Raw genomic sequence first — 45,202 nt, forward strand, 5'->3', positions numbered from 1 at the left:
ACCGACAGCACCGGAACCGATGACACCGGCGTCGACGGCACCCAGGACGAGCGGGCCGCCTGAAAATCGGCTGCGCCGGGCCGGCCGGACACCGACACTGTTCGCGTCGTACATGACTCGAACTCCCCTGAGGAAGCTCCGCCTTGCAGGCTGCCGTCACCGTCACTCCCGCCCGTGTCCCCGAACTCCTCCTCGGTCTCGCCACCGTCCGGCCCGTGTTCCTCTGGGGCGCCCCCGGCATCGGAAAGTCGTCCCTGGTGCGGGAGTTCGCCGACTCACTGGGCCTCGAGTGTGTGAGCCTGCTCGGTACGCAGCTCGCCCCCGAGGACCTGATCGGCGTGCCGCAGATCCGCGACGGGCGGTCGGTGTTCTGCCCGCCGGAGACGATCGCCCGGGACGAGCCGTACTGCCTGTTCCTGGACGAGCTCAACGCGGCCACCCCGGATGTGCAGAAGGCGTTCTACTCGCTGATCCTCGACCGCCGCATCGGAAACTATGAGCTGCCCGCGGGGTCCATCGTCATCGGTGCCGGGAACCGGGCGACGGACAACGCGCTCGCCCGGCCGCTGGCCTCCGCCCTGGTCAACCGGCTCGCCCACGTCCATCTGGAGGTCTCCGCCACGGACTGGCTGGCCTGGGCCGCCGCCCACGGCATCCACCCGTGGATCCTGGACCACCTCACCGACCGGCCGGACCACCTGTGGTCCAAGCCGCCGAAAACCGAGGAACCGTTTTCCACGCCCCGCTCCTGGCACATGCTCTCCGACGCCCTGCACTCCTTCGGCCCCGACCTGGACGAGCCGACCCTGACCGTCCTCGCGCACGGCACGCTCACGCCCGCGCACGCGACCGCGTTCTGCGGTTACGTGAAGGTCGTGCGCAGCCGGTTCGGCATCGAGGCGATCCTCAAGGGCGACGCCCGCTGGCCGCACCGCGTGCAGGACCGCGACCTGCTGTACTACCTCGCCGAGTCGTTCCGCGGCCGGCTCGTCAAGGAACTGCCCGCCGGCAAGGAGCACATGTCGGCGAACGGCCGGCAGATCGCCTACCGCGCCAAGTCGCTGCTGGTGCAGCTCGCCGAGATCTCCGTGGAGGTCGCCCAGACCGTCATCGCCGCGGACTCCGACGGCAACCCGGTGCTGCCCTCGTGGTTCCTGGTCGAGGCCGCCCGCGACATGCCCCGCCTGGTGGAGGCCCGGCGGTGAGCCGCACCGGGCAGAGGAACGGCCCGAAGAAGACCGGCCCGAAGAAGACCGGACCGGAGAAGAAGCGCGACCTCGCCGGCGAGGCGTTCGCCGAGGGCATGCGGCTGCTGCGCGCCAACCCCGCCCTCGCCGCCGTCGACTTCGGCACCTGCCGCAGCGAGACCTGCACCCGTGCCCCGCGCGACGGGCTGCTCGTCGTCGACTCCGACGCCACCGTGCACGCCCGCCCCGACCGGCTCGCCGAGCCGGGCGCCTGGGCCTGGGCGCTCGCCCACGCCGCCCTCCACCTCGGCTTCGGGCACCTCCCGGCCGCCAAGGGCCCGCGCGAGCAGCCCGACCGCTACGACCTCGCCGCCCGCTGTGTCGTGGTGAACCGTTTTCTACTCGGTTTCCCCATCGGCACCACCCCCGAGGACCTCCCGGCGAGCTACCCCGACGGGGACGAGGAGCGGCTCGCCGCGCGCTGGCGGGCCCACGGCCTGCCGCCCGCCTACGAGCGCTGCGGCACCGCCGGCGACGCACCCGACCAGGTGCTCACCGAATGGCACGCCTGGCAGCGCCCCGTCCCGGACCGGCAGCTGGCCTTCGCCACCGCGCTGACCCGGACCGTGTCCGCCGCGATGGACATGGCCGGCGGCCGCCGGGACTCACTCGACGGTGAGCGGGTCCCACAGCGCCCCTGGGAGCGCGCCCTGAGCTGGTTCGTCTCCTCCTACCCGCTGCTCGGCGGCATCGCCGCCGGCATCGAACTGGTCGCCGACGCCGAACTCGCCCGCGCCCACGGCATCCAGATCGCCGCCGTGAACCCCGAGGCCGGCGAGATCTACATCAACCCGCTGCGCACCTTCGACGCCGAGGAGTGGCGGTTCGTCCTCGCCCACGAGATGCTGCACGCCGCCCTCCGCCACGGCGACCGCTGCGGCCCCCGCGACCCCTTCCTCTTCAATGTCGCCTGCGACTACGTCATCAACGGCTGGCTGGTCGAGATGCGGGTCGGCACCATGCCGGAGGGCCTGCTGCACGACCCGCGGCTGGCCGGCCTGTCCGCCGAGGAGGTCTACGACCGCATCGCCGGCGACCTGCGCCGCATCCGCCGCCTGGCCACCCTGCGCGGCAAGGGCACCGGCGACATCCTCGGCGCCCCGCTGGGGCAGCCCGGCGAGTACGTGGATCTGGACGAGTTCTACCGGCGCGGCCTCAGCCGCGGTCTCGATCTGCACCAGGCCCAGGAGCGCGGCTTCCTGCCCGGCGGCCTGGTCGAGGAGATCCGCGCGCTCAGCCATCCACCGCTGCCCTGGGACGCACAACTCGCCCGCTGGTTCGACGAGTTCGTGCCCCGCCCGGAGCCCGTACGGTCCTTCGCCCGCCCCGCCCGCCGACAGGCGTCCACCCCCGGCATCCCGCGCGCGGGCCGCTGGTTCCCGCCCGAGGAGGTCGCGCGCTGCACCTTCGGGGTGGTCCTCGACACCTCCGGCTCGATGAGCCGCACCCTGCTCGGCAAGGCGCTCGGCGCGATCGCCTCCTACGCCGAGGCCCGGGACGTACCGGCCGCCCGCGTGGTGTTCTGCGACGCGGCCCCGCACGACGCCGGCTATCTCCCGGCCACCGAGATCGCGGGCCGGGTACGGGTGCACGGGCGCGGCGGCACGGTCCTGCAGCCCGGCATCGACCTGCTGCACCGGGCCGAGGACTTCCCGCCCGCCGCACCGGTGCTGGTCATCACCGACGGCTGGTGCGACGTGCTGCGGGTGCGCCGTGAGCACGCCTATCTGATCCCGCAGGGAAGTCACCTCCCGTTCACGCCGCGTGGGCCGGTCTTCAGAGTGAGATGAGCCCGGATGTGATCGGATAGGAGCACGGAAAACCCCCGTAACGGGATCTCACGTCACGGGACCCGACGCGAAAGGAATCATCGTGGCCACCACGCGCACCGCGCACACCGTCTGGGAAGGCAACCTGCTCGAGGGCAACGGCGTCGTCACCTTCGACTCCTCCGGCATCGGCGAGCAGCCGGTCACGTGGGCCTCGCGCTCCCAGGACGCGAACGGGAAGACCAGCCCCGAGGAGCTGATCGCCGGCGCTCACTCCAGCTGCTTCTCCATGGCCCTCTCGCACGCCCTGGCCGGTGCCGGCACCCCGCCCACCCGGCTGCAGACCAAGGCCGACGTGACCTTCCAGCCCGGTGAGGGCATCACCGGCATCCACCTCACCGTGCGCGGCGAGGTGCCCGGCCTGGACGCGGAGGGCTTCGCCTCGGCCGCCGAGGAGGCCAAGAAGAACTGCCCGGTCAGCCAGGCCCTGGCCGGTACGACGATCACCCTGACGGCCGAGCTGGCCTGACGCCCGTACGGTCCCGGATGCCGCGTCCCGCTCCAGGGGCGCGGCATCGCCGTGTGCGGGTACCCGGCCATTGACAGCGTCGCGGGCACGTCCTGTGCTGGGAGTGCGGCAGGCGCCCGGGCGGAAGGGGACGGACCATGGCACGTGCGGTCGGGATCGATCTCGGGACGACGAACTCGGTGGTGGCCGTCCTGGAGGGCGGCGAGCCCACCGTCGTCACCAACGCGGAGGGTGCGCGCACCACGCCGTCCGTGGTGGCGTTCGCGAAGAACGGGGAGGTGCTGGTCGGCGAGGTCGCCAAGCGGCAGGCCGTGACCAACGTGGAGCGCACCGCCCGCTCGGTGAAACGGCACATGGGAGACGCTTCCTGGCGTTTTCCGGAGCAGGGCTCCATCGACGGCAGCCGTCTGCGGGCGCAGGAGCTGTCCGCGCGGGTGCTGCAGAAACTGAAGCGGGACGCGGAGGCCTACCTCGGCGAGGACGTCACGGACGCGGTGATCACCGTACCGGCGTACTTCGACGACGCCCAGCGGCAGGCCACCAAGGAGGCCGGCGAGATCGCGGGCCTGAAGGTGCTCAGGATCATCAACGAGCCGACGGCCGCCGCCCTCGCCTACGGCCTGGACAGGGGCGACGAACAGACGGTCCTGGTCTTCGACCTCGGCGGCGGCACCTTCGACGTGTCCCTGCTGGAGATCGGCGACGGCGTCATCGAGGTGAAGGCCACCAACGGCGACACCCACCTCGGCGGCGACGACTGGGACCAGCGGATCGTCGAGTACCTGGTGAAGCGGTTCAAGGGGAGTTACGGCATCGATCTCGGCGCCGACAAGATGGCGGTCCAGCGGCTGCGCGAGGCCGCCGAGAAGGCCAAGATCGAGCTGTCGTCGTCCTCGGAGACCTCGATCAACCTGCCCTACATCACCGCCTCCGCCGAGGGCCCGCTGCACCTGGAGGAGAAGCTGACCCGGGCCCAGCTCCAGGAGCTGACCGCCGATCTGCTGGACCGCTGCAAGAAGCCGTTCCACCAGGCCGTGCAGGACGCCGGGATCCAGCTGTCCGCGATCGACCACGTCATCCTGGTCGGCGGCTCCACCCGCATGCCCGCCGTCACCGACCTGGTGCGCGACCTCACCGGCAAGGATCCGCACAAGGGCGTCAACCCCGACGAGGTGGTCGCCGTCGGCGCCGCCCTGCAGGCCGGCGTGCTGCGCGGCGACGTCAAGGACGTCCTGCTGCTCGACGTCACCCCGCTGTCCCTGGGCATCGAGACCAAGGGCGGCATCATGACCAAGCTGATCGAACGCAACACCACGATCCCGACGCGCCGTTCGGAGATCTTCACCACCGCCACCGACAACCAGCCCTCGGTCGGCATCCAGGTCTACCAGGGCGAACGCGAGATCGCCGCGTACAACAAGAAGCTCGGCGTCTTCGACCTCACCGGCCTGCCGCCCGCCCCGCGCGGCGTGCCGCAGATCGAGGTGGCCTTCGACATCGACGCCAACGGGATCATGCACGTCTCCGCGAAGGACCTGGCGACGGGACGCGAGCAGAAGATGACCGTCACCGGTGGTTCGGCGCTTCCCAAGGACGACATCGACCGCATGATGCGGGAGGCCGAACAGTACGCCGAGGAGGACCGCAAGCGCCGCGAGGCCGCCGAGACCCGCAACCAGGCCGAGCAACTCGTCTACCAGACCGAGAAGTTCATCCGCGACAACCACGACCGCGTCCCCGCCGACACGCGCGGCGAGGTCGAGACGGCCGCGGCGGAACTGAAGACCCTGCTGGAACAGAACGCCGACACCACCGCCCTGCGCACCGGCGTGGAGAAACTCGCCACCGTCAGCCAGAAGATGGGGCAGGCCATGTACGCGTCCGCCTCCGCCGGCGGGACCACGCAGGAGAACGAGACCCCGGCCGACACGGAGGGCGTGGTCGACGCGGAGATCGTGGACGACGAACACGACGGCAAGGGCGGAGCCGCCTGACGCCTGCCTGCCCGGCCGGGGGCGTACGGCGGCACACACACCAGTGGAGGCGGGGCGGTCAGCGCTTGACCGCCACCCCCGCGTACACCGGCACGACGCCCTCCGCCTGGGCCGCCACGTCCACCGGGTCCGGGCGCCAGCCGTACACCGGGATGACGCCGGGACCGAGCAGTTCCAGGCCGTCGAAGAAGCGGTGGAACTCGGGCAGCGTGCGGGGGTGGAACGGCGTGCCGCTCCTGCGGAACAGCTCGGCCGCCCTGGCCACGCCCTCGGGGCTGAGGTCCTGGGTGACCTGGGAAAGGATCAGGAAACTGCCGGGGGCGAGCGCGTCGACGTACCGCTCGACCAGCCCGAACACGTCGTCCTCCTGCTCACCCAGGTAGTGGGTGAGCGCGACCAGGGACAGGGCGACCGGGCGGCCGAAGTCGAGGGACTCGCCCGCGAGCTCCAGGATGGTCTCGGGATCGCGGACATCGGCGTGGACGTAGTCGGTGCTGCCCTCGGCGGCACTGCGCAGCAGGGCCTCGGCGTGCCGGAGCACGATCGGGTCGTTGTCCGCGTACACCACCCTGGACTCCGGGGCCACGCCCTGGGCGACCTGGTGCAGGTTGGGCTCGGTCGGGATACCGGTCCCGATGTCGAGGAACTGCCGTACCCCGGACTCGGCCGCCGTACGGACGGCCCGGTGCATGAACCGCCGGTTGGCCCGCGCCCCGCGCACCACCGTGCCGTCCACGGCGAGGATCCTCCGCGCCAGTTCCTCGTCCACCGGGTAGTTGTCCTTGCCGCCCAGCCACCAGTCGTACACCCGGGCGGGGTGCGGACGGCTGGTGTCGATCGGCGTGGGCGTGGCATCGCGTGCGGTCATACGGCTGTTTCCCCCAGAGGAATCGGTCGGACGTGGCGTCACAAGGTCGTGCGGAACTCCCGCAGCAGGGCCTGAGTGCGCTGTGCCGACGCGGCGCGGGCCGTCATGTGGTCCAGCACCTCCAGATGCGCGGACACCTCGCGGCGGGAGTCCAGGTACAGGGCGCCGGTCAGGTACTCGGTGAACACCATGTCCGGCAGCTCCGGTTCGGCGAAGCGGAACAGCGTGAACGGCGCGTACGTCCCCGGATGCGGGCCCGCCGCGAACTCGGCGAGCTGGAGGGTGACCCGGTCCCGCTCGGCGTACTCCAGCAGCTTCTCCAGCTGCTCGCGCATCACCTCGCCGCGCATGCTCACCGGGCGTCGCAGCACCGTCTCGTCCATGATCACCCAGAGGTGGGGCGGGTCGTCCCGCTCCAGCAGCCGCTGCCGCTCCATGCGCAGCGACACATGCCGCTCCACGGACTGCGGCGAGGTCTGCCCGATCGTCCCGGCCTCCAGCACCGCCCGGGCGTAGTCCTCCGTCTGCAGCAGACCGGGTATGAAGTGCGGCTCGTAGGAGCGGATGATCCGGGCGGCGCCCTCCAGGCTGACGTACAGGCTGAACCAGTCCGGGAGCACGTCGTGGAACCGCTGCCACCAGCCCGGCTGGTTCGCCTCCTCGGCCAGCCGCACGAACGCGGCAGCCTCCTCCTCGGGCACCCCGTAGGTGTCCAGCAGCACCTGCACGTACGGGATCTTCAGCGCGACCTCGGCCATCTCCATCCGCCGTACGGTCGCCGACGCCACCCTGAGGACCTTGGCGGCCTCCTCCCGACCGAGGCCCGACGCCTCGCGCAGTTCCTGCAACCGTTTACCGAGCACCACCTGGCCCACGGTGGGCGCAGCCCGCCGCTCACTCACGCCACGCCCTCCCCTACGCGCCGAAGTACGCGGGCAGTCTGCCATGTGATCCCCTCTCGCACACCGGTCCGAGGCGACGAGTACCGCAGGGGAGGGGTCAACCGGCCAGCCCGTGCAGGTACTTGGCCGTCGCCGGGTCCGCGGGCAGGAACGTCTCGATGGCGAGTTCGGCGACCGTGACGTCCATCGGCGTGTTGAACGTGGAGATCGACGACACGAACGACAGGACCCGGCCGTCGTGCTCGATGAGCATCGGCAGCGCGAAGTACGGGACGGGCTCGGCGGGTTCGTCACCCGGCGCGTCCTCGGGCACCGGGTACGCGGCCACCTCCTCGTACAGGGCGCGCAGTCGGTCCGAGCGCTGCAGGGCGATCTGCCGCTCCATCTGCGCCAGCAGATGCCCGCGCCACTCGCGCAGATTGCGGATGCGCGGTGCGAGACCCTCCGGATGCAGGGTCAGCCGCATCGCGTTCGGCGACGACATCAGCGTCTCCGGCACCCCGTCCAGCAGCATCATGATGCCCCGGTTCGCGGTGACCACCGTGTACCCGGCGTCGACCACCAGCGCCGGATAGGGCTCGTAGCCCTGGATGAGACGCTCCATGCCGTCGCGCAACGCGTCCAGCGCCGGGTCGCCGAGCGGGGTCTCCGGGTAGTGCGGGGCGTAACCGGCCGCCAGCAGCAGCGCGTTGCGCTCGCGCACCGGCACGTCGAGATGCTCGGCGAGCCGCAGCACCATCTCCTCGCTCGGCCGGGACCGGCCGGTCTCGATGAAGCTGATGTGCCGGGCCGAGGAGTCGGCGCGCAGCGCCAGCTCCAGCTGGGAGACCCGGCGCCGCTCCCGCCAGGCGCGCAGCAGCGGGCCGACACCCTTGTCGGACGGGGTGGCGGAGAAAGTGGCCTTACCGGTCGTGACAATGGTCATGGATACGACCGTAGTCGAGGAGTGCATGTATGAACGGGCCGTGGGACAGGGACGGTGCGGCGCAGTACCGCGCCAGGGTGCGCGGCTGCCTGCTGGGCGGGGCGATCGGCGACGCGCTGGGCTATCCCGTCGAGTTCGACGCCATCGACCGGATCCGCGCCGCCCACGGTCCCTACGGGGTGACCGACCTGGTTCCCGGGCCGCACGGCGAGGTGGGCCTGATCAGTGACGACACGCAGATGACGCTCTTCACGGCCGAGGCCCTTGTGGAGGCCTACTGCTTCGAAAGGAAGGGGGAACGCCACGACCGCAGAAGAATGGGGGACATCTCCGACCGTTGGCCCGAGATGATGCTCCAGGCGTATGAACGCTGGCTGCACACCCAGTCCCAGCCCGGACCGGAAACCGGGCCGTTGCCGGCCGGCCCTGCGCACGGCCTGGTCACCGAGCCGTGGCTGTACGCCCGCCGCGCCCCCGGCAACGCCTGCCTGTCCGGCGTCGCCCAGCGGTACACCCCCGGCCGGTGGCTGCCTCTCGAGGGCCGGCCGGGCGAGGCCAATCCCGGCTCCAAGGGCTGCGGCGCGGTGATGCGCTCGGCCCCCTTCGGCCTCATCGCCCAGTACGACCACGAGGCCTTCCAGATGGCGGCCCGCGCCGCCCAGATCACCCACGGCCACCCCACCGGCTACTACGCGGCCGGCACGCTGGCCGCGATCGTCGCCAATCTCGTCGCCGGGGACTCCATGAAGGGCGCGGTCCTGCGTGCGATGCGGTTGCTGGCCGGCTACCCGGGCCACGAGGAGACGACCGAGGCCCTGGAGCGCGCCGTCACCGAGGCCGGGGACCACCAGGTGGCGCCGCCGGAGCGTGTCGAGAGGCTCGGCGCGGGCTGGGTGGCCGAGGAGGCGCTGGCCATCGCCGTCTTCTGCGCGCTGTATCCGGGCCGCGTCGAGACCAAGCTGCTGATGGCGGTCAACCACTCCGGCGACAGCGACTCCACCGGCGCCATCTGCGGAAACCTCCTCGGCGCGCAGTACGGCGACCATGCCCTGCCGCACGAGTGGGTCCAGCGGGTGGAGGGCCGGGCCAGGATCGCCGTGCTCGCCGACGACCTCGGCGCGGTGCGGGTCCGCGGATGGCTCTTCGGGCCGGCGTGATCGAACCGAGCCGGGCTGGTACGGCTGTGGCAGGCTGGGAGTCCGTGCCGCATCATCGGGAAGGACCGAGGCCATGGCCGTCGAACCGCTGTCGCAGAAGGAGATCGAGGACCGGCTCGCCGAGCTGCCCGGCTGGTCGGTCGACGACGCCGGCCGGCTCACCCGCTCCTACCGCCTCGGCTCGCATGTCGCGGCGGCGGCGCTCGTCATGCACATCGCCGCCGTCCAGGACGAACTGGACCACCACTCAGACCTCACCCTCGGCTACAACACCGTCTCCCTCAGCGTCCAGACACACAGCGCGGGCGGCGCGCTCACCGCGAACGACTTCGCGCTCGCCCGCAGGGTGGAGGACATCGCCCCAGGTCACCACGCACACTGAGGGGCGTGCTCGACTACGAGAAGGAAGCCGACGCCTATGACGCGTCCCGGGGCGGCGAGGCCCGCGCCGCGGCGGCCACGCGGGCGGTGCTCGGCCTGATCCCCGAGGGGCCGGGCCGCCTGCTCGACGTGGCCTGCGGCACCGGCATCGTCACCCGCCGGCTGGCCGCCGGCCGTCCCGCGCTGCGGGTGACCGGCGCCGACCTCACCGCCGCCATGGTGCGCAGGGCGGGCGCGCGGCTGCCGGGCGCGATCGTACGGGCCGACAGCCGCCGGCTGCCGTTTCGCACCGGCACCTTCCACGCCCTCACCAGCATCTGGCTGCTGCACCTGCTGCAGGACGCCGAGGACGTCCGCCGGATCGTCGCCGAGTGCGCCCGGGTGCTGCGGCCCGGCGGGGTCTACGTCACCACCGTCGACAAGGCCGCGGCGCACGACGTCGGCAGCGACATCGACGCCGTCCTCGCCCCCCGTCCGCGCCGCCCCGCACAGGACGCCGCCGCCACCGTCACCGCGTACGCCGTCCACCACGGGCTCCGGCCGGCCGGCGCCACCGCGTTCCCCGGCGTCGGCCAGGGCCGCAGCCCCCGCGCCACCATCGCCGACCTGCGCCGCGGCTGGTTCACCCTGCTGCCACCGGGCGAGCCGCGCACCGAGGAGTTCGCCGCGAGCCTGTCCCGTCTCCCGGACCAGGACCGCCCCCGCCCGGACCCGGTGTTCGCGGTGCGCGCGTTCCGGAAGACGGAGGCGGGCTGACGGCGAAATCTTCGCCGTGGGAGGTGCGGTTACGGTCGGCCCACTCCACAAGCTCCGCGTACGAGCCCATGGCCAGGGCGATGTCCGCCTGGGCCCAGAACCGGTGATAGGTGAAGCTGGGCGCGGCGCCGCCCTTGAGGTAGGCCTCGATCTTCAACCAGGCCGGGTCGTTCTTGTAGAAGGACCGGATCGAGGTGAACGTGGCCGAGGAGTTGACCGGGTCGCCGTTCGGCATCGTGCCGCTCCAGCCGCTCGGCACGTACACGCTGTCCCGGGAGTTGTTCCACATGCCGTCCAGCAGCGCCTTCGCGGTGGACTTCGCAGTCGCGTCGCCGGATTTGGCGCCGTAGTCGGCGACGGTGACGTGAAGTCCGCTGTTGCTGCCCGGACTTGAGGGGTTCCAGGTGTCGGGCGACCCACTTGTCGAGGACCGCCTTGGCCGTGGCGTTTGAACTGCGCACCGGTGGGGACGGCCGCGGCCGCGGCGATCGTGCCGTTGTGCAAGGCGTTCTTCACGGTGACGGTCCTGCCGGACTGGGACCAGGTGCCGTTCCAGCCGTTCGACGGCGTCTGGTTGCCCGTGTAGGCGTGAGCGAGCGTCGTTGGTCCTGTAGTCGACGCTGCACTGCACGGACGCCGCGTGCGCGGTCGTGGCGCCGGTGGCGAGCATCGACAGGGGCAGGGCGAACGCGGCCGCCACGGCGGTTCAAAGCCGCCGCCCGGCTCTGCTCTTACGTCCGGGATCCATGTGCTGGTTCCTCCTTGCGGGCTTGTCGCTCGGGAGAGCGTCCTCGGGAGAAGTCAAGGCTTGAACCAGTGGGAGCGCTCCCATAGTGGAGACGACCCCGTGAGCGGTCAAGGTGCGCGAAGAGTCGAAATGATTCGACGCGGACGGTTGAGGAAAAGTCAGCAACTCCCCTGTGCAGCAACGCCACTTGGCGCTACCTTCCTTCGCACCAGTGGGAGCGGTTCCAGTCAGTCGACGCGCCCGTCACGGCGCGCCCATCTGCAAGGAGTCGCTCATGCGACACCCCCCGCGTTCAGTACTTTTAGCCACCGCCGGTGCGGCCGCGCTCGTGGGGAGCACGGTCGTCCCCGTGGTGTCGGCCCGGGGAGCCACGCCCGCGTGCACGGTGGAGTACTCCGTCACCAACCAGTGGGCCGGCGGCTTCCAGGGGACGGTGAGATTCACCAACAACCAGGCCTCGCTGAGCAGTTGGCGGATCGGCTTCGACTTCGCCGACGGCCAGAAGGTCACCCAGGGCTGGAACGCCGAGTGGTCCCAGTCCGGCACCACCGTGACCGCCGGGAACGAGAGCTACAACGGTTCCCTCGGCACCGGCGCGAGCGTCACCGCCGGCTTCCTCGCCTCCTGGTCGGGGTCCAACACCGCCCCCACGGTGTTCAAGCTCAACGGCACCACCTGCAACGCGGACCCCGAGCCGACCCCGCCGCCGACCACACCGCCCCCGTCCTCCGGTGGCACCGCCCCCGCCCTGCACGTCTCCGGGAACAGGCTCGTGGACGCCGACGGCAAGGGCCACCGCCTCCTCGGCGTCAACCGCTCCGGCGGCGAGTTCATGTGCGTCCAGGGCCACGGCATCTGGGACGGCCCGGTCGACGACGCGGCCATCCAGGCGATCGCCGACTGGAAGGCCGACGCCGTGCGCATCCCGCTCAACGAGGAGTGCTGGCTGGGCCTCTCCAACGTCAAACCCGAGTACGGAGGCGCCCGTTACATAGCCGCCGTCAAGGACCTGGTGGCCCGCGTCGAGGCCCACGGCCTGACCCCGATCCTCGACCTGCACTGGTCCTACGGCCGGTACACCGGCAACTCGGCCGGCTGCTCCGACGTCCACGCCACCTGCCAGAAGCCGATGCCCGACATGCAGTACAGCCCGTCGTTCTGGGCGTCGGTGGCCGGCACCTTCAAGGACGACCCGGCCCCGGTGTTCGACCTGTTCAACGAGCCCTATCCGGACCGGGCCACCGCGGGCACGACGGACGCCTGGAAGTGCTGGCGGGACGGCGGGACCTGCCCCGGGATCCCGTACGAGGTCGCAGGCATGCAGGATCTTGTGGACAGCATCCGGGGTGCCGGGGCCAAGAACGTCATCATGGCCGGCGGTCTGGCCTACTCCAACGACCTCGGCCAGTGGCTGACGTACAGGCCCACCGACCCGGCCGGCAATGTGACCGCCGCCTACCACGGCTACAACTTCAACACCTGCTCGAACGAGAGCTGCTGGAACTCCACCCTCGCCCCGGTCGCCGCCCAGGTGCCGCTGATCGCCGGCGAGATCGGTGAGAACACCTGCTCGCACGCGTTCGTCGATCAGGTCATGAAGTGGTTCGACGACCGGAACCTGTCCTATCTGGGCTGGACCTGGAACACCTGGGACTGCTCCTCGGGCCCGTCCCTGATCTCCGCCTACGACGGCACACCCACCACGTACGGCATCGGGCTGCGCGACCACCTGCGCGCCCTGAACCCGTAGACACCACGGACGACAGAAGGAACCCCACTCATGAGTCCTACCAGAACCTCGCTGTTCGCCGCCCTGGCGCTGCTCACCGGGACGTCCGGGACGGCACTGCTGGCGGCACCGGCCGGCGCCGCCACCGAGGCCGTCCCCTGCACCGTGGCCTACACCGTGCAGAACCAGTGGGACACCGGCTTCACCGCCGCCGTCACGGTCACCAACAACGGTGCGGCGAAGTCCAGTTGGTCCCTGAAGTGGACCTACGCCGGCAACCAGAAGGTCACCAGCGGCTGGAACGCGCAGATCAGCCAGAGCGGTGCCGATGTCACCGCCGCCAACGCGAGCTACAACGGCTCGCTGGCGAACGGCGGTTCGGTCGGCTTCGGCTTCAACGCCTCCTACAGCGGCACCAACGCCGTGCCCGGCACGTTCACCCTCGACGGCGTCACCTGCAACGTCGACGACGGTGGCGGCTCCGGCGGCGGAACGGGCGGCGGAGGAACCGGCGGTGGCGGAACGGGTGGTGGCGGAACGGGTGGCGGCGGCACCGGCAGCCGGGTCGACAATCCCTACGCCGGGGCCAAGGTCTATGTGAACCCCGAGTGGTCGGCCAAGGCCGCCGCCGAGCCGGGCGGCAGCCGCGTCTCGAACCAGCCCACCGCCGTGTGGCTCGACCGGATCGCCGCGATCAACGGCGTCAGTGGCGGCATGGGCCTGCGTGACCACCTCGACGCAGCCCTGAAGCAGAAGGGCTCCGGCGACCTGGTCGTCCAGCTGGTCATCTACGACCTTCCCGGACGCGACTGCGCCGCCCTCGCCTCCAACGGCGAACTCGGTCCCGACGACATCGACAGGTACAAGTCGCAGTACATCGACCCGATCGCCTCCATCCTCTCCGACCCGGCCTACGCGTCCCTGAGGATCGCCACCGTCATCGAGCCCGACTCGCTGCCCAACCTGGTCACGAACGCCGGCGGCACCAACACCAGCACCGACGCCTGCGTGACCATGAAGAACAACGGCAACTACGAGAAGGGGATCTCCTACGCCCTGGAGAAGCTCGGCGCCATCCCCAACGTCTACAACTACGTGGACGCCGGCCACCACGGCTGGCTCGGCTGGGACACCAACCTGGGCCCGACGGTGCAGGAGTTCCACAAGGTCGCGACGACGAACGGCGCGAGCGTGAACGACGTGGCCGGCTTCATCGTCAACACCGCCAACTACAGCGCCACCAAGGAGCCGTACTTCAAGGTCACCGACACGGTGAACGGCACGACCGTGCGCCAGTCGAAGTGGGTGGACTGGAACCAGTACGCGGACGAGCAGTCGTACGCCCTCGGTCTGCGGGACAAGCTCGTCGCGGCCGGGTTCGACTCCGGCATCGGCATGCTGGTCGACACCTCCCGCAACGGCTGGGGCGGCACCGCCCGGCCCACCGGCTCGGGCCCGCTGACCTCCGTGGACGACTACGTCAACGGCGGCCGCACCGACCGGCGCATCCACGTCGGGAACTGGTGCAACCAGAGCGGCGCCGGCCTCGGCGAACGGCCGACCGCGGCCCCGGCCGCCGGCATCGACGCCTATGTGTGGGCCAAGCCGCCGGGGGAGTCCGACGGGTCCAGCACCGCCATCGCCAATGACGAGGGCAAGGGCTTCGACCGGATGTGCGACCCGACGTACGGCGGCAACGCCCGCAACGGCAACAACCCCACCGGTGCGCTGCCGAACGCGCCGCTGGCCGGGCATTGGTTCTCCGCCCAGTTCCAGCAGCTGATGCAGAACGCGTATCCGCCGCTGCCCTGACCCGGTGACCTCCGCCGGGGCCCGGGCCCCACCGGCAAAGGCCCCGGCGGATCGCGCGCCCCACCGGCGGGTACACGCCGTCCACCCGCTGAAGCGATGAGGTCGGCCTTCGGTACTGACCCGCAGCTCCCGGGGCCTGACGGGCAAACGCCCAGGGGCCGGAGGTGTGGCCTCCGCCATAGCCTCGGTTGGTCTGCACCTGGTGGGCTGTCCGGATGCGCCAGACCACTCCTCTCGCCGCGGCAGCCGTCGCAGTGTTCGCCCTCGTCACCGCGTGCGGCGGCCGGCAGCCGGCCTCCCGGCAGCACGAAGAGCCGGCCGGCTCCGTTGATGCCCCGGCCTTTCCCGTCGACCGCTACCAACTGACCAAGGCGGACGACGAAACCATCGACAGGGCACGCTGGGCCCTGGCGCGTTCCTGCATGAGCGACCTGGGATTCCCCGCGCTTCGCACGCTGAGCCTCGACCCGCCCCCGGCGTGGCCGATGCCTCCGCAGCAGGCCGGCGTGCTGGTCGCCGTGATCTTCACGACCGACACCGACCGGTACGGCGTCAGCGACCCCAAGCAGGCGGCCGTCCACGGCTACCAGGGCGCGTACGCGGAGTGGAAAGCCGGCCGGAAGACCGTCGACCGGAAGTGGACCCTGCCGCAGTACGTCGCCCTGACCGGCGAGTTCGAGTACCTGCGCAACAACGACACCATCAACGGGCACACCGTCCCCAAGCACGGCTGTCTCGGCCAGGCAGACCGTATCCTGTACGGCTTCCGGCCCCAGGACCGCCGGAACCCGGTGCTGGACGTGGAGGGAGAAGGCATCACCGAGGGCGAGAAGACGAACGAGTGGAAGGCGGCGGACCGCGCCTGGTCGGCGTGCATGAAAGCGGGCGGCTACCACTACGCCAAGCCCTCCGATGCCCGCAACGACCCCAAGCGGAGGGAGAGGGAGTTCGAACAGAACCCCCACCGCAACCCCCATGTTCCCTCCGAGCTGGAGAAGGCGACCGCCGTCGCGGACGCCGTCTGCAAGCAGAGGACCCACTACATTCCCACGGTCCGCGCGATCGACATCCGCGTCCAGAAACACCTGATCCAGAAGAACCGGACCGCTCTCGAAGAGGCATACCGGCAGAGCAAGGCCGCTGTCGGCAAAGCCCAGGCGATCTTGATGAACCTGCCGTGAGACGAACGCCGTGCGGCGGCCGGGTGGATGTCTGCGTCCGTGTCGCGAGTTCCGCAGGCACCTTTTTTTGCGGCACCGGCAAGGAAAGTGGCATCTCCCCGTGCGCCGTCGCACTCTGGCCGCATCCGAGCGAGAGGCTGAGCGACATGGCACACGACCACCAGGCCCACCACGTGCACCCCACACAGCACGGCCACGGTCACGCCCAAGGTCACACCCACGGCGGCGACGTCGACTGGGGCGCGCTGGCGGCGCTGCTGGAGGCGGAGGCCGAGGTGTGCGCCCCGGTGTACGCGCGCGCCCTGGCCTGGCTGGGCCAGGAGGTGACCGAGCCGGGGCTGATCGTGGACGCGGGCAGCGGGCCCGGAGTGATCGCCTGCCTGATGGCGGAGACGTTCCCCGGCGCGCGGGTGGTCGCCGCCGACGCCTCCGCACCGCTTCTGGAGCGTGCCCAGGCCCGGGCCGCCCGTCAGGGCTTCGCCGACCGCTTCGACACCCTCGTCGGTGAACTGCCGGAATCCCTGGCGGAGTTGGACTATCCGGCGGACCTGCTGTGGGCCAGTCGCAGCCTGCACCACCTCGGCGACCAGAAGGCCGCGCTGGCCGCGTTCGCCGCCCGGCTCGCCCCCGGCGGCACCCTGGCCATCCTGGAGGGTGGCCTGCCCAGCCGCTATCTGCCCCGTGACATCGGCTTCGGCCGCCCCGGACTCCAGGCCCGCCTCGACGCGGCCCAGGAGGACCGCTTCGCACGGATGCGCGCCGAACTGCCCGGCGCGGTTCCCGAGACCGAGGACTGGCCCGCCCTGCTGACCGCGGCCGGACTGAAGCACACCGGCACCCGCAGCTTCCTCCTCGACATCCCCGCCCCCGTGCCGGACCGGGCCCGCGCCTTCGTCGTCGGGTGGCTGACCCGCACCCGGGACATCCACGCCGACGCCCTGGACGCCGAGGACCGCGCCACCCTCGACCGTCTCCTCGACCCGGCCGACCCCGCGAGCCTCCACCGGCGGCCCGACGTGTTCGTCCTGGCGGCCCACACGCTGCACCGAGCGGTACGGCCGGTGTGACCCGCCGCGGCTCGGCATGCCCGGGCGGGGCGGCCTGCCGAGCCGCGCGAGCCGGGCGGGCATGCGGCGCCGGGGGTCGTGGTCGTGGGCGGCACGTCATCCCGCCCCCGGAGTGCCGGTCCCGCCGCCTGGCACCGCCACCCCCCGTCGGTGCCGTACCGCCGTACCTGCGACGGCACTTGACTTCGAGGGCTCTCCAAGTGATGCACTGCGGACTCACCGACACACAGGGGGACCGCACATGAACGACTCTCCGGTCGCACTCGTCACCGGTGGCGCCACCGGCATCGGCGCCGCCGTCACCCGGCAGCTGCTGGCCGCGGGCCACCGCGTCACCGTCACCGGCCGTACGGAGGCCCGGCTGCGGGACTTCGCCGACGGGCTCGGCGATCCCGAGGAGCTGATGACGGTCGCCGGTGACGCGGCGGCATTCGACGACGTGCAGGATGCCGTCGACCGTACGCTCAAGGCATACGGCCGGCTGGACACGGTCGTCGCCAACGCCGGCTACGCCACCCACGACACCGTCGCCGACGGCGACCCGGCTGGCTGGACCGAGATGGTGCTCACCAACGTCCTCGGCCCCGCTCTGCTCATCCGTGCCACCGTCGAGGCGCTGAAGGAGACCCGCGGCCGGATCGTCCTCGTCGGCAGCGTCGCCGGTTTCGTGAACACCCCGGGCAACCTCTACGGCGCCACCAAGTGGGCGGTCACCGGGCTCGCCGAGAACACCCGGCGCCAGGTCACGGAGTTCGGGATCGGTGTGACGCTGGTCGCCCCCGGCCGGGTGGAGACCCCGTTCTGGGACGGCCTCGGCAGCCTTCCCCCGGGACACCTGCTGACCGCCGACCAGATCGCCGACTCGGTGGTCTGGGCGATCCGGCAGCCGGCCGGAGTCGACGTCAACACCGTGGTCGTACGCCCGCTGGGCCAGCCCAACTGACGTACGGCGCTGGTCAGTTGTTCGCGATAAACTGCTTCGCCAGCTGGTCCCCGAGAGAGACCGCGGCGCTGTGGCTCTCGATGGGGGAGACCTTGGAGTTCTTGAACAGGATGTAGGTCACGCCCGAGTCGGCGCCGCCGGTCTTCGGGTCTGGATCGATGCCGAGCGCCTTGGCGGTGGCGTACGACGCCTCGCCGATGATCTTCGTGGGGCCGGTGTCGCCGACGACGGCGTACTCCACCTTGTTGTTGTAGATGACCGCGACCACGCCGCCGCCCTTGATGCCGGCGCTGGAGTAGTTCCAGATGCTGCTGGAGCTGGGGACGACGATGTACGGGAGCGATTCCGCCTTCAGCGGCTTGCCGTCGGACTGGTGGAAGGCGGTGTCGTTCTGGTACCAGGGGTCGCGGTTCTCGTTGCAGTTGGTGGTGCGCTGGCCGTCGCAGTCGATGTCCATATCGGCTTTCCAGAACACCGCGCCGTTCTTGCCGCACACGGGGACCGTGGCCGACGTCTCGTCGTCGGTCTTGTACTTGCCGTTCGATATCTGCGAACAGGACTTCACCTTGGCGAGCAGATCGGCCGCGCTGACCGAGCCCTCCTGAGCGGAGGCGGGAGCGGTCCGCGCCGCCGGGCCGGCGGACGCGTGCGCGGGCAGCACTCCGGCGGCGAGCAGGGCGGCTCCGGAGGCCGCGGCAAGGGTCAGGTTTCGAAGGCGCACTGTGGGGGGCCCTTCTGTTAGGAAAGTTTCCTTACCAGGTGCCGTACACCGTGGACCCCTGTGCATGTCCTCGTCAAGCCTCCGGTTGCGAGCTCCCGAAAGCTGTGCGTATTGCGGGGATTTGAGACCGTGGCAAAACTGAAGAGGACCACTTTTCCTGATATGTCTGCCGCGTCGGTCGGCAGGGTCACCGCTCCGGGAGGCGAGGCGCATGTTCGTACGCACGGTGTACGCGACCGGCGATCCGGCGCAGCTGGGCACGGCCGTGGGGGCCCTGAACACGCGGGGGCACGACCTGCTGGAGGAGCGGCCCGGCTATCGGGGCGCGGGTGTCTTCGTCGACCGTGAGCTCGGCAAACTGCTCACGGTCAGCTGGTGGGAGTCCGCCGACGCGCGCCGCAACAGTGACGAGGTGATGAGCGCCCGGCGGCCGGAGCTGCTGCAGCCCTTCGCGGGGACCGTCGCGGTCGAGAACTACGAGGCCGTCGTCTTCCACCGCGCGCACCGGCCCGTCACCGGCGGCGGGCTGCGGGTCACCCGGCTCGAGTTCGACCCGGCGGACGCGGACCTCGCCACCGACACCTTCCACGCCGGTGTGCTGCCCCGGCTGGAGGTCCTGCCCGGATTCGCCGGCGCGGCTCTCTTCCTGGACCGTGACCGCGGCCGCGGCATGGCGGGCACCCTCTTCGCCGACCGCGTGTCGCTCGCCGCGTCCCGGGCCGGACAGGCGGTCATCCGGCGCGAGAGCGCGGCCAAGGCGCATGTGAGCGTCGTCGCCCTGGAGGAGTTCGAGGTCGTCCACGCGGACGTGCGGGGCGACTGAACCCGCCGCCGCGCCGACGCGCGGTAGGCGGCGCGGCAGGGTGGGCGTGGCTGGGCCTGCGTGGGGTCGCAGTCCGGACCGGCGCGCGCGAGGCGCCGGGTGGCGCGGGCGCGTGATGTGATCCGAGCTGGGGTGCGCGCAGCGGTTTGGGCCGGGCTGCGCCGCTGGTCAGGCGCTTGGTGGGCCGCGTGGTGCGGGCGCGTGATCCGGTATGGGGCGCGCACGTCCGTGTGGTTCGAGGCGGCGCAGGTCAGGTGCTTGCGTGTAGTGGGTCAGGCGCGTGGCGCGCCGGGTGGCCGTCCCCGGAACGCACGCGGCCGCCCGCCCCGGCGCGCGTTCGGGACGCGCGGCCGGGTGGTGCGCGGTGGGTGTCGGTCCAGACTCATGGCGATGGGGCCGGGGCCCCACCCCCGAGACGGCGGGGTCAGCCCGGGCCGGAAGTGACGGGTGTCAGCCCATGTCGAAGATGGCCGGGTCGGGGCCCAGGCGCCGGTCCTCGTTGAGGGCGCGGATCGCCGCGAGGTCCTCGTCGTCGAGGCTGAAGTCGAAGACCTCGATGTTCTCCCTGATCCGGGACGGCGTCACGGACTTCGGGATCACGATGTTGCCGAGCTGGATGTGCCAGCGCAGCACGACCTGGGCCGGAGTGCGGCCGTGCTTCTGCGCGATGGCGACGATCGCCGGCACCTCCAGCAGGCCCTTGCCCTGGCCGAGCGGCGACCAGGCCTCGGTCGCGATGCCCTGCTCGGCGTGGAACTCGCGGGCGGCGGGCTGCTGCAGATGCGGGTGCAGCTCGATCTGGTTGACCGCGGGGATGACGGAGGTCTCGGAGATCAGCCGCTCGAGGTGCTCGGGAAGGAAGTTGGACACGCCGATGGCGCGGACCCGCTTGTCCGACAGCAGCTTCTCGAACGCCTTGTAGCTGTCGGTCGACGTGCCGCGGGCCGGCAGCGGCCAGTGGATCAGGTACAGGTCGACGTAGTCGAGACCCAGCTTCTCGAGCGACGCGTCGAACGCGCGCAGCGTGGAATCGTACCCCTGGTCGCTGTTCCAGAGCTTGGTGGTGACGAAGACGTCCTCGCGGGGCAGGCCGGAGGCGGCGATCGCCTTGCCGGTGCCCTCTTCGTTGCCGTAGATGGCCGCGGTGTCGATGCTGCGGTACCCGGCCTCCAGCGCCGTGGCGACGGCCCGCTCGGCCTCGTCGTCCGGCACCTGCCACACGCCGTAGCCCAGCTGGGGCATCTCGACGCCGTTGTTGAGGATGATCGGGGGGACCTTGCTGCTCACGAGCCTCTTGATCCTTCGGTTGTCGACAGGTGGTACTTCCTATCGTCAACGATCACACGCCGCGATGCATTCCTGACGCGCGACCCGCCTCTACTGACCGGTCAGTCAGTGCCCGAACGGAGATTGGCCGGAAACGCATCCGACGTTTTCGGTCCGGACCATTGACCGGAGCTCTCCAGTCCCGCAACTCTGTATCGCGCCACCGGACGTGTCGCTGAACCCGGTACATACATGTGAACGGCCCTGACCAGGCCGCGTCTTCCTTCCGGCCTCCGGCCTCCTTCTGAGACTCCCCTCAGGAAAGAGAGTACGCACATGAACGAGAGCCCTTCCCTGTCTGCCTCGACACACCACTCCGGCCCCCAGACATCGGATGAAAAGCTCTGGAAAAGCCCTGGTTACCACGTCGTGGAGACCGCGCTGGAGGTGACCGCGTACGCGCTCGCCGACCGCCGTCCGCCCGAGCCGCTCCCGGCCGCATGACCGCGGCACCACCGGAACTCGACGGCCGCGCCGCCTGGCCGGCCGACGGGTTCACCGAACGGCTGCGCGCGGTCACCGCGACGCGCTACCACGACCGGCACCCCTTCAACCAGCGGATGCACCGCGGCGAACTGACCCCCGCCGAACTGCGCCGCTGGATCGCCGCCCGCTTCCACTACCAGCGGCACATCCCCGTCAAGGACGCGCTGATCCTCGCGAAGCTCGACCGGCCCGAGGAGCGCCGCGCCTGGCTGCGCCGCATCCACGACCAGGACGGTACCGACGCCGCGGGGGGCGGTATCGAGCGCTGGTTACGGCTCGGCGAGGCGGCCGGCCTGGCTCGCGAGGAGCTGTGGGACACCTCCCGGGTGCCGCCCGGGGTGCGGTTCGCGGTGGAGGGGTACGTCACCTTCTGCCGGCGGCGCCCGGTGCTGGACGCCGTCGCGGCCTCCCTGACCGAGTTGTCCGCCCCGGACCTGATGCGCACCCGCATCGCCGCCTTCGAACGCCACTACCCGTGGATCGACCCGGCGGGCCTCGCCTACTTCCGCACCCGTGTCACCCAGGGCGCCCGGGACGCCGAGCAGGCCCTCGCCCTGGTCCTCGCCCGGGCCCGCACCCGCGAGGAGCAGCAACGGGCCGTCACAGCACTTGAGTTCAAGTGCGAGGTGCTGTGGGCCCTGCTGGACGCGGTGGACCGGAGCGACCCATGACAGCGGCGTCGTCGGCCCCGCCGGCCACGTCGTGGCGCCCCGTCCTCGCCCGCGGTGTGGTGCTGCGGCACGACCCGGTGCGGGACACCGACCTGTTGCTGCTGCCGGAGCGGGTGGTGGTGCTCGACGGAAGTGCGGGCGGTGTGCTCCGGCTGTGCGACGGCCTGCGGAACGTGTCCGCCGTCGTCGCGGAGCTGGCCCTACGGCACCCCGCCGCGCCCGTCGCCACCGAAGTCCCCGCGTTTCTGGACCGGTTACGGAAGGAGGGCTGGCTCAGATGACCGCACCTCCCGCTCCTTGCGGCCCTCCCTGGGCCCTGCTCGCCGAGCTCACCCACGCCTGCCCGCTGCGCTGCGGCTACTGCTCCAACCCGCTCGAACTGGTCGGCCGGTCAGTCGAGTTGACCACTGTGCAGTGGTCGGAGGTCTTCCGGCAGGCGGGTGCGCTCGGTGTCGTCCACACCCATCTGTCCGGCGGCGAGCCGCTGCTGCGGCGCGACCTGCCCGACCTGGTCGCCGCCGCCGACGGTGCGGGCCTGTACACCCAGCTCGTCACCAGCGGTGTGGGCCTCGGTGAGCGGCGGCTGGCCGAGCTGACCGGGGCCGGGCTGCGCAGTGTGCAGCTGTCGGTGCAGCACGCGGACCGCGCAGCCGCGGAACGCATCGCGGGAGCACGGTCGTTCACCGCGAAGGAACGCGCCGCCCGACTGGTCCGCGAGGCCGGACTGCCGCTCGGGCTGAACGCCGTGCTGCACCGCGGCAACCTGGACGACCTCGACTGCCTGGTCCGGCTCGCGCTCGACTGGGGTGCCGACCGGATCGAGCTGGCGAACACCCAGTACCACGGCTGGGCGGCCCGCAACCGCGCCGCGCTGCTGCCCACACCCGCCCAAGTCGAACGCGCCCGCGACCGAGTGGCCCACTGGCGTGAACGACTCGGCGACACACTGGAGTTGGTCTGGGTGGCCCCCGACCTGGTGGACGCCACGGCCAAACCCTGCATGGGCGGCTGGGGTGCCGTCTCGCTCACCGTCGCCCCGGACGGCACGGTGCTGCCCTGCCCCGCGGCCGGCACCCTGCCCGGCCTGGACCCGCCGAACGTGACCCACCGCGAACTGGCCTGGATCTGGCGGGAGTCGAGGGCTTTCAACGCCTTCCGGGGCGAGTCCTGGATGCCCGAACCGTGCCGCGCCTGCGCCCTGCGCACGGTCGACCACGGCGGCTGCCGCTGCCAGGCATACGCCCTGACCGGCGACGCCACCCGCACCGACCCCGCCTGCCGGCACGCCCCGGACCGCCGTCTCGTCGACGCGGTGGTGCACGGCGCCGCCGGCGCCGCTGATTCGCCCGTGTACGTCTACCGAGGGGGAGGACGTTGATGTGCCGACGTCTGCGGGTCGCGCTGTCCGGCGACGCGACCCCCGCCGACCCCGCCTGCCGAAACGTCCCGGACCGACCGTCGTCACGTCGGCGCGGCGGTGCACGGCTGCGCCGGCGCCGCTCGTCCGACCGCGTACGCCTACCCAGAAGGAGGACCATGAGACGCCGACGTCTGCGGGCCGCGCTGACCGCGGCGACGCTCGCCACCGCCGGCCTGGTCGCGCTGCCCGCCGCCGTGCCCCCGGCGAGCGCCGCCCCGGCGCCCGTGCCCCGCCCCGCCGCCGCCCGTGACTGGTCGACGGCCGTCGTGGACTCCACCATGGCGCGCTACACACCGGCCACCATCGGCGGCTGGTCCTACCCCGTGGGCCTGTACCTCTACGGCCAGTACCTCGTCTACCGGCGCACCCACGATCCCCGCCTGCTCGCCTACATCAAGGCCTACGTCGACCGCTTCGTGCACAGCGACGGCACGATCGCCCAGTCCTTCAACAGCCTCGACAGCATGGAGGCGGGCCGGCTGCTGGTGATCCTGCACCACGAGACCGGCCAGGACCGCTACCGCAAGGCCGCGCGGAAGATCCGCGACCGCCTGAACAGCTATCCACGCACCTCCGACGGCGGCTTCTGGCACGCCGACACCAGCAGCCGGGCCCACCAACTGTGGGCGGACGGCGCGTACATGGTGAACCCGTTCCTGGTCGAGTACGGCAGGGAGTTCGGCGACAGCGCCTACACGAACGGCGAGGCCGCCCGGCAGTTGTTCGTCTACGGCGGTCATCTCCAGGTGGCGAACGGCCTGTTGCGCCATGCCTACGACGAGTCCAGGTCGGCGAGCTGGGCCGACCCGGCCACCGGACTCGCCCCGGAGCACTGGTGCCGTGCCGTCGGCTGGTACGCCATGGCGCTGGTGAACGTCCTCGACGCGATCCCCGCCGACCAGCCCCGGCGTCCCCAACTGCTCGGCACCCTCCGGACGCTGGCCTCGGCGCTGGAGAAGTACCAGGACCCGGCGTCCGGACGCTGGTTCCAGGTGATGGACAAGGGCTCCCGGCCGGACAACTGGACCGAGACCTCCTGCTCCAGCATGTTCGCCTACGCCCTCTCCCGCGGCGTCCGACAGGGCTACCTGGACCCGCACTTCGACGCGGTCGCCCGGCGCGGCTACCAGGGCGTGCTCGCCCGGCTGTCGGTCGGAGCGGACGGCCGTACGAACCTCGCCGACATCTCCGTCGGCACCGACGTCGGCGACTACGCGTACTACGTCGGCCGCACCCGAGCCACCAACGACTTCCACGGGCTCGGGGCCTTCCTGATCATGAACGAGCAACTGCGAGGTGATTCAGTGTCATGAGCACGTCCAGAAGGGCTGTGCTGGGTGCCGCGCTCGGCGGCGCCGCCGCAGCCGTGACCGGCCTGCCGGTCACCGAGGCCCACGCCGCCTCCTGGCAGCTGAAGTGGTCGCCGTCGGCGCGTACCGACGGGCTCGGCGCCTTCGAGACCGTCGAGGACGACCGCGCGCACTCCCACCCGGCCGGCCATCCGCACATCTTCGCCACCGGCGACAACTGGCGCTTCAACATGCACACGGTCGACCGGGACACCTCCACCGACCGCCAGCGCCAGGAGGTCACCGGGCTGCGCACCGGCGCCGACAGCTATCTGAAGTGGACCGAGGGCCAGTCCTGGCGGCTCACGTACTCGATGTACATCCCGAGCACGCTGAAGGCGACGACCACCTTCACCCACATCATGCAGATGAAGCAGCCCGGCGCCGGGACCTCGCCGATCGTCGTGCAGTCGCTGCGGCGCGTGAACGGCGTACAGACCATTGAACTGCGGCTCGCCGTCGACGACATCCTCGTCGGCCGTACGAACCTCGATCCGCTGCACGACACATGGACCGACGTCGACTTCCAGATCAAGGTCGGCAACGGCTCGGCCGGTTCCGTCCGCTGGATCCTCAAGAGCGGTTCCGCCACCGTCGTCGACAGGTCCAGGTCCGGTGTCGACACCTTCCTCGCCGACCGGGTGCGGCCCAAGTGGGGCATCTACCGCTCCCTCGGTGACACCTCCGGATCCCTGCAGGACACCTACCTGCTGCTCACCAACCTCCGCGGCTACCAACTCGCCTAGAGGAGCGGACCTCGTGAAACCCGCCATCGCCGACCCGAGACGGGCGGCGGCGATCGTCCTGTGCGTCCTCGCCGTCGTCCTCGGCCTCAGCCACCCCGCCGCCCTCGCGGCCCCGCACCCTGCCACGCCCCGCCCGGCAACCGTGTACGACGTGCGCGACTACGGCGCCAAGGGCGACGGCTCGGCCAACGACACCCCCGCCATCGACAAGGCCATCACCGCGGCCAACGCGGCCGGCGGCGGCACGGTCCGCTTCCCGGCCGGCACATACAAGTCCCCGAACACCATCCACATGAAGAGCCATGTGACGCTCCAGGTCGACAAGGGCGCCACCCTCCAGGGCTCCTCCGCCGGCACCTACGACCCGCCCGAGTCCAACCCGAACGACAAGTACCAGGACTACGGGCACAGCCACTTCCACGACGCGATGATCTACGGCGACCGGCTGACCGACATCGGTTTCACCGGCGACGGGGTCATCGACGGCGCCGGCAACCTGATCACGGGCAACCCGAAGTCCGGCCAGGCCGACAAGATCCTGTCGCTGACCCGCTGCGACGGACTCCGGCTCGGCGACGGACTCACCCTGCGCCGCGGGGGCCACTTCGCCGCGCTGATCAACGGCTGCACGAACGTCGTCTCCGACCACCTCACCATCGACACCGCGAGCGACCGCGACGGCTGGAACGTCATCTCCACCACCAACGTCACGATCACCAACGCGCACATCGCCGCCAACGACGACGCCCTGGTCTTCAAGAGCGACTACGCCCTCGGCGCCAAACTCCCGAGCGGCCATGTGCGCGTGAGTGATTCCGTGCTGTCGGCGCGCTGCTGCAACGCCCTGATGTTCGGTTCCGAGACCTGCGGTGACTTCTCCGACTACCGGTTCGAGAACATCCGCATCGAAGGCGCCGACAAGTCCGGGCTCGGCATGGTCTCCATGGACGGTGCGAAGATCTCCGACGTCCACTACCGCGACATCACCATGACGAACGTGCACTCGCCGATCATGGAGAAGATCGGCACGCGCAAACGGTGCGGAAACAGTCCCGGTGTCGGCTCGATCAGCAACGTCTCCTACGACAACATCACGGCCACCGGCAACAGCCCGTCCTTCAGTCCGACCCTGTGGGGCGAGGACGGCCACCGCATCAGCGACATCACCTTCAACAACGTCAACATCACCGTCCCGGGTGGGAACGGCACCCTGTCCACCGGTGTGCCGAGCAACGACCCGAAGGACTACAACCCGAAGAGCATCGGGACGCGGCCGGCGTACGGCTGGTATCTGCACAACGCCGACGGTGTCACCTTCACCGACAGCTCCGTGAAGTTCGCGGCCGACGACGGCCGTCCCGCCTTCATCGCCAACACGGCGAGCGGCATCCGGTTGACCCGGTTCACAGCACAGAAGGGCGGCCACTCACCTCACGACCTCGGTTTCCAGTCCGTCACCGGCTACTGCGTCAGCGACAGCCACGCCACCGGCGGCGGTGCCCTGCGCGTCTCGGCCACCGGATCCAGCCAGAACTGCGCCGCCCCGGTCCGCCCGCGCGACGTCGAGAACCCCCGCCAGGCCTTCCTCCGCGCGTCCGTCGGCGGCCTGTTCCTGCACTGGGGCCTGCGCACCGCCCCCGCCCACACCAGCTGCACCGCCTGGGAGAAGGACGTCACCAGCGGCGGCTGGACGCCGGACTACTGGGTGAACGAGGCGCGCAAACTGCACACACAGTACATCGTGCTGGCGACGTTCCACAGCCGACTCGGCTACGCCCGCCCGTGGCCGTCGAAGATCCCCGGCTCCTGCTCCACCAAGCGGGACTTCCTCGGCGAGCTGATCAACGCCGCCAAGGCCAAGGGCATGAAGGTCATCCTCTACATGACCGACGACCCCCAGTGGCACGACGAGGGCGGCCATGAGTGGCTCGACTCGGCCGCCTACTCCGCCTACAAGGGCAAGAACATCGACCTGACCACCCGCGACGGCTTCGGGCAGTTCTCGTACGACAACTTCTTCGAGGTCATGGACCGCTACCCGGACCTCGGCGGCTTCTGGATCGACAACGACAACGCGTACTGGGAGAGCCACAACCTCTACGCGCAGATCTATCAGAAGCGCCCGAACTACACGCTCAGCAACAACAACGAAGACACGCCGATCATGGACATGATCAGCAATGAGCAGAAGACGGGAATGACGCCCGCCTACGACTACCCGCAGGCGATCTACACCGCCCAACCCCGGTTGACCGAGGCCGACTTCAAGCTGCCGTCGACCGGCGCCTGGTGGTACGACGGCTCGAACCCGACCGTCGACAAGATGCTCACCCTCGGCCGGCTGATCACCAACGCCGGCTCCTCGGTGAAGGCGCTCATGGCGGAGACCGCCCAGGTCAACGGGAAGTTCCCCACGAACCAGGCGGACTTCAACAACTTCGCGAACTCCTACCTCGACAAGATCTGGGAGTCCCTGCACGGCACCGATGGCGGCGGCTACATGTACGGCGGCCTCAAACCCGGCTTCTGGAACGACGGCGCCCACGGCGTCACCACCATCGCCAAGGACGACCCGAACCGGCAGTACCTCCACGTCCTGACCCCGCCGAGCACCAGCGCCCTGCGCATCCGCGACAACGGCTACCGCATCGCCTCGGTCACCAACCTCCGCACCGGCGCCCCGGTTTCCTGGTCGCAGTCCGGCGGCGTGCTCACCCTCACCGGCCTCGGCGGCTGGGACCCGTACGACACCGTCTTCAAGGTGATCACGGCGGGCCGCCAGGGCATCGCGACCGGCGTCAAGGTCACCGCGAGCACGTCCGCGAGCGGCCACCCCGGCTCCGCCGCCGGGGACGGCGACTACCTCACCTACTGGGACAACGACAAGACGCTGCCGGTCACCCTCACCTTCGACCTCGGCGCGGCGAAGAAGGTGCAGTACATCGGGCTCAACCAGCGTGAGGACTCCGTCGCCTACGCCCGCTCCGCCACCGAACAGTCCGCGCGGATCAAGGGCTACAAGGTCTACCTCAGCGATGACGGCAGGAACTGGGGCAGCCCGGTGAACACCGGTCAGCTGCCCAGCGCCCGCGGCATCCAGGGCATCGACCTGCCCGGCACCACGGCCCGCTACGTCCGCCTCGAGGTCGACACCACCTGGGCGGCCTCCAGCGACACCACCCGCTACCAGCGGCTGCGGATCGACGAGGCCTGGATCGGCACGTCGTACGCCACGCCGGCGGCCACTTACACCCCGTCTTCCGGCAACGGGCAGTCCTCGCGCCCCACCATGGGCTGGAGCAGCTGGAGTTTCGTGCGCAGGCAGCCGACCGAGGCGAAGATCAGGGCACAGGCCGACGCGCTGGCGTCGAGCGGCCTGCGGGACCACGGATTCGTCCAGGTCAACCTCGACGACTTCTGGCAGAAATGCGACACCAACGGGTTCGTCGTCGACTCCTACGGCCGCTGGACCGTGGACACCGCCAAGTTCCCGGGCGGCATCAAGGCCCTCGCCGACTACGTCCATGCCAAGGGGCTGAAATTCGGCTTCTACGTCACCCCCGGCATCGCGAAGAACGCCGTGCTGAAGAACACCCCGATCGAGGGCACGCCGTACCACGCGCAGGACATCGCGGACACCTCGAAGACCGAGAAGAACTACAACTGCAAGAACATGTACTACCTCGACTACGCGAAGCCCGGCGCCCAGGAGTTCGTCAACTCCTGGGCCAGGCAGTTCGCTTCATGGGGCGTCGACTACCTGAAGATCGACGGCGTGGGCAGCCAGGACGTCCCCGACGTCCAGGCCTGGGACAAGGCCCTGCGCGCCACCGGGCGGCCCATCACCTTCGCCCTGTCCAACAACCTCCCCCTCGACCACGCCACCACCTGGCGCGCGCTCGCCAACAGCTGGCGCACCCAGGGCGACGTCGAGTGCTACTGCGGGCCCGGCCCCAACGGAAGCGGTTATCCGCTCACGAACTGGTCGCACGTCTCCACCCGCTTCGACTCGGCCGCCGCCTGGCAGCCGTACGCCGGGCCCGGCGGCTGGAACGACCTGGACTCCCTGGAGATCGGCAACGGCGACCAGGCGGGACTCACCGCCGACCAGCGCCGATCCCAGTTCACCCTGTGGTCGATGGCGGCGGCACCGCTGCTGCTGGGCACCGACCTGACCCACCTCGACCCGGTCGACAAGGCGATGCTCACCAACGACCGGCTGATCGGCGTGGACCAGGACGGGGTCGCGGCGAAACGGATCGTGAACAGCGGTGTCAAGCAGGCCTGGAGCAAGCGGGAGAGCGACGGGGACTACGTGGTGGCCCTGTTCAACAGCGGAACCTCGCGCAGCGCCACGGTCACCGTGAACTGGTCCCAGGCCGGCTTCACCGGCTCCGGTGACGTCACCGACCTGTGGTCCGGCTCCGACAAGGGCACGGTCGCCGGCTCCTACAGCGCGACCCTCCGCCCCGGCGAGACCCGGCTCGTCCGGGTCAGGCCCACCGCCCCCGCCACGGCGCTCGCGGCGTCCCCCGGCATGGCCGTCGCCCCGTACGAGTACCTCGGCTGGGGCAGCCCGCCGGACCCGGCCCAGGTGATGTCGGCGACCGGCGTCAAGTGGTTCACCCTCGCCTTCGTCCTGTCCGACGGCACCTGCAACCCCAAGTGGGACGGCAGCCGGCCGCTGACCGGCGGCAGCGACCAGGCCGCGATCGACCGCATACGGTCCGCGGGCGGCGACGTGATCGTCTCCGTCGGCGGCTGGAGCGGCGCCAAGCTGGGAGAGAAGTGCTCCAGCGCGGCCAGGCTGGCGTCCGCGTACCAGAAGGTCATCAGCGCGTACCGGCTGCGGGCGCTCGACATCGACATCGAGCACACCGAGGGGTCGAACGCCACCGTCCGCCAGCGTGTCGTGGACGCCCTGAAGACCGTGAAGGCGAACAACCCCGGCCTGAAGACGGTCATCACCTTCGGTACCACCACCAGCGGCCCCGACGCCACCGGCATCGACATGATCCAGCGCGCGGCCAGGTCCGGCCTGGCGAACGACGTCTGGTGCGTCATGCCGTTCGACTTCGGCGGCGGCACCACGAACATGGGCACCCTCACCACGCAGGCCATGGAGGGCCTCAAGGCCCGGGTCAAGGCTGCCTACGGCTACGACGACGCCACCGCCTACGCCCGCATCGGCCTGTCGTCGATGAACGGAAAGACCGACGACTCCGGTGAGCGCGTCCGCGTCGCCGACTTCCGGACCATGCTCGCCTACGCCCGGCAGCACCACATCGCGCGGCTCACCTACTGGTCCGCCAACCGCGACCGCCCCTGCGGCGCCGGCACCGACGGCGACTCCTGCAGCGGCGTGTCGCAGCAGCCGTACGACTACCTCAAGGTCTTCACCCAGTATGCGGGCTGAGGGGAAACAAGGGGAAACACCCATGCATCTGAAGAGAGTTCTGCCGTACGGCCTCGCCGCCGTCCTCGCACTGCCCCTGTCCGGCCTGGGCCAGGGCACCGCCCTCGCCGCCACCGACTACCAGGCCGAGGACGCCCTGATCTCCCAGGGTGCCGTCGCCACCAACCACACCGGCTACACGGGAACCGGTTTCGTCGACTACACCAACGTCAAGGGCTCCTACGTGGAGTTCACGGTCAGCGCGGCCTACGCCGGCCCGGCCTCGGTCAGTCTGCGGTACGCCAACGGCACCACAGCCGACCGGCCGATGGACCTCTCCGTCAACGGCACCGTCGTCGCGCCCGCCGTCTCCTTCCCGGCCACGGCGGACTGGAACACCTGGGCCGCCAAGTCCGTCAACGTCACCCTGAAGGCGGGCAGCAACAGGATCCGGGCGACGGCCACGACGGCCAACGGCGGCCCCAACCTCGACCGCCTGAGCCTCGGCACGCCGAGCGACACCCAGGCCCCCACCCGCCCCGGGCAGCCCTCCTGCTCGGACATCGGCGAGGACCACCTGACCCTTTCCTGGGGCGCCTCGACTGACGACGTGGGTGTCGCGGCGTACGACCTCTACGAGCACGGCAACAAGATCGGCGAGGCGCCGGGCAACGCGACGTCGAAGACACTGACCGGGCTCGCCCCGAACACCACCTACGACCTGACGGTCATCGCCCGTGACGCGGCCGGCAACACCTCGCCCGCCAGCCCGGTCGTCGACTGCACCACCAAGCCGAGCTCCGACACCACACCGCCGACCGCGCCCGGCACCCTGCACACCGCCGGTGTCACCTCGAACACGGTCGACCTCACCTGGGGCGCCTCGACCGACGACCGCGCGGTCACCGCCTACGACGTGCGCAGCGACACCACCGTCTACAAGACCGTCACCAGCGGAACGTCCACCACGCTCACCGGGCTCGCCTGCGACAGCCCGTACAGCCTGAACGTCGTCGCCCGTGACGCCGCCGGCAATGTCTCCGCGCCCAGCAACACGGTCACCTTCACCACCAGCGCCTGCGCCACCGACGGCGGTGTCCCGTCCTCCATCGCCACGCTCTCCACCGGCTGGACCATCCCCTGGGGCACCTACTGGATGCCCGACGGCCAGTCCGCCCTGGTCACCGAGCGGGACGCCTTCCGGGTCTGGAAGCTGACCAAGAGCGGCACGAAAACGCAGGTGGGCACGGTTCCCAACGCCGTCACCACCAACGGCGAGGGCGGCCTGCTCGGCGTCGCCGTCGACCCCAAGTGGGAGAGCAACCACTACGTGTACTTCATGCACACCGCCGCCGAGGGCAACCGGATCGTCCGCATGACCTACGACGGCACGACGCTCAGCGACTACAAGGTGCTGCTGCAGGGCATCAAGAAGAACCGCTACCACAACGGCGGCCGCCTCGCCTTCGGCCCCGACGGCTACCTGTACGTCTCCACCGGCGAGGCCCAGCAGCCCGACCTCGCGCAGGACAAGAACTCCCTCAACGGCAAGATCCTGCGCATGACCACCGACGGCAAGCCGGCCCCCGGCAACCCGTTCGGCAACTACGTCTACTCGTACGGCCACCGCAACCCGCAGGGTCTCGCCTTCGACCGCAACGGCCGGCTGTGGGAGGCGGAGTTCGGCAACAGCTCCAAGGACGAGCTCAACCTCATCAAGCCCGGCGCCGACTACGGCTGGCCGACCTGCGAGGGCAGCTGCAACGTCGCCGGCATGACGAACCCCAAGGCCACCTGGAACGTCTCCGAGGCCTCGCCGAGCGGCATCGCCGTCGTCCGCAACGTGATCTACATGGCGTCCCTGCGAGGCGAACGCCTGTGGCGGATCCCCATCAACGGCGACACCGAGAGCGTCGGCACACCGAGCGCGTACTACGTCGGCACCTACGGCCGACTCCGTACGGTCACCAAGGTCCCGGGCGCCGACCAGCTGTGGCTGTCCACCACCAACTGCGACAACAACGGAGGTGCCGCCGCCGGGTCCGACAAGATCTTCAAGGTGACGATCAGTTGACGCTCCATCAGGAGGATCACGTCCGGTAGAGGGCCTCGACCTCGTTGTCGTACGCCTTCTCGATCGCCTTCCGCTTCAGCTTCAACGACGGTGTGAGCAGGCCGTGTTCCTCGGTGAACGGCTGCGCGAGGATGCGGAAGGTACGGATCGACTCGGCCTGGGAGACGAGGGTGTTGGCGGCGACCACCGCCCGCCGCACCTCCGTCTCCAGGTCGGGGTCGCGCACCAGCTGGACCGGGGTCATCCTCGGCTTTCCGCGCATCTGCAGCCAGTGCTCGACGGCCTCCTGGTCGAGGGTGACCAGGGCGGCGATGTAGGGGCGGTCGTTGCCGACGACGATGCACTGGTTGACCAGCGGATGCTCGCGGACCCGCTCCTCCAGCACACCGGGGGAGACGCTCTTGCCGCCGGAGGTCACCAGGATCTCCTTCTTGCGGCCGGTGATGGTCAGATAGCCGTCCTCGTCGAGCGAGCCGAGGTCACCGGTGGCCAGCCAGCCGTCGTGCAGGGTCTCGTCGGTGGCCTTCGGGTTGTTGAGATAGCCCTGGAAGACGTTTCCGCCGTACAGCCAGATCTCCCCGTCGTCACCGATGTGCACGGTCACCCCGGGGATGGCCTGGCCGACGGTGCCGTAGCGGGTGCGCTCGGGCGGGTTGGCGGTCGCCGCGGCCGTCGACTCGGTCAGGCCGTAGCCCTCGTAGATCTGCACACCGGCGCCCGCGAAGAACAGGCCCAGCCGGCGGTCCATCGCGGAACCACCGGACATGGCGTTGCGGATCCGGCCGCCCATCGCCGCGCGGACCTTGGAGTAGACGACCTTGTCGAAGAACTGGTGCTGCATGCGCAGCCCCGCCGACGGGCCGGGCCCGGTGCCCCACGCCCTGGCCTCCACGGCCTCCGCGTACTTCACCGCGATGTCGACCGCCTTCTCGAACGGCCCCGACTTGCCCTCCTTCTCCGCCTTCCGGCGGGCCGCGTTGAACACCTTCTCGAAGATGTACGGCACCGCGAGGATGAAGGTCGGTTTGAACGCCTGCAGGTCGGGCAGCAGGGCGGCGGCGTTCAGCTGCGGCTGGTGCCCGAAGCGGACCCGGCCGCGGATCGCGGCGACCTCCACCATCCGCCCGAAGACGTGCGCGAGCGGCAGGAACAGCAGGGTGGAGGCCTCGTCGTCCTTCTTGGTGTGGAACACCGGCTGCCACCGCTGGATCATCGTGTCCGCCTCGTACATGAAGTTGGCGTGCGAGAGGACACAGCCCTTGGGGCGGCCGGTGGTGCCCGAGGTGTAGATGATGGTGGCGACCGAGTCCGGGGTGACCGCCTGCCGGTGCCGGTGCACCAGGTCGTCGTCCAGGTGCGCCCCGGCGTCGTACAGCTCCTGCACACAGCCGGAGTCCAGCTGCCACAGCTGCCGCAGCTGCGGGAGCCGGTCGATGACGGTGGCGATGGTCATCGCGTGGTCCTCGTGCTCCACGATCGCCGCGGACACCTCGGCGTCGTACAGCATCCAGAAGCACTGCTCGGCCGAGGACGTCGGGTAGACGGGCACCACCTGGGCGCCGATCGACCACAGGGCGAAGTCGAACAGGGTCCACTCGTAGCGGGTGCGGGACATGATGGCGACGCGGTCGCCGAAGCGGATGCCGCGGGCGAGGAGGCCCTTGGCGAGGGCCATGACCTCGTCGCGGAACTCGGCGGAGGTCACCTCCCGCCACTGCCCGGAGGCGTCCTTGCGTCCGAGGGCGACGTGTGCCGGGTCCGTCCGGGCATGCTCGAAGACCGCGTCGGCCAGACCGCCCACCGGCGGTGCCGACGTGAGCGGCGGGTTGGTGAACTCGCGCAAACCTCGCTCCCCGATCCTCGCTGCTTGGTCAGGCCCGTGATGCTCGGCACAGCGCGGTGAAAGCTACCCCACGCCGTCACCGGGCGGGAGGGGGTCGGAAACCGAGCAAACCTCACGTTTCCCCCGGGCGGTGACCGGAAAATGCCCGCACATGGGGAAGGGCCGGACACAATACTGACGGGTCAGTAAGTTTCGGTGCCGTAATCTCCACCGAATCTGTACGCGGCGATTACGGCGCACATCATACCGATCATCACATATCCGACACCGCGTTCCCCGCCTCCGCCTTCTCCGCCGCTGCCCAGGCGCCCCTCCGCCGCACGGGCCGGTCCGCCCGCACGAGCAGCAGCACCAGCGCGCCCGCGACCGTACCCGCGTTCCCCGCCACAGCACGGTGCCGAGAACGGCCACGCCGACCGCGTACCCGAGCTGCCGCACGGTGTTCACCGCACCGCCCGCCATCCCGGCCCGGCCCGCATCGAACCCGAGGACGAACCCCTGCCGGCCGCGCGCTGTGAATCACCGCCGCGCCGGCCGCCCTGCACTCCGTCGGCGAGGCCCTGACCGCACACATGGAGACGGCCTGGGTCTCCGCCACGGCCGGGCCGTCCGACCTCGCCGCCACCGCGCCGGCCCGCAGCACCGCCGGTCTCCCTGCTGACCGCCCTCAGTCACCCCGCTGCCGCAGCCGCTCCCCGCCCGCCAGGACGGCCGCGGCCAGCGCGTCCGCCGCTTCCTCCGCCGTGTCCCGGCGCCGGCCGTGGACGAGGACGAAGTCGACCTTGCCGAGGTCGGGCAGCCCGGCACGGTCCGGCAGGCGGAAGAGGCCGGGCGGGATCAGGTGCCGGGAGTGGGCCATCACGCCGAGCCCGGCGCGGGCCGCCGCGATCAGCCCGTTGAGGCTGCCGCTGGTGCACACGATTCGCCAGGCGCGGCCCTCCCGCTCCAGCGCCTCCAGCGCGCGGGCCCGGGTGATGCCCGGCGGGGGATACACGATCAGCGGGACGGGCCGGTCCGCGTCCAGGCGCAGCCGCTCGGCGCCGATCCACACCAGGTCGTCGCGCCAGACCAGTTCGCCACGCGGGTCCTGCGGGCGCCGCTTGGCGAGGACCAGGTCCAGCTTCCCGGCGGCCAGCTGCTCGTGCAGGGTGCCGGACAGCTCCACGGTCAGCTCCAGGTCGACCTCCGGATGGTCGTGGCGGAAGCCCTCCAGGATCTCCGGCAGCCGGGTGAGCACGAAGTCCTCGGACGCGCCGAAGCGCAGCCGGCCGCGCACCCGGGTGCCGGTGAAAAACGCCGTCGCCTGCTCGTGGACCCGCAGGATCCGGCGGGCGAAGCCCAGCATCGCCTCGCCGTCCTCGGTGAGCTCCACCGCATGGGTGTCCCGGGTGAACAGCTGCCGCCCGGTCGCGTCCTCCAGCCGGCGCACATGCTGGCTGACCGTGGACTGGCGCAGCCCCAGCCGGCGAGCGGCCTGCGTGAAGCTCAGCGTCTGGGCGACCGCGAGAAAGGTGCGCAGATGCGTCGGGTCGTACACGGTGCGAGGTTATCGCGGAATGCGATGACGGTCAGAGTGGTATGCGGGATTCCCGATCGGTCCTCCGCAGAGGAAGATGAACGAGGGGCCCTGCGGGGCCGCACCGGAACGAAAGCAAGAGAGCAATCGGAGCAATCGGAGCACCGTGAAACGCCTGCGCTGGCCGAGCTGGATGCCGATCGACCCGTACATCGTCCTGCTGCTGGGGACGGTGGGGCTCGCCGCCCTGTTCCCGGCGCACGGCACCGGCGCCGCCGTGGCCTCGGGCGCGTCGACGGCCGCGATCGCCTTCCTCTTCTTCCTCTACGGCGCCCGGCTCTCCACCCGGGAGGCGCTGGACGGACTGCGCCACTGGCGGCTCCACGTCACCGTGCTGGTCTGCACGTTCGTCCTCTTCCCGGTGTTCGGGCTGGCGGCGCGCGCTCTGGTGCCGGTGCTGCTGACCCAGCCGCTCTACCAGGGGCTGCTCTTCCTGACGCTGGTGCCGTCCACGATCCAGTCGTCCATCGCGTTCACCTCGATCGCCCGCGGAAACGTCCCCGCGGCGATCTGCGCGGGCTCCTTCTCCTCCCTCGTCGGCATCGTCCTCACCCCGCTGCTGGCGGCCGCACTGCTCGGCAACAGCGGCGGGGGGTTCTCGGCCGACTCACTGGTCAAGATCGTGCTCCAGCTGCTGGTGCCGTTCCTCGCGGGACAGGTGCTGCGGCGCTGGATCGGCCGCTTCGTCGCCCGGCACAAGAAGGTCCTCGGACTGGTCGACCGCGGCTCGATCCTGCTGGTCGTCTACACCGCCTTCAGCGAGGGCATGACCCGGGGCATCTGGCACCAGGTCAGCCCCGCCCGGCTCGGCGGGCTGCTCGCCGTCGAGGCCGCCCTGCTCGCCGTGATGCTCCTGCTGACCTGGTACGGCGGCAGGGTGCTCGGCTTCGGCCGGGAGGACCGGATCGCCATCCAGTTCGCCGGCTCGAAGAAGTCCCTCGCCTCCGGGCTGCCCATGGCCAGTGTCCTCTTCGGTGCGCACGCCTCCCTCGCCGTGCTGCCGCTGATGCTCTTCCACCAGATGCAGCTGATGGTGTGCGCGGTCATCGCCAGGCGCCGGGCCCGGGACCCGGAAAAGGCCCCGGGCGGTGTCGGCGCGTCAGCCGCTCACATGGTCCAGGGGCAGCCACAGGACCGTGTCCTTCGGTGACCTGAGCGCCTTCGGGTCCGACAGTTCCCCGTCGGTCAGGGCCCGGTCCCATACGTGCACCTCGTCCATGGCGCCGGTGAAGAAGGCCCGGCTGTCCATGCGCTGACCGATGTGCACGCCGAAGGGGGAGTTACGGCTGACCGACCCCGGTATGTCGGCGACGGAGGTCTCCGTACCGTCGACGAACAACGTCAGCCGCCCCCCGCCCCGGCGCAGCACCAGGTGATGCCACCTGCCGTCGTTGTACGCGGTGCCCGTGCGGACGTAGGCGGTCTGCGGCGCCATCGCCCCGTCCCGTACCGTGATCAGCCCCTGTATCCGGTTGTTCGCCGGCTCCCCGCGCACCCACACCTGCGGCTGGGTGGTGCCGACACCGCCCATCCACAGCAGCGGCTGCTCCCCGGTCGTGGCCGTGTACCGGAACCACAAGGAGGCCGTGAAGTCCTTCGTCCCCAGGGGCAGCTCGGTGCGGAAAGGCAGGCGTACGGCGTCGTCGGTGCCGTCGAACTCCAGCGCGCCGCCGAAGACCCCCTTCGTCTCCCGGGCGCCTCCGAGCACCGCGGCCGGGCGGGCGTGCGGGGCGAGGTCGGCGGTGACCGGGTCGGGGCCGCGGCGCGGGACGAGCCAGCCCTCGGTGAAGCGGGCGAAGCGGATCTCGTCGCGCGCGTCCACCGCGCCGCCCTCGTAGATCAGGCCCACCGTGTCCGCGTCGGCGCGCACCAGGTCGGAGTAGCCGGACCAGTCCGTGGTGACGACCGTGCCGCGGTCCACGCTGTCCCAGGTGCGGCCGCCGTCGTAGGAGGAGCGGATCATCATGGCGCGCCGCCGGTCGGGGTCGCCGGGGCAGGCCAGCAGCAGGCGGTCGCCGAGGCGCAGCAGGGAACCCTGCACCTGCGGGGCGTACAGGTCGGGCAGGTCGTGGAAGGGCGCGGTGAAGCTGCCCCCGCCGTCGCGGCTGACGGCCTGGGTGCGGTGACCGAGGTCGGTGCCGTCCTGCTCCCGGCCGCTGACCAGGATGGAGCCGTCGCCGCGCTCGGCGAGGGCGAGTTCGGACGGCTTCTGCCGGAAGGTGCCGTCGTCGGCGATCGGCCAGGTGTCGGTGGCGCCGATCCGCCAGTGGCCGCCGTGGTCGTCGCTCACGATCAGCGCCGCGTGGTTGGCGGTGACCCGGCTGCCGTCCCAGGTCTCGGTGTTGACGCCGAAGACCAGCCGGCCCGCGTAGCGGCCCCGGGTGAGCTGGATGCCGTGCGCGGGCCCGGTCGCGTACCAGGAGTTCCAGTCGGCGGGCAGGATCTCCGGGCTCAGATCGCGCGGCACGGACCAGGTCCGGCCGTCGTCGTCGCTGTACTGGAGGTGCGGGGTGCGGTCGCAGGGGATCGAGCAACTGGCGCCGTCGGTACGGCCGGTGTTGTACGTCTCCGCGAGCCAGACCCGGCCCGTTGCGCGGTCCACGATCGGCGCCGGGTTGCCGTGCGTGTCACCGGCACCCTCGTTGACCACCTGCAGCGGGCCCCAGGTGCGGCCGCCGTCGGTGGAGCGCCTGAGCACGATGTCGATGTCGGCGGCGTCCCCGCAGTTGAGGACCCGGCCCTCGGCGAACGCCAGCAGGGTGCCGTCGGTCGTCCTCACGATCGCCGGTATGCGGAAGCAGGCGTAGCCGGGTTCCTGGGAGGCCTTGAAGAGGACCTGCTGTGTGAACTCGGGTCCACCTGCGGGGGATTGGGCGTGTGCCGGGTGAGGGTTTGCGAGCGGCACCAGGAGCAGTGCCGCCGTGGTGAGGGCGGTGGCGAGTACGGCTCTGAGACGGGCGCGAAGACCTGACGGCATGTGCGACCTGCCCTTCGTCGGCGGACATCCGGACATCCGGACATCCCATCTCCAACGTGCGCCCCATAGACGGTAGTTGGGGCCAGGGCGCCTCACAAGAAGCGTGCAGCACAAGGAGCGCGCACCGGGCCTACGGGCGCAGCACCACCTTGCCGAGGTTGGCCCGCCGCTCGATCGTCTCGTGTGCCTTCGCCGCGTCCTCCAGGGCGAACTCGGCGTGCACGGCGGGTTTCAGGGTCCCCTCGGCGAACAGCCGCCACAGCTCCCGGCGCCACTGCTCGTACAGGTCGGGCCGGCCTCGGGCGATCAGCGCCATCTGGAAGCCGATCACCGACTTGGCGCCCACCAGCAGGTCGTACGCCTGGACGGTGCCGCCGCCCGAGCTGTAGGCGACGAGGCGGCCGTGCGGGGCCAGGGCGGCGAGGGCGGGGGTGAGCAGGGCACCGCCGACGGCGTCCAGGACGCAGTCCACGGGATCTCCCCAGCTGTCGTCGCCGTAGTGGACACAGTCGTCCGCGCCGAGCGAGTGGACGAACTCGGCCTTGCCCGGGTCGGACACGGCCCCCACCACCCGCCCGGCGCCCCGCGCCCGCGCCAGCTGCACGGCGAGGTGGCCGATCCCGCTGGCCGCCGCCGTGACGAGGACCGCCTCGCCCGGCGTCGGCCGCGCCGCCTCCAGCGCCCCGTACGCCACCAGGCCGCTGCGCACCAGCGCGATCGCGTCCACGGCGTCGGCGCCGTCCGGTACGGGGGAGGCCATGGCCTCGTGCAGCAGGGCGAAGTCGGCGTACCCGTGCCCGAAGCACATCCCCGTCACCTGCTCGCCCGGCCGGAAGCGGGTCGCGCCCTCGCCGACCGCCACCACCTCGCCGGCGATCTCGCCGCCCAGTGCGATCGGCTCGGCGGCCTCGGTGACCTTGCGGACCACGGGCAGGGTGACGCCGATCGCGGCGCAGCGCACCAGCAGCTCGCCGGGGCCGGGCTCGGGGACGGGTGCCTCCTCCAGGAACAGCGGGCCGCCGGTGGATTCGTACCGGACGCGACGCATCGCACACACCTCCAGGGCCGGGTGTATCCCGGCGCGTCGAGCGTGGGAACACCCAAAAATTCGTTGGGAGCCCCAACGGTATCCGAGTTTCGTTGGGAGGTCCAACGATTTCTGGGTTAGGCTGCCGGCATGGCCGAAGCACCCCTGCCCGCGATCCGCTCCCTGCCCAGCTGGCTCCTCGGCCGCGCCGCCGCCCGGGGCCGCGCCCTGGTCGCCGACGCGCTCGCGGCCGAGGGCCAGAGGATGTGGCACCACGTGGTCCTCTCCGCCGTCCGCGACCTCCAGCCCGTCGCCCAGGCCGACCTCGGCCGCAGCGTGGGCCTGGACCCCAAGGACCTGGTCGGCGTGCTCAACGACCTGCAGTCCGCCGGCCATGTCCTCCGCGCCCCCGACCCCAGGGACCGCCGCAAGAACGCCGTGACCCTCACCGACGACGGCGCCCGCCTCCTCCTGCGCTGCGAGAAGGCGGCCCGCGAGGCCAACGACGTGCTCCTCGCCCCGCTGTCAGCCGCCGAACGCGATCAGTTCACGGGCCTGTTGATCCGGATTTCCGGCACGGACGGCTGACGGCGGCTAACGTTCCGTCATGACCGCAGCTCCCGTCCTCGACCCGCAGCGCACCGCCCTGGTCCTCGTCGACCTGATGGAACGCATCGTCGCGCTGCCCCTGGAACCCCGCAAAGGCACCGAAGTGCTGGCCACCGCAGAGGAGTTGGCGCACACCTTCCGCACCGCCGGCGCTCCCGTCGTCCTCGTCCGGGTCGAACGCCCCTCGCTCGCCGAACAGCCGCCCGGCAGCTCACTCGTGCCCGGCCTCGCCGGACACGGCGACCTGGAGGTGGTCAAGCGGACCATAGGCGCCTTCCAGGGCACCGGCCTGGACGAGCGGCTGCGCGAACGCGGCGTCACCACCCTGGTGTTCGGCGGCATCGCCACCAACCTCGGCGTCGAGTCCACCGCCCGCGCCGCCGCCGACCTCGGCTACGACCTCGTCTTCGTCGAGGACGCCATGGCCGCCTTCACCGCCGCCGAGCACGAGGCGTCCGTCCGGCTCGACTTCCCCCGGCTCGGCACGGTGGTGACCGCCGCCGACGTACGCCTCACCCCCGCCTGAGTCCTCACACCGGCGTCCCGCCCCCGTCCACGACCACCACCGAACCGGTGGTCCTCCGCCGCGTCGCTGCCGGTGCGGCGGATCGGGGAGCCGGGGAGTCCCTCGGCTGAGGCGGGGCCCGGCGGCGCAGGGGGCGCTCCCCGCCGGCCCGGGCCCCGCCGCCGTGCCGCGGGGAGGCGTCTCAGCCCTGGGCGGCCGCCTCTCGCAGGGCGATGCGATCCTCGCCCGCGTACACGTTCATCGAGCTGCCCCGCAGGAACCCCACCAGCGTCAGACCCGTCTCCGCGGCCAGGTCCACCGCCAGCGACGACGGCGCCGACACTGCGGCCAGCACCGGGATGCCCGCCATCACCGCCTTCTGCGCCAGCTCGAACGACGCCCGCCCGGACACCAGGAGGATCACCCGCGACAGCGGCAGACCGCCGTTCTGCAGCGCCCGCCCGACCAGTTTGTCGACCGCGTTGTGCCGGCCCACGTCCTCCCGTACGTCCAGCAGCTCCCCGTCCTCGGTGAACAGGGCCGCCGCGTGCAGGCCCCCGGTCCGGTCGAACACCCGCTGGGCCGCCCGCAGCCGGTCGGGGAGGCTCGCCAGCAGCTCCGGGGTGACCCGGACCGGGGGAGTGTCGGCGATCGGGAAGCGCGCGGTCGTCCGTACGGCGTCCAGGCTGGCCTTGCCGCACAGGCCGCACGAGGAGGACGTGTAGACGTTCCGCTCCAGGGTGAAGTCCGGGAGGGCGACGCCGGGCGCGGTCTTCACGTCGACCACGTTGTAGGTGTTCGAGCCGTCCGCCGTCGCCCCCGCGCAGTAGACGATGTTCTGCAGGTCGTCCGCGGTCGCCAGCACACCCTCGCTGACCAGGAACCCCGCCGCCAGCGCGAAGTCGTCGCCCGGTGTGCGCATGGTGATCGCGAGCGGTTTGCCGTTGAGGCGGATCTCCAGGGGTTCCTCGGCGACGAGGGTGTCCGGCCGGGTGGAGAGCGCCCCGTCCCGGATGCGGAGGACCTTGCGTCGTTCCGTGACTCGTCCCATGTCCTGATCAGCCCCGGTTCTGTACGTGCTGGTAGCCGAAACGGCCCTTGATGCAGAGATTGCCGTGGGTCACCGGGTTGTCGTGCGGCGAGGTGACCTTCACGATCTCATTGTCCTGCACATGGAGCGTGAGGGTGCAGCCCACTCCGCAGTACGCGCACACCGTGGACGTCCGGGTCTGCCGGGACTCGTCCCAGGTGCCCGCCGCCCGCATGTCGAACTACGTCCTCGGCGCCAGCGCCCCGGTCGGGCACACCTCGACGCAGTTCCCGCAGTACACGCAGGCCGAGTCGGTGAGCGGAGCGTCGTGCTCGACGGCGATCCGGGCGACGAAACCGCGCCCGGCGACCGAGATCGCGAAGGAGTTCTGCCACTGGTCGCCGCAGGCGTCGACGCACTTGTATCACGGGATGCACTTGCCGTAGTCGCGCACATACAGCTCGTTGTCGATCCTCGGTCCCTCGTTCACCCGGGCCGCGTCGGGGCCAAAACGGCCGGGCTTCGCGTCGTACTCCTTGATCCACCCGGCGACCTCCGGTGTGGTCGACAAGTCGACCGAGGAGGCGAGCAGCTCCAGGACGATCTTCCGGCTGTGCCGGGCGCGCTCGGTGTCGGTGCGGACCTCCATCCCCGGCTCCGCCCTGCGCGAGCAGGCCGGCACCAGCGTCCGCTAGTGCTGTGACCGCATAGGTTCGCCGGGTCCGCGGGGTGTACCCATGCCGGGGTGTGACGTCACTTCCTCGTTCTGAGAGGTGTAGCTCCTTATCTACAAAGAGTCCGATGCAAAGAAGTAGTTGCATCGAACTCTTTGCAAGCCTATCTTTGTACGCATGGAGGAGCCACAGGACCCCCAGGTCCACAGTCTCGACGCGCGCTCGCTGCGCGGACTCGCACATCCACTCCGTATGCAACTGCTGAATGCCCTTCGGCGCGGCGGCCCTGCCACCGCATCACAACTGGCCGAGAAGCTCGGTGAGTCCAGCGGCGCCACCAGTTACCACCTGCGTCAGCTCGCCGCGCACGGCTTCGTCGAGGACGTACCGGAGCAAGGCAAGGGGCGGGAGCGGTGGTGGAAGGCGGTCCACATGGGCGTGCGCTTCGACGAGGCACTACTCAAGGACCGCGACCCCGAGGTGCGAGGGGCCGCCGACCTGTTCATGCACGAGGTTGCGAACCAGCACACCAGGGATCTGGCGACCTGGCTCGGTACCCGAGAAGACTGGTCCGAGGCATGGAATCGCTCGTCGGATGTGAGCGACTGGACCCTGAGCCTGACACCCGAGCTCGCCTCGGAACTTATCGAAAAGATGCACGACCTCGTAGAGAGCTACCGCGCATTGGCCCCCAAAGCCGCCACCCCGGACACCGAGCAGGTGCGCATCCACACGCACGTCCTCCCTATCCGCACGGACCGAGAGGCCAACTGATGCACCCCGAGACCCACCTTGCCCTGCACAACACCCGCGCCGCCGAACTCCGCGCCGAAGCCAACGCGTACCGTCTCGCCGCCGTGGCCCGGCGCCACCGGGACCTTCGCGCCCGTCTGGGCTGGGTCCTCGTGGAGGTCGGCCTGCGGCTGACCTCGACCCCCAAGACCGCAACTGCTATCCCATATGCGCGGTGAAGCAGCGGACTCAGAGGTTGTCAGGCTGAGGCGGCGAAGGGGCGTCCGCCCCAACGGATGCCCTTCTCACTACGAATGCGGGCGCGCTCACGCCGTTGGGCGGCCAATACGTCGGGATGGCGGGCGTTCTTGTTTCGCCAGCGCAGATAGGCGTGCAGGGCGCGCGTCTGCCTGGTGTGGTTGCGGTGGTTGGAGTTGGCGACGGTGAACTGCCGCAGTGGTCCGAAGTGGGCCTCGATCGGATTGGCCCAGGACGCGTAGGTCGGGGTGAAGCACAGGTTGACCTTGTTCTTCTTCGCCCAGCGGCGGATGTCGGCGCCTTTGTGGGCGGACAGGTTGTCCAGAATGACGTAGATCGGGGCGCCGTCGGGTCGGGCGGCGCGGATCGATTTCAGTGCGGCCAGGGTGTTCGCGGCGCCCTTCTTGCGACGATTGACGCCCCACAAGGTGTCGTCACCGATCGAGTAGCAGCCATGGAAGTAGCGCACCCCGTGAGTGCGGTGGTAGGTCGCGGGATGCCGATCGGGCCGGCCTTGCTCGGCCCAGCACGACCCGGCGGTGGGCCGGATGCCGAGCGGTCCGAACTCGTCGAACGCGAAGACACGGTCCGGGTACCGCCCCAGCACCTCTTCGATGCGGTTCAGCTTGGCGTCGCGCTCGGGGTCGGGCGACTCCTTCCACGTCTTGGTCCGCTGGAAGGTGACGCCGCGGCGGGCAAGCAGGCACCGTAACGCCTCGCGGCCGATCCGGATCACACGACCGTGCACTTTCCGCAGGTAGGCGGCGAGTTTTCGGATCGACCAGCGGGTGAAGGGCTGGCCGAGCTTGGTCGGGCGGGTAGTGGCCGTCTGGACGACGAAGTCCTCGTCGTCAGTGCTGAGCAGACACCCCATGACATTTGAGGTCAAGCGGCCTGGAGGTGGGCGTGGTGCGACCAGGCGGTCGCCTCGTCGTAGAGGGTGCGGGACTTG

37 protein-coding genes and 4 pseudogenes (1 of these 41 cut by a window edge) are annotated in these 45,202 nt (G+C 70.7%); 27 read left to right on the plus strand and 14 right to left on the minus strand.

Going from position 1 to position 45,202, the window contains the following annotated elements:
• From ABT288_RS14125 to dnaK, 5 genes are all read left to right on the plus strand, one after another.
• Positions 1–63, plus strand: partial view of a phage holin family protein gene (locus ABT288_RS14125; RefSeq protein WP_351606575.1) — the final stretch only. 2,082 nt of this gene lie to the left of the window's left edge; only the last 63 of its 2,145 coding nucleotides appear in the window; its start codon lies off the left edge, out of view; the stop codon is at positions 61–63.
• A gap of 80 nt (positions 64–143) precedes the next feature.
• Positions 144–1,205: an ATP-binding protein gene (locus tag ABT288_RS14130; protein WP_351606577.1), complete on the plus strand. Its 1,062-nt coding sequence runs from the start codon at positions 144–146 to the stop codon at positions 1,203–1,205.
• A 98-nt stretch (positions 1,206–1,303) separates the two neighbouring features.
• Complete coding sequence (locus ABT288_RS14135) at positions 1,304–3,037, plus strand: vWA domain-containing protein (protein WP_351606668.1); 1,734 nt, start codon at positions 1,304–1,306, stop codon at positions 3,035–3,037.
• An 82-nt stretch (positions 3,038–3,119) separates the two neighbouring features.
• A complete protein-coding gene (locus ABT288_RS14140) occupies positions 3,120–3,545 on the plus strand; it encodes an OsmC family protein (protein ID WP_351606579.1) in 426 nt (141 codons plus the stop codon).
• Between the two features lie 137 nt (positions 3,546–3,682).
• A complete protein-coding gene (dnaK, locus tag ABT288_RS14145) occupies positions 3,683–5,539 on the plus strand; it encodes a molecular chaperone DnaK (protein WP_351606582.1) in 1,857 nt (618 codons plus the stop codon).
• A 58-nt stretch (positions 5,540–5,597) separates the two neighbouring features.
• Here dnaK and ABT288_RS14150 read toward each other — a convergent pair whose 3' ends face one another.
• The 3 genes from ABT288_RS14150 to ABT288_RS14160 form a co-directional block, all read right to left on the minus strand.
• Complete coding sequence (locus tag ABT288_RS14150; RefSeq protein ID WP_351606584.1) at positions 5,598–6,407, minus strand: SAM-dependent methyltransferase; 810 nt, start codon at positions 6,405–6,407, stop codon at positions 5,598–5,600.
• Between the two features lie 38 nt (positions 6,408–6,445).
• Entirely contained in the window at positions 6,446–7,309 is an 864-nt protein-coding gene (locus ABT288_RS14155) for a Sco1979 family transcriptional regulator (protein WP_351606587.1), read from the minus strand.
• A 97-nt stretch (positions 7,310–7,406) separates the two neighbouring features.
• A complete protein-coding gene (locus ABT288_RS14160; RefSeq protein WP_351606590.1) occupies positions 7,407–8,234 on the minus strand; it encodes a helix-turn-helix domain-containing protein in 828 nt (275 codons plus the stop codon).
• A 29-nt stretch (positions 8,235–8,263) separates the two neighbouring features.
• Here ABT288_RS14160 and ABT288_RS14165 point away from each other — a divergent pair, with 29 nt between their 5' ends.
• The 3 genes from ABT288_RS14165 to ABT288_RS14175 all read left to right on the plus strand — a co-directional run bounded on the left by ABT288_RS14165 (position 8,264) and on the right by ABT288_RS14175 (position 10,528).
• Positions 8,264–9,391, plus strand: coding sequence for an ADP-ribosylglycohydrolase family protein (locus ABT288_RS14165; RefSeq protein ID WP_351606592.1), 1,128 nt, complete (start codon positions 8,264–8,266; stop codon positions 9,389–9,391).
• 73 nt (positions 9,392–9,464) lie between these two features.
• The gene (locus ABT288_RS14170; RefSeq protein WP_351606594.1) at positions 9,465–9,773 is read left to right on the plus strand and encodes a 4a-hydroxytetrahydrobiopterin dehydratase; all 309 of its coding nucleotides are present in this window, start codon (positions 9,465–9,467) and stop codon (positions 9,771–9,773) included.
• Between the two features lie 5 nt (positions 9,774–9,778).
• Positions 9,779–10,528: a class I SAM-dependent methyltransferase gene (locus ABT288_RS14175; RefSeq protein WP_351606596.1), complete on the plus strand. Its 750-nt coding sequence runs from the start codon at positions 9,779–9,781 to the stop codon at positions 10,526–10,528.
• Positions 10,529–10,571: 43 nt separating this feature from the next.
• Here ABT288_RS14175 and ABT288_RS14180 read toward each other — a convergent pair.
• Together ABT288_RS14180 and ABT288_RS14185 are read right to left on the minus strand one after the other, a co-directional pair.
• Positions 10,572–10,967 (minus strand): annotated as a pseudogene (locus tag ABT288_RS14180) (glycoside hydrolase family 48 protein); the annotation flags it as partial.
• 56 nt (positions 10,968–11,023) lie between these two features.
• A pseudogene (locus ABT288_RS14185) lies at positions 11,024–11,272 on the minus strand (hypothetical protein); the annotation flags it as partial.
• Between the two features lie 278 nt (positions 11,273–11,550).
• Here ABT288_RS14185 and ABT288_RS14190 point away from each other — a divergent pair.
• The 5 genes from ABT288_RS14190 (at position 11,551) to ABT288_RS14210 (ending at position 18,008) form a co-directional block, all read left to right on the plus strand.
• Positions 11,551–13,026 carry a cellulose binding domain-containing protein gene (locus ABT288_RS14190; RefSeq protein WP_351606599.1) on the plus strand — a complete coding sequence of 492 codons (1,476 nt, stop codon included), beginning with the start codon at positions 11,551–11,553 and terminating at the stop codon, positions 13,024–13,026.
• Between the two features lie 30 nt (positions 13,027–13,056).
• Entirely contained in the window at positions 13,057–14,817 is a 1,761-nt protein-coding gene (locus ABT288_RS14195; protein ID WP_351606602.1) for a glycoside hydrolase family 6 protein, read from the plus strand.
• 215 nt (positions 14,818–15,032) lie between these two features.
• On the plus strand, positions 15,033–15,998 hold the full coding sequence (locus ABT288_RS14200; protein WP_351606605.1) for a hypothetical protein: 966 nt from the start codon (positions 15,033–15,035) through the stop codon (positions 15,996–15,998).
• Between the two features lie 146 nt (positions 15,999–16,144).
• Entirely contained in the window at positions 16,145–17,065 is a 921-nt protein-coding gene (locus tag ABT288_RS14205; RefSeq protein WP_351606607.1) for a methyltransferase domain-containing protein, read from the plus strand.
• A 241-nt stretch (positions 17,066–17,306) separates the two neighbouring features.
• On the plus strand, positions 17,307–18,008 hold the full coding sequence (locus tag ABT288_RS14210) for an SDR family oxidoreductase (protein ID WP_351606609.1): 702 nt from the start codon (positions 17,307–17,309) through the stop codon (positions 18,006–18,008).
• A gap of 13 nt (positions 18,009–18,021) precedes the next feature.
• On the opposite strand, the gene ABT288_RS14215 is transcribed toward ABT288_RS14210, so the two are convergent.
• Positions 18,022–18,729 (minus strand): glycoside hydrolase family 75 protein, encoded by a 708-nt coding sequence (locus tag ABT288_RS14215; protein ID WP_351606611.1) that lies wholly within the window; start codon positions 18,727–18,729, stop codon positions 18,022–18,024.
• Positions 18,730–18,940: 211 nt separating this feature from the next.
• Between ABT288_RS14215 and ABT288_RS14220 the strand changes: the two genes are divergently transcribed.
• Positions 18,941–19,552, plus strand: coding sequence for a hypothetical protein (locus ABT288_RS14220; RefSeq protein ID WP_351606613.1), 612 nt, complete (start codon positions 18,941–18,943; stop codon positions 19,550–19,552).
• Between the two features lie 450 nt (positions 19,553–20,002).
• On the opposite strand, the gene ABT288_RS14225 is transcribed toward ABT288_RS14220, so the two are convergent.
• Positions 20,003–20,839 carry an aldo/keto reductase gene (locus tag ABT288_RS14225; RefSeq protein ID WP_351606614.1) on the minus strand — a complete coding sequence of 279 codons (837 nt, stop codon included), beginning with the start codon at positions 20,837–20,839 and terminating at the stop codon, positions 20,003–20,005.
• Positions 20,840–21,154: 315 nt separating this feature from the next.
• Here ABT288_RS14225 and pqqA point away from each other — a divergent pair, with 315 nt between their 5' ends.
• From pqqA to ABT288_RS14265, 8 genes are all read left to right on the plus strand, one after another.
• Positions 21,155–21,322 (plus strand): pyrroloquinoline quinone precursor peptide PqqA, encoded by a 168-nt coding sequence (gene pqqA, locus ABT288_RS14230; RefSeq protein WP_351606617.1) that lies wholly within the window; start codon positions 21,155–21,157, stop codon positions 21,320–21,322.
• The gene (gene pqqC / locus ABT288_RS14235) at positions 21,319–22,035 is read left to right on the plus strand and encodes a pyrroloquinoline-quinone synthase PqqC (protein WP_351606620.1); all 717 of its coding nucleotides are present in this window, start codon (positions 21,319–21,321) and stop codon (positions 22,033–22,035) included. The genes pqqA and pqqC overlap by 4 nt, the downstream gene beginning before the upstream one ends.
• On the plus strand, positions 22,032–22,316 hold the full coding sequence (gene pqqD, locus ABT288_RS14240; RefSeq protein ID WP_351606623.1) for a pyrroloquinoline quinone biosynthesis peptide chaperone PqqD: 285 nt from the start codon (positions 22,032–22,034) through the stop codon (positions 22,314–22,316). Before pqqC ends, pqqD begins: the two co-directional genes overlap by 4 nt.
• Positions 22,313–23,413, plus strand: coding sequence for a pyrroloquinoline quinone biosynthesis protein PqqE (gene pqqE, locus ABT288_RS14245; protein WP_351606625.1), 1,101 nt, complete (start codon positions 22,313–22,315; stop codon positions 23,411–23,413). Before pqqD ends, pqqE begins: the two co-directional genes overlap by 4 nt.
• A gap of 158 nt (positions 23,414–23,571) precedes the next feature.
• Positions 23,572–24,768, plus strand: a complete 1,197-nt coding sequence (locus ABT288_RS14250) for a glycoside hydrolase family 88/105 protein (protein WP_351606628.1) — start codon at positions 23,572–23,574, stop codon at positions 24,766–24,768.
• Positions 24,765–25,550, plus strand: coding sequence for a Tat pathway signal sequence domain protein (locus ABT288_RS14255; protein ID WP_351606630.1), 786 nt, complete (start codon positions 24,765–24,767; stop codon positions 25,548–25,550). Before ABT288_RS14250 ends, ABT288_RS14255 begins: the two co-directional genes overlap by 4 nt.
• A 151-nt stretch (positions 25,551–25,701) precedes the next feature.
• Positions 25,702–30,966, plus strand: coding sequence for a glycosyl hydrolase family 28 protein (locus ABT288_RS14260; RefSeq protein ID WP_351606671.1), 5,265 nt, complete (start codon positions 25,702–25,704; stop codon positions 30,964–30,966).
• Between the two features lie 22 nt (positions 30,967–30,988).
• The gene (locus ABT288_RS14265; RefSeq protein ID WP_351606633.1) at positions 30,989–33,019 is read left to right on the plus strand and encodes a PQQ-dependent sugar dehydrogenase; all 2,031 of its coding nucleotides are present in this window, start codon (positions 30,989–30,991) and stop codon (positions 33,017–33,019) included.
• Positions 33,020–33,035: 16 nt separating this feature from the next.
• On the opposite strand, the gene ABT288_RS14270 is transcribed toward ABT288_RS14265, so the two are convergent.
• Both ABT288_RS14270 and ABT288_RS14280 read right to left on the minus strand, forming a co-directional pair.
• Positions 33,036–34,862, minus strand: a complete 1,827-nt coding sequence (locus ABT288_RS14270) for an AMP-dependent synthetase/ligase (RefSeq protein ID WP_351606636.1) — start codon at positions 34,860–34,862, stop codon at positions 33,036–33,038.
• 667 nt (positions 34,863–35,529) lie between these two features.
• Positions 35,530–36,399: a LysR substrate-binding domain-containing protein gene (locus tag ABT288_RS14280; RefSeq protein ID WP_351606638.1), complete on the minus strand. Its 870-nt coding sequence runs from the start codon at positions 36,397–36,399 to the stop codon at positions 35,530–35,532.
• Positions 36,400–36,544: 145 nt separating this feature from the next.
• Here ABT288_RS14280 and ABT288_RS14285 point away from each other — a divergent pair, with 145 nt between their 5' ends.
• Positions 36,545–37,588 (plus strand): bile acid:sodium symporter family protein, encoded by a 1,044-nt coding sequence (locus tag ABT288_RS14285; RefSeq protein ID WP_351606641.1) that lies wholly within the window; start codon positions 36,545–36,547, stop codon positions 37,586–37,588.
• On the opposite strand, the gene ABT288_RS14290 is transcribed toward ABT288_RS14285, so the two are convergent.
• Complete coding sequence (locus ABT288_RS14290; protein ID WP_351606643.1) at positions 37,538–39,415, minus strand: exo-alpha-sialidase; 1,878 nt, start codon at positions 39,413–39,415, stop codon at positions 37,538–37,540. The genes ABT288_RS14285 and ABT288_RS14290 overlap by 51 nt on opposite strands.
• Before the next feature lie 130 nt (positions 39,416–39,545).
• Complete coding sequence (locus ABT288_RS14295; RefSeq protein ID WP_351606646.1) at positions 39,546–40,463, minus strand: quinone oxidoreductase family protein; 918 nt, start codon at positions 40,461–40,463, stop codon at positions 39,546–39,548.
• A 129-nt stretch (positions 40,464–40,592) separates the two neighbouring features.
• Here ABT288_RS14295 and ABT288_RS14300 point away from each other — a divergent pair, with 129 nt between their 5' ends.
• Together ABT288_RS14300 and ABT288_RS14305 are read left to right on the plus strand one after the other, a co-directional pair.
• Complete coding sequence (locus tag ABT288_RS14300; RefSeq protein WP_351606648.1) at positions 40,593–41,030, plus strand: MarR family winged helix-turn-helix transcriptional regulator; 438 nt, start codon at positions 40,593–40,595, stop codon at positions 41,028–41,030.
• A 19-nt stretch (positions 41,031–41,049) separates the two neighbouring features.
• Complete coding sequence (locus ABT288_RS14305) at positions 41,050–41,577, plus strand: isochorismatase family protein (RefSeq protein ID WP_351606651.1); 528 nt, start codon at positions 41,050–41,052, stop codon at positions 41,575–41,577.
• Between the two features lie 181 nt (positions 41,578–41,758).
• Here ABT288_RS14305 and fdhD read toward each other — a convergent pair whose 3' ends face one another.
• Complete coding sequence (fdhD, locus tag ABT288_RS14310) at positions 41,759–42,607, minus strand: formate dehydrogenase accessory sulfurtransferase FdhD (RefSeq protein WP_351606654.1); 849 nt, start codon at positions 42,605–42,607, stop codon at positions 41,759–41,761.
• Positions 42,608–42,614: 7 nt separating this feature from the next.
• Positions 42,615–43,277 (minus strand): annotated as a pseudogene (locus tag ABT288_RS14315) (4Fe-4S dicluster domain-containing protein); the annotation flags it as partial.
• A gap of 160 nt (positions 43,278–43,437) precedes the next feature.
• On the opposite strand from ABT288_RS14315, the gene ABT288_RS14320 reads away from it, so the two are divergent.
• Both ABT288_RS14320 and ABT288_RS14325 read left to right on the plus strand, forming a co-directional pair.
• Complete coding sequence (locus ABT288_RS14320; protein ID WP_351606657.1) at positions 43,438–44,034, plus strand: helix-turn-helix domain-containing protein; 597 nt, start codon at positions 43,438–43,440, stop codon at positions 44,032–44,034.
• A complete protein-coding gene (locus tag ABT288_RS14325; protein WP_351606660.1) occupies positions 44,034–44,231 on the plus strand; it encodes a hypothetical protein in 198 nt (65 codons plus the stop codon). Before ABT288_RS14320 ends, ABT288_RS14325 begins: the two co-directional genes overlap by 1 nt.
• Positions 44,232–44,251: 20 nt before the next feature.
• Here the strand turns inward: ABT288_RS14325 and ABT288_RS14330 are convergent.
• Positions 44,252–45,112: pseudogene (locus ABT288_RS14330) on the minus strand (IS630 family transposase); the annotation flags it as partial.
• Between the last annotated feature and the right edge of the window lie 90 nt (positions 45,113–45,202).

The sequence above is a fragment of the Streptomyces sp. NPDC001093 genome, from assembly GCF_040298985.1.
In the GTDB taxonomy this organism is placed as follows: domain Bacteria; phylum Actinomycetota; class Actinomycetes; order Streptomycetales; family Streptomycetaceae; genus Streptomyces.

What these genes read in the sequence shown, in the direction of transcription:
- ABT288_RS14135 (WP_351606668.1), top strand. Translation starts at nt 1,304, where the DNA reads ATGCGGCTGCTGCGCGCCAACCCCGCCCTCGCCGCCGTCGACTTCGGC.
- dnaK (WP_351606582.1), top strand. Translation starts at nt 3,683, where the DNA reads ATGGCACGTGCGGTCGGGATCGATCTCGGGACGACGAACTCGGTGGTG.
- ABT288_RS14150 (WP_351606584.1), bottom strand. Translation starts at nt 6,407, where the DNA reads ATGACCGCACGCGATGCCACGCCCACGCCGATCGACACCAGCCGTCCG.
- ABT288_RS14160 (WP_351606590.1), bottom strand. Translation starts at nt 8,234, where the DNA reads ATGACCATTGTCACGACCGGTAAGGCCACTTTCTCCGCCACCCCGTCC.
- ABT288_RS14165 (WP_351606592.1), top strand. Translation starts at nt 8,264, where the DNA reads ATGAACGGGCCGTGGGACAGGGACGGTGCGGCGCAGTACCGCGCCAGG.
- ABT288_RS14170 (WP_351606594.1), top strand. Translation starts at nt 9,465, where the DNA reads ATGGCCGTCGAACCGCTGTCGCAGAAGGAGATCGAGGACCGGCTCGCC.
- ABT288_RS14190 (WP_351606599.1), top strand. Translation starts at nt 11,551, where the DNA reads ATGCGACACCCCCCGCGTTCAGTACTTTTAGCCACCGCCGGTGCGGCC.
- ABT288_RS14195 (WP_351606602.1), top strand. Translation starts at nt 13,057, where the DNA reads ATGAGTCCTACCAGAACCTCGCTGTTCGCCGCCCTGGCGCTGCTCACC.
- ABT288_RS14200 (WP_351606605.1), top strand. Translation starts at nt 15,033, where the DNA reads ATGCGCCAGACCACTCCTCTCGCCGCGGCAGCCGTCGCAGTGTTCGCC.
- ABT288_RS14205 (WP_351606607.1), top strand. Translation starts at nt 16,145, where the DNA reads ATGGCACACGACCACCAGGCCCACCACGTGCACCCCACACAGCACGGC.
- ABT288_RS14210 (WP_351606609.1), top strand. Translation starts at nt 17,307, where the DNA reads ATGAACGACTCTCCGGTCGCACTCGTCACCGGTGGCGCCACCGGCATC.
- ABT288_RS14220 (WP_351606613.1), top strand. Translation starts at nt 18,941, where the DNA reads ATGTTCGTACGCACGGTGTACGCGACCGGCGATCCGGCGCAGCTGGGC.
- pqqA (WP_351606617.1), top strand. Translation starts at nt 21,155, where the DNA reads ATGAACGAGAGCCCTTCCCTGTCTGCCTCGACACACCACTCCGGCCCC.
- pqqC (WP_351606620.1), top strand. Translation starts at nt 21,319, where the DNA reads ATGACCGCGGCACCACCGGAACTCGACGGCCGCGCCGCCTGGCCGGCC.
- pqqD (WP_351606623.1), top strand. Translation starts at nt 22,032, where the DNA reads ATGACAGCGGCGTCGTCGGCCCCGCCGGCCACGTCGTGGCGCCCCGTC.
- pqqE (WP_351606625.1), top strand. Translation starts at nt 22,313, where the DNA reads ATGACCGCACCTCCCGCTCCTTGCGGCCCTCCCTGGGCCCTGCTCGCC.
- ABT288_RS14250 (WP_351606628.1), top strand. Translation starts at nt 23,572, where the DNA reads ATGAGACGCCGACGTCTGCGGGCCGCGCTGACCGCGGCGACGCTCGCC.
- ABT288_RS14255 (WP_351606630.1), top strand. Translation starts at nt 24,765, where the DNA reads ATGAGCACGTCCAGAAGGGCTGTGCTGGGTGCCGCGCTCGGCGGCGCC.
- ABT288_RS14265 (WP_351606633.1), top strand. Translation starts at nt 30,989, where the DNA reads ATGCATCTGAAGAGAGTTCTGCCGTACGGCCTCGCCGCCGTCCTCGCA.
- ABT288_RS14290 (WP_351606643.1), bottom strand. Translation starts at nt 39,415, where the DNA reads ATGCCGTCAGGTCTTCGCGCCCGTCTCAGAGCCGTACTCGCCACCGCC.
- ABT288_RS14295 (WP_351606646.1), bottom strand. Translation starts at nt 40,463, where the DNA reads ATGCGTCGCGTCCGGTACGAATCCACCGGCGGCCCGCTGTTCCTGGAG.
- ABT288_RS14300 (WP_351606648.1), top strand. Translation starts at nt 40,593, where the DNA reads ATGGCCGAAGCACCCCTGCCCGCGATCCGCTCCCTGCCCAGCTGGCTC.
- ABT288_RS14305 (WP_351606651.1), top strand. Translation starts at nt 41,050, where the DNA reads ATGACCGCAGCTCCCGTCCTCGACCCGCAGCGCACCGCCCTGGTCCTC.
- fdhD (WP_351606654.1), bottom strand. Translation starts at nt 42,607, where the DNA reads ATGGGACGAGTCACGGAACGACGCAAGGTCCTCCGCATCCGGGACGGG.
- ABT288_RS14320 (WP_351606657.1), top strand. Translation starts at nt 43,438, where the DNA reads ATGGAGGAGCCACAGGACCCCCAGGTCCACAGTCTCGACGCGCGCTCG.
- ABT288_RS14325 (WP_351606660.1), top strand. Translation starts at nt 44,034, where the DNA reads ATGCACCCCGAGACCCACCTTGCCCTGCACAACACCCGCGCCGCCGAA.